Below are 50902 nucleotides of genomic sequence, written 5' to 3' on the forward strand. Positions count from 1 at the left end.
GATCGACACCTGCACGCGGACGGGGTCGCCGGACTGCACCCGCCGCTGGTCCACGGTGGTCCTCATCTCGAACTGCCCGACGGCCCCGGCGAACGACGGCGGCGCGCCGTCCGGCAGTGGCTCCACGTCGATCGTGACCGATGGCGCGGTCACTTCGCGATCCTCGAAGCGCTGCGCGAAGGGGGAGAAAAACGGCGCGAACGGGTCGTTGGAGAAACTCCGGTCTGTGCGGATCAGGTCGACGGTGAACTCCATCGGCGCCAGCTCCAGGGCACCGGAGCGGGTCGGGAAGAGGGCGATGCGGCGGATGGTGACGGCCTCGTAAGGCGTGCCGCCGAGCGTCGTCTGGCGGGGGTACGCCGAGGCGATCTCCATCTCCTCGCGCCACGCGCCCGCCGCGTCCCACGTGCCGATGGGCGCCGTCTGGCGCGGCTGGATCTGGGGCTCGAAGTAGAGCACGAAGTCGACCACGATCTGCTGCCCGACGACGGCCGTCCGGCGGCTCGGCTCGGCGCGGACGAACAGCTCGCGCCCGCCGCCCGACGGTGGGGCGCTCCCCCCCTGCGACGGGGCTGCGGTCGCGCCGCGCTGGATCGACACCGTGACGGCGTCCACCACGAGCGCCTGCCCGTTGATCTCGGTCCGGAACTGCCCGATGCGCCCGGTGCCGGGGCGGACGGCCTCATAGACCCACGCCACGCGCCGCTCGGTCCGCCCGTTGATCGTCGTCGTGGCGTCGAGCGACGGCATCTGGGAGACGAGTCGGAGGCCACCCGTCGCCAGCGGGGCACCGACGTTGCGGCCACGCCCGCCGTTCAGGGTGACGGTGTACACCACCGTGTCGCCCATGCGGACCTGCTGCGCCGAGACGGACGCAGAGACCGACTGGGCCGCAGCGCCGCCCGCAATGGCGAGCCCGACGATCAGCAGGGCGAGCAGGTGCCCGGCCGCCCACCCGGCCCACCTCGGGCCCGAGGCGGAGAGGGGGGGACTCTCAGAGCCCGGAACGTGAGGGGGGCGCATCACCAGTCCTTGTCGGAGCGACGGCGCTGGGTGGGCGCGCGGCGGATCTCGCGGAGGAGAAGCCGTTCTTCTCCGCCGACGGCGTCCAGGATGCGGTCCGCCTGGGCGGCCGTCATCTCGTCCGGCTCGCCCATCTGGGGCTGGGGCGGCGCCTCGCCCGAGGTGGGGTCGGTCGGCGGCTGGGTGCCCGTCTGGTCCGCCTCGGCCTCCGGGCCGTCCTGCTCGTCGGGCTGGTCCGGCGGCGGCTGGTCGCCATTCTCCCCCTGATCGCCCTCATCCCCCTGGTCAGCGGCGTCCGAGTTGTCCGCCTGCTGGTTCTGCTGGCCGCCGTCCTGGTTGTCCTGCTCGTCCTGCTGCTGCTGGATGAGGTCGCGAAGCGCCTGGAGGCGCGCGTCGTCCGGGGCCACGGCGAGCCCGGCGTTGACCGCAGACAGGGCGCGTGCGTTGTCGCCGTCGATGTAAGCCTGCGCGCCGGTGTGGTACTGCGCCGCGGGCGAGGCGCCCGGGCGGGGCGTCTGCGCCTGCGCGAGGAGCGCGACGGCGGCGAAGAGTAGAGCGATGCGGGTCATGGAGCGTTGTCGGGGACCGAGTCTTCGATCTGGACGACCCCACCCAGGCGCTGGGTGAAGTCGGCGTAGGCGGCGACGGAGGAATCTCGCGCCAGTCCATCCTCCATGACGTTCAGCGCCTCCCGGTATTGCCGCTGGGCGACGAGCGCGTCGGCGCGGGCCTTGACCTGTTCGGCGAAGTCGGACGGCTCGGGGGGCTCCGGCGGGTCCTGGAGGAGGCGCCGGGCGATCTCCTGGTTGCGGCGCGCGTCGGCTGAGGTCGGGTCGAGGAGAAGGGCGATGCGGAGGAGCGAGTCGGCGCGGGCGGGGTCGTCGGCGCGGAGGGCGGCGGTGCCGGCATCGTAGGCGTAGCGGGCGCGCTGCCGGGGATCGTCGGCGAAGGGGAGGGCCTCGGCGAAGGCACTGTCGGCCCCGGCGAACCGCTCCTGGGCGGCGCGCGCCACGCCGAGCCCGTGCCACAGGCGAGCGCGGATCGTGCGCGGCACCTCGGGCTGGGCGAGCCCGGCCATGAACTGCGCCTCGGCCCCGACGGCGTCGTCCGCCTCCAGCAGCGCGACGCCCGCGCGGCCCTGGCGGGCGCCGGGGTCGAGCGCGTCCAGCGGGTTGGAGCAGCCGCCGAGCAGGAGCAAGGCCATCACGGCGACCGGGACGGTCGACAGGGTCGGGGATCCCGCGTGTGGGGCGGCCTCGGCCGGGTCGCGGTCGGGCTCGTCCGAGGCCTCATCGGCGCGGCTCCGCTCCTCGCCGTGAGGAGGCGGGCGCGAGGCGAGGACGCGCTCCAGAACCAGCAGCAGCAGCGCCAGGGCGAGCGGCCACTGGAAGCGCTCGGCCGACGCCGCGAACTCGTCCTGGGCCACCACGGCGCGGTCCAGCCCGGCGAGCGCGTCGTTGACGGCCCCGGCCGCGGGCGTCCGCCCGACGCGGAACAGGCCGGACCGACCGGCGAGGTCGCGTAGCGCGCCCGGCTCGAACCGGGTCATCACCGACTGGCCCGTCTGGCGGTCCCGTCGCACGCCCACCACCTTGCCTCGGCGGACGTCCGGCACGGCGGCGCCCTCGTCCGTCCCGACGCCCAGCGCCAGGATCTCGACTCCGTCCTCACGGAGCGCGTCCGCGGCGTCGGCCAGCCCGCCCTCGTGGTCCTCGCCGTCCGACACGACGAGCAGCGCGCGGGGGCGGGTCTGGTCGTCGTCACCCGCCTTGAAGGCGGCGTCGGCGACGGCGAGGGCGCGGGCGAAGTCGGTGCCCTGCACCGAGATCTGCTCCGGGTCGGCGGCGTCGAGGAAGAGGCGCAGCGCGCCGCGGTCGGTGGTCAGTGGGCACTGGAGGAACGCGTCGCCCGCGAACACCACCAGCCCTACGCGGTCGCCCCGGCGGGCCTCGACGACCCGTTCGATCTCCAGCTTGGCCCGCTCCAGGCGGCTCGGCGCCACGTCCTCGGCCAGCATCGAGGCCGACACGTCGAGCGCGATGAGCAGGTCGAGGCTCTCCTGGCGGCTCTCCTGGAGCGCCGTCCCGATCCGCGGCCCGGCCAGGGCCACGGCCACCAGCGCGACGGCGCCGACGAGCAGCGCCGCGCGGATGCGGCGTCGCCGGACGAGCGGCCCGGTCGTCATCGTTCCGGCACGGGCGCCGAGGAAGAGCGTCAGTGCCTCGGTCCGCCGCCGCGCCGCGTACGCAAACGCCGCCCATGCCACCGGTACGAGCACGGCGGCGAGGAGGAGGACGAAGGGCGAGCGGAAGGACACGGAGGAGAGTTCGGGGGTCGGAGTTCGAGCGTCAGGGGGCTGGAATCGGAAACTCCGACCTCTGAGCTGCGAACTCGCTACGGCACCTGGCGGAGGCGGGTGGTGGAGAGGCCGACGGCGAGCAGGAGGCAGGCGAGCGCGGGCCAGAGGAAGAGCGGGTAGCGCTCCTCGACATCCAGCAGGACGGTCTCCTCGATCTCGGTCCGCTCCAACTCCGAGATCGAGTCGTAGATCTGACGGAGCGCCTGCGCGTCGGTGGCGCGGAAGTAGCGCCCGCCGGTCGTCTCGGCGACCTGCCGGAGCGCGCCCTCGTCCACCTCGGGCGCTGGTCCGAGGCCGCCGAAGGGGCCGTTCCGCGACGCGAGCCCGTCGCCCCCCACGCCGACCGCGTAGACCTTGACGCCGAGCGCCGCGGCGGCCTCGGCCGCCGTCTGGGGGTCCACCTGGCCGCGGTTGTTCTGGCCGTCGGTGAGCAGGATGACCACCTTGGAGGCGGCCTCGGAGTCGCGGAGCCGGGCCGTCGCCGTCGCGAGCGCGGTCCCGATGGCGGTCCCGTCCTCGATCAGCCCCATCCGTACCTCCTGGAGCATCGTCAGCAGGAACGGGTAGTCGAGCGTCAGCGGCGCCTGGGTGTAGGCCTGGGCGGCGAACACGACCAGCCCGATCCGGTCCGACTCGCGCCCGCGCACGAACTCGGCGGCGACGGCCTTGGCGGCCTCGAACCGGTTCGGCACGAAGTCCTCGGCGGTCATCGAGGTGGACACGTCGAGCGCGAGCACGATGTCGATGCCCTCGGTGGACCGCTCGATGGAGGCGTCGCGCTCCTGGGGCCGCGCCAGCCCGAGCAGCCCGAGCGCGAGGGCGGCCAGCAGGAGGCCGTCCGGGAGCTTGCGGAGCCGCGCCCAGCCGGTCGTCCCGAGCGCCGCCGCGTCGCCGCCGAGCGAGTACCGCACGCCCGGCGCCTCCCGCCGCGGACGCCACAGCGCCCACGCCAGCGCGGGCACGGCGAGCAGGCCGAGGAGCCAGAGGGGGGAGGCGAACTGCACGGTGTGCGAGGAGTCAGGAAAGAGGAGTCAGGAATCAGTGGGCCTGGAGCGACTTCATCAGGCCTGAGAGCATTTTGCTGATCTGAACGGTTGTGTCCAGGAGCGCTCGAACGGTCTCCGCATCGACATAGTCGCGTCGTTCCGCGATGCGAAGCTGGGTCTCGACCTCATAGAGCGAGCCGCGCGAGTAACGGAGGAGCTGGAGGTATTCGCCGCTGCGCCCTCGCCGATGTTGGAGGGAGTGGAGACCGAGGTACGCCGGATCTGGGAGGTCAGGCCGAACGCCTCGTGCTTGGGAAAGGTGTCGGATGCCGAGTAGATCGCATCGGTGGAGTCCATGGCAGCCTGCCAGACGGTGGGGTCCGTACAGCGCTTGACCGGCCGAGCGTGCTCGTTAGCCACGTTCGTCTTCCCTTGACTCCTGACTCCTGATTCCTGATTCCCCTCGAAGCGAAGCGACGAGGAGGGGCAGCACCTCCCCCGCCTTCCCCTGGACGACCTCGTTCAGAAGCGGTGCGATGTCGCTCGGGGTCGGGTTGATCTCGGCGACGTAGGCGCCCACCTGGCGCGCCAGTTGCGGCAGCCCGGCCGCCGGGTAGACGACCGCGCTCGTGCCGACCGACAGGTACACGTCGGCCATCGCCGCCGCCTGTTCGGCCTCGCCGAAGGCGTCCTCCGGGAGCATCTCGCCGAACCACACCACGTCGGGGCGGACGAGCCCGCCGCAGGCCTCGCACGTGAGTGGGCCGTGGCCATCGGCGGTGTCGCTCGCCTCGGTGCCGCAGTCGATGCAGTGGGAGCGGAGCAGCGAGCCATGCAGTTCGACGAGGTGCTCGCTGCCCGCGCGGGCGTGGAGGCCGTCCACGTTCTGCGTCGCCAGGAGGAAGTCGCCGCCGCGGGCCGTCACCCAGCGCTCCAGCGCGGCGAGGGCGCGGTGCCCGGCGTTGGGCTGCACTTCCTCCACGACGGCGCGGCGGTGCGCGTACCAGCCCTGCACCAGTTCGGGGTTGGCGAGGAACGCCTCCACGTTGGCCAGCTCCTGCGGGCTGAACCGCTGCCACAGACCCTCCGGGTCCCGGAACGTCGGGACGCCGCTCTCGGCCGAGATCCCGGCGCCCGTCAGTACCGCCACGCGCCGCGCGTCGCGGAGGCGGCGGACGAGCGTGTCGGAGAACGGGGGGCCGACGAGCTGATGCACCGGGGTTTAGGGCTGTGAGGGAGTGGAGGGCGTCGTCTCGGTGCCGGGCTGGGCGGCCTCGGTGTCTCGACGCCGGACGCCGGACTCCACCTGCTCCACGGCCTGTCGTGTCGCATCGCGGAGGCGGCCGACGGCGTCGGGCGCGGGGCGGACGCGCGCGAACGCGACCAGGTCGGTCGGCCGCAGCGCCTTGCGGACGGCCTCGACGGCGACGGCCGGCACGCGCGCGTCGTTCGCCAGGTGGCGGACGATCTCGGTGCTCGTGGCCTCCTGCGCGGGCACGCCGAGGCGGGCGGCGAGGTAGATGCGCAGCGCGTCGCGGACCGCGACGACGTGCGTCTCGATGGCTCCGGGCGTGGCGTCGGCGGAGGGCGCGTCGAGCGCGAGCGCGTCCAGGCGGGCCACCGCGGCGGCATACGGCGTGACGGTCTGCCCCGCCTCGGGCCGACGGCGGAGCGCGCGACCCACGCCCCAGACCGCGCCTCCCACGATGAGCAGCGCCAGCAGGCCCAGCCCGATCCACAGCGGGACGGCGCTGGGGAACGCTTCCGCCGGGCCGATGGGCGCGGGCTCGTAGGGCGCCGCCTCGCCCGTCAGCACCGAGCGGACCGGGACGAGGGCGCTTCCCGTGGCGACGGTGTCGCCGGGCGCGAGCAGCACCTCCGCCGGACCTACGCGCGCGGAGTCGGCCGTGAACACGACCACGCGGTACACGGCGCTGTCCACCCGGACGCGACCGCGGGCGGTGGGAGGGAGGCGACGCACCGACAGCGCCTCGGCGTCGCCCAGCGCCAGCACGCCCGCCTCGGGCGCCCCGGCGGGGACCGGCGGGAACGTGACCTGCCGACCGGGTCCGTGCGTGACGGCGACCGCCACCTCGAACGGCATTCCCGCCGAGACCGAGTCCGCCAGCACCGTCAGTCGCGCCGACTGGGCAACAGAAGCATGAGGCACGAGGAACGGGGCAAGGGCGAACACGAGGCGACAGACCCCGCGGGCTGCCCAGGCTCGGCGGTTCGACGCCGCACGCAGAGCCCCCGGTCTCCGCCGGAGCCGCGTCGCCAGTCCTCGTTCCCCGTTCCTCGTTCCCGTCACCGCTTCGACCGGTGGCGGAAGAAGGACGAGAGCGGCTCGACGTAGTCCTCGTCGGTCCGCAGCGTGACGTGGTCCACGCGGGCGCGCTTGAGGGTGTGCTCGGCGCGGGCGGCGCGGTGCGCGGCGCGGTCGGCGAAGGCCTCGCGGACCGCCGCGCTCGACGTGTCGACCAGCGCCTCCTGGCCCGTCTCGGCGTCCACGACGCGCAGCAGGCCGACGGACGGCAGCGTCTCCTCGCGCGGGTCCACCAGGCGAACGGCCACCAGATCGTGCTTGCGCGACACCACGCGGAGCGACTTCGCGAGTGCCTCGTGGCTGGCCGTCGGGACCAGGAAGTCGCTCACCAGAATCACGATCGCGCGGCGGCGCTGGACGCGCAGCACGTGGTCGAGCGCGACGCCGAGGTCGGTGCCGGTCGCGACAGGCTCGTGGGCGTAGAGGTCGCGCAGCATCCGCAGCACGTGCCGCTTGCCCTTCTTGGGCTTGACGAACCGCTCGACGCGGTCGGTGAACAGCACGAGGCCGACCTTGTCGCTGTTGCGCAGTGCCGAGAAGCCGAGCACGGCACACACCTCGGCGGCGAGGTCGCGCTTGGCGCGCGCGCTGCCGAAGTCCTCCGAGCCGGACACGTCCACCACCAGCAGCAGCGTCTGCTCGCGCTCCTCCTCGAACAGCTTGACGTAGGCCTCGCCCGTCCGCGCGGACACGTTCCAGTCGATCGTCCGCACGTCGTCGCCGATCTGGTACGGGCGGACCTCGGCGAACTCGATGCCGCGGCCCTTGAACGCCGAGTGGTACTCGCCGCCGAACACGTCGTCCACCAGCCCGCGCGTGCGGACCTCGACGTGGCGGATCTTGCGGAACAGCTCGCGGGGGATCACGACGGGTGAAGGGGGAGAAGTGAAGGGCGAAGGGACCTTCGGGGCCGCGCCGTCAACGGGACGGGACGCCGGTAGATTACCCCGGTGCGCGAAGAGGCGTGGGTGGAGACTGGCGCGAGACTTCCTGGATCCCCTACCCATCCCCCCCTTACTCCTCACTCATCACTCCAATGGCCCGCATCGCCGTCCTCGTTTTCCCCGGGTCCAACTGCGACCACGACGTGTACCACGCCACGAAGCACGTGCTCGGGCAGGACGCCCGGTTCGTGTGGCACAAGGAGGGCTCCGTCGGCGACGCCGACCTGGTCGTCGTGCCGGGCGGGTTCTCGTACGGCGACTACCTCCGGGCGGGCGCCATCGCGCGGTTCTCGCCCGTGATGAAGGACGTGGTGCGGTTCGCCGAAGGCGGCGGGCTGGTGCTGGGTGTCTGCAACGGCTTCCAGGTGCTCTGCGAGGCCGGGCTGCTGCCGGGCGCGCTGCTCCGCAACGCGAGCCTGCGGTTCGCCTGCCGCGACGCCCGCCTGCGGGTCGAGTCGACGGCGACGCCGTTCACCTCGGCGCTGGCGGAGGGCGAGGTGCTCACGGTCCCGGTGGCGCACGGCGAGGGCAACTACACGGCCTCCGAGGAGACGCTCGACATGCTGGAGGCCGAGGACCGGGTCGTGTTCCGCTACGTCGACGCGAGCGGCCAGCCGGGCGACAGCCCCAACGGCTCGGCGCGCGACATCGCGGGCATCCGCAACGCGGCGGGCAACGTGATGGGGATGATGCCGCATCCCGAGCGCTGCGTCGAGTCGGTGCTCGGCACCGCCGACGGCGCGCGGATCTTCCGCTCGGCGCTCGCCCACCTCGGCGCCGAGGTGGACGGGGTGGCCGCGTAGCCCTTCTTCCTTCCCGCCCGGCGTCGCCCGGCTCGCCCGACGCCGTCATGGTCGAATCCTCCACCCGCGTCGAGCGGACCCTCCGCCTGGACGCGCCGCTGGCTGAGGCCTGGGAGATGCTGCTCGACGTGCCCCGCTGGGGCATGCTCTTCCCGCACGTCGACACCATCGAGCCGATGGGGGAGGGGCAGTACCTCTGGCGGATGGAGCCGCTCGGCCCGCCCGGCCGCAAGGTCCGCGTGGTGTACGCCTGCCGGTACGATTCCGACGAGGCCACGCGGACGCTCACCTGGACGCCGGTAGAGGGTGTCGGCAATGCGGCGTTCGCGGGCGCCTGCGCCATCGAGCCCGACGGCGCCGCGGCGACGGTCGGACACCTGCAACTGGACGCGACGCTCCAGATCCCGGTGCCGGGGTTCCTGTCGGCCATCGTGCACCCGGCCGTCGACCTGGAGATGACGCGGCTGACGGCGATCTTCGCCGAGCGCCTGACGGACCTGATGGGCGCGTAGGAAAAACTCCTATCTCGGTGTCCGCCGGTCACGGTCGCGGGCGCCCAACGCGTTGCCGGGCAGAGAGATAAGCAAAATGGCAGGGGCGGTGAAGGCGGCAGGGAGCGAACGAAAGGAGGATCTGGAGGGTTAGGATTGGCCTCGCCAGCACTGGGCTGGCTTCGGATCCCACCACCTTCCGTTCCCCATGACACGCTTTCCCTCCTCCTTCGTGCGAGCGACGCTCGCCGCCGCCGTCCTCGTCGTCTCTGGTTGCGACGGGTCGGACTCGTCCGCCGACGCAGATGCCACCTACCAGGGCCGCGTGACCAACGACGCCGCCACCGCGCGCCTCGCCTCCGCCGACGTGGAGGGCGCGACCGTGACCGCCGCCTCGATCTCCGCCTCGGGCCAGTCGCGGATGCTGTCGGGCTCCGCCACGACCTCCGCCAGCGGTCAGTTCTCGCTCCAGTCCGAGGGCACCACCGAGGCTGCCGTCCTGATGGCCGAGGGCACGGGCGACTTCGCCTCGTCCGTGCTGGTCGAAGCCGGAGGCGCCGCCCGCGGCACCGTCCAGACGGCCCCGATGACGGCCGAGACCGACACCGAGGCCGACGTGTTCATCGCGGCACGCCAGCGTGGCAGCCGCGCCCGCGTCGCCGACGCGGTCCTGTTCGTGACCGCTGACGTGACCACCGACGTCCGCGCGGGCCAGACGACGACCGCCCAGGTCGCCGCAGCCCTCGACGCGGCCATCGCTGCCGAGCGCCGCGCCGCCCGCGACGAGGGCGCCTCCGACGACGAGGTCGAGGAGGCGGCCGACGAGCGCGACGACGCGCATGCCGCTTTCCGCACGTCCCTCTCGGCTTCCGTCTCGGCGGAGGTCGCCACGCAGACGTTCGAGGACGCCTATGTGAACGCGTACTCCCGCGCGGGGCTCACCGCCCGGACCTCGGCACGGGCGGCTCGCGCCCGCGTGCTCGCCTCCGAGCGGTTCGCCGGCTCCCTGTCCAACCGCGCCTCCGCGTCGATCCGCGCCCAGGCACGGCTGTTCGCTGCCGTCGCCACGGCGCTGGCGGTCGAGGCTGAGTTCGAAGCCCGCGGAGCCGCCTCGGCCCGTCTGGCGACGCTCCGCGCCGCCCGCACCACGCTGGTGGCGTCGCTCCGCGCGGCCACGACCAACGTGCAGCGGAACGCGGCCGAGGCTCAGTACGCGAGCACGGTCGAGGCCGAGCTGAGCGCCGAGTCGGGCGTCAGCATGGGCCAGCTGAACTCCGCGATGTCGGCCACGACGGCAGCCAGCGCGGCGCTCACGGCGTCCGTCAACACGGCCGCTTCGGGTGAGGCGGTGGCCACGGCCGTCGCGACCTACTACACGGCCGCCCGGTCGTCGGTCGCGGCTGTCGTCTCGGCCGACCTCGCCGTCGACGTGCTGGTGCTGCTGACCGCCTTCTAGGGACCCATGTGGCCGCATCGGCCACCGAGTTCGGGCGCCCGCCTTGCCAGGGAAGCGGTGCCCGACCCCGCCGCTCTGAGACTCGATCTCGGGGCGGCGGATTTTTTTGTGCCCGCCTTGGAGAGGGAGCGCGAGCTTTCCGTCTCCCCCCTTTCCCCTGTTCATGTCGCTCCGCATCGTCCAGTTTGGTCTCGGCCCCATCGGCCAGGCCAGCGCCCGTCTCGCCCTCGATCACGGCCACGTCCTCGTTGGCGCCCTCGACCTCGACCCCGAGCGCGTCGGGCGCGACCTCGGCGAGGTCCTGGGCCGAGACCCACTCGGCGTCCCCGTCTCCGATGACATGGCTGCCCTGGCCGACTGGGCGCCCGACGTGGTCCTCCACACGACGGCCTCGTTCCTCGACCGCATCGAGGGGCAGCTGATGGCCTGCATCGGTGTCGGCGCGCATGTGGTGTCGTCCTCGGAGGAGCTGTTCTGGCCGTTCGACCGCGACCCCGGCTTTTCGGATCGCATCGACGCTGCGGCCCGTGAGGCGGGCGTGGTGGTCGTGGGCACGGGCGTCAACCCGGGCTTCGTGATGGACCTGTTCCCGGTGGTGCTGGCGGGCGTCGTGGCGCGCGTGGATCGCGTGGACGTGTCGCGCTCCGTCGACGCCGGGCGGCGGCGCGGGCCGCTGCAGAAGAAGGTCGGCGCCGGGCTCACCGAGGCGGCCTTCCGCGAGCGCGAGGCCGCGGGCGGCTTCGGCCACATCGGCATGGTCGAGTCGGCGAAGGCGCTCGCCGTCGGCATGGGCTGGCATGATGCCGAGGTGACCGAGACGTTCGGCCCGCACCTCGCCACGGCCGACCACCAGACGCCCCACGCGACCGTCGCCGCGGGCGACGTGGCGGGCATCCACCAGACGGCCACGGTCGTGGTGGACGGCGAGACCCGGGCCACGCTCACCCTCACGATGGCCGTCGGTGCGCCCGACGAGGACCGCGTCGTGATCGCGGGCGACCCGCCGATGACGGTCGTGGTCGAGGGCGGCACGTTCGGCGACACCGCGACGGTCGCGGCGGTCGTCAACACGGCGCGGCGCGTCGGTGAGTCCCGGCCCGGCCTCCGCACCATGCTGGAGATTCCCGCTGCGGCCACCGGGCGTTAGAAACGGCCCTGTGGGCCGATATGGCAGGGCCGGAGCGGTCGTGTAGAGGTGCTTTGGGCGCCCCTGCACAGATTCTGGGAGCCGATGAGGGGCCGGGGCGGACTTCGCCGCCTCGGCTCACGGACCCTCTCCCTCCCTGCCATGCGCACCGCTCTCAAGTGGGCCGGCCTCGTGGTCGCCGCCCTCATCATCGTCGTCGTCGTCGCCGGATTCGTCGCCTCCCGGGTAGGGGCCGCCAACATCGCCGCGGCCCACGCCGTCGAGGTCGAGCCGGTGGACATCCCGACCGACTCGGCCTCGGTGGCGCGCGGGGCGCACCTGGCGGGCATCTACGGGTGCCAGGACTGCCACGGGGCGGATCTCTCCGGGCAGGTCATGAGCGAGGAGGGACCGTTCCGGCTCACCGCGCCCAACCTCACCCCGGCGGGCGTCGGCGGGCAGTACGACGCCGAGACGTGGGATCGCGCCATCCGCCACGGCGTCGGGGCCGACGGGACGGCGCTGTTCGTGATGCCGTCCGGCGCCTACCACGGCATGAGCGACGCCGAGGCGGCGGCCCTCATCGCATACCTGCAGACCGTCGACCCGGTCGCCAACGACCTGCCGCCGATGGAGTACCGCTTCATGGGGCGCGTACTGGCGGCAGGGCCCCTGGGCCTGGAGAAGGGGGTCCGCACCGAGCCGACCACGGCGTCCTCGCCCGAGCCGGGCGCGACGGTCGAGTACGGGGCGTACGTCGGCGAGATGATGTGCGCGTACTGCCACGGCGAGGGGCTCGTCGGCGCCGAGGCCGATCAGCCCGGCGCGCCCTACGTCCCCGACCTCGCGCCTGCGGGCCAGTGGACGCCCGAGCAGTTCCACACCGCGCTGACGACGGGCGTCACCCCACGGGGCCACGAGATGGACCCGCAGGTGATGCCGTGGACATCGACGGCGCGCATGACGTACGAGGAGCGAGAGGGCCTCCGCCTCTACCTCGCCACGTTGGCCGACATGCGGGCCGCTAGGAGCTGAAAAGGGAGGAGAGGAGAGGGGCGGAGGCCAGAGCCATCCCGGCGGCGAGCCCCCGTCCGGTCTTCATCGGGTCTCGGGAGCGCTTCCCGGGGAAGGGACGTAGACGCCGGACTATCTTCCCCGGACGGTCCCGCCGCCCCTCTTCTAGCCGCGCTCCCCGCGCTCCTTTCCATGGCCCGAGTCGATGTTGTGATGCCCAAGATGGGCGAGAGTGTGATGGAAGGAACGGTCCTCGAATGGAAGAAGGCCGTCGGCGACACCATCGAGCAGGACGAGACGCTGCTGGAGATCTCGACCGACAAGGTCGACTCCGAGGTGCCCAGCCCCGAGGCGGGGCGCATCGTCGAGATCCTCGTCGAGGAGAACGACACCGTCGACGTAGGCACGCCCATCGCGGTCATCGAGACCGACGTGACGGCCGAGACCGCCCCGACGCCCGCGACTGCACCGCCGGCCGCCGCCGCCGAGCCGGCCTCTGAACCCGTCGCCGAGGTGACGCCTGAGGCCGAGCCCGCGGCCAAGCCTGCCGCGCCGCCCATCGAGCCCGCACCGACCTCGCAGGCGGCCTCCCCGGCCTCGAGTGGCGCTCGCACCGAGGTGGTGATGCCCAAGATGGGCGAGAGCGTGATGGAAGGAACGGTCCTCGAATGGAAGAAGGCCGTCGGCGACACCATCGAGCAGGACGAGACGCTGCTGGAGATCTCGACCGACAAGGTCGACTCCGAGGTGCCCAGCCCCGAGGCGGGGACGCTGCTGGAGATCCTCGTCGAGGAGGGTGACACGGTGGACGTGGGCACGCCCATCGCCATCATCGGCGCCGCCGGTGCCGTCGCCGAGGCGCCCGCCTCCCCGAGTGGAGACGGTGCGTCGGCTCCCGAGCCGTACGAGAAGAGCTACTCGGCCGAAGTGGGCGACACGGCTGCCGCCGCGCCCGCCGTCCAGGAGGCGGCTGGTGCCGAAGCCGCTGCCGCCGTGGTCGCCAGCCAGGACGGGCCGTCCGGTCCGATTCCGAGCCGCGACGAGGCGGGCAACGTCTACTCGCCCCTGGTCCGCTCCATCGCCGACGCCGAGGGCGTGTCGCTCGCCGAGCTGCAGTCGATCTCCGGCTCCGGCGCGGGCGGACGTGTCAACAAGGACGACGTGATGGCCTACCTGGAGACCCGTGGCCGTGCGTCGGCTCCCGCCGCTTCGCCGACTCCGGCTCCTGCCGCTGCCCCGGCCACCCCGGCGCCTGCCGCCCCGGCTCCGGCCGCTCCCGTGGCCCGTCAGGCACCCGCCGCTCCCAAGCCTGCCCCGACGCCCGCGCCCGCCTCGTCCGACTCGGCCGGGGAGCGCGTCGAGGTGGTCGAGATGGATCGCATGCGCCAGCTCATCGCCGAGCACATGCGCCGGTCGAAGGACACGAGCGCCCACGTCACCAGCTTCGCCGAGGTAGACGTGTCGGGCCTGGTCCGCCACCGCGAGGCCCACAAGGCCGACTTCCAGAAGCGCGAGGGCGTCAAGCTGACCTACACGCCGTACTTCATCGAGGCGGCCATTGAGCCGCTCCGCGACCACCCGCTGCTGAACGCCTCCGTCGAGGGCAAGCGCGTGCTCCTGAAGAAGGACTACCACATCGGCATCGCCGTCGCGCTCGGCACGAAGGGCCTGCTGGTGCCGGTCGTCCGCAACGCGGGCCAGCAGAACCTGACCGGTCTCGCCCACACCGTCGCCGACCTCGCGGTGCGGACGCGGTCCAAGAAGCTCCAGCCGGACGAACTGCAGGGTGGCACGTTCACGATCACCAACGTGGGCAGCCTCGGCAGCCTCATGGGCACGCCCATCATCAACCAGCCGCAGACGGCGATCCTGTCGCCGGGTGCCATCGTGAAGCGGCCGGTCGTGGTGGAGACCGAGGCGGGCGACGTGATCGCGATCCGCCACATGATGTACGTCTCGCTGAGCTACGACCACCGCGTCATCGACGGCTCGATGGCGGCCAGCTTCCTCGCGGCCTACCGCGAGCAGTTGGAGGCCTACACCGTCGACACCCCCCTCGCGTAGGCACCTCGCGCACGGAGCGTAGCTTGGGGGGATCCCCGCGACCCATGTCTGCGCCCGACCCGCGCCCGTCCGAACCCGCCATCCAGACCGCCGCGCGCCTCCTCGCCGAGGGGCGCCCGGAGGAGGCGGCGGCACGCCTCGCTGCCCTCGTGGCCGAGGCGCCGACGTACGCGGCGGCCCACGTCCTCCGCGCGACCGCCCTGGAGGCGGCCGGCCACATCGACGACGCACTCGTGTCGTGGGGCCGTGCGGCGGCTCTCGTCCCGCGCAGCCCGCTCGTCCACCGCGAGCGCGAGCGTCTGCTGGCTACCCACGTCGCGGGCGAAGTACCCGTCGACCTCCCGCCGCCGGTCCCCGCCGAGCCTGCGGCCCCGGAGGCGGAAGGGCCGCAGGCGGCAGCCCTGGATCCCGTCGATCTGGAGCCCGACTTCGGCATGTTCGAGGAACGGGAGGCGCTGCCCGAGACGCCCCTCCTCGACGAGGACGAGGCGGACGACCTGCCGCTTCCTCAAGAGGCCGAGGACGAGGGGGACGACGGCCCGCTGCTCGACTTCGGCGCACCGCGTGCCTCTGCCGCTCACCCGCTGGTCGATGCCGAGGCGCCGCAGGCCCTCGACGCGTCCGACCTGCTGTTCGTCGATGGCCCCGTCGTGCCGCCTCCGGCCGAGGCGCAGCCGGACCCGGAGCCGCCTGCCTCGGCGCCCGACCCGTTCGAGGGAGCTGCGCTCCACGACGAAGACGAACCGGAGGCCGCCGAGCCCCCGCTCTCGCCGCTGAGCCCCATCGCGGCCGACTGGGGCGCCGACGAGACCGACCTGGCGCCGGTGGTTCCGCCGGAAGGGGACTTGGCCCCGCTGCCTCCGCGTGCCGAGGCGCCCCCAGGCCCGGTCGCCGGGTGGGACATCCTTTCCGAGGCGGACATCCCGACGCCGCCGCCGGACCCCTTCGCCGAGCCTGACATCATCGCGCCGGAGGAGCGTGAGGAACCGGCAGAGGTCTCGGACCCCTTCGGGGACATCGATGCCATCATCGACGAGTTCGGTGCGCCGCCGTCCGCCGAGGCCCCGGCCAGCGACCTCTCCGTGGCCGACGAACTGGACGCGCTGATCGCGCAGCTCGAAGTCGCACCCCGCATCCGCCCCGACCCCGAGTACCGCGGCCCCGAGGTGTCGCTCGACGCAGGCGACGTGGACGACATGGTCTCGGAGACGCTCGCCAAGATCTACGCCGCCCAGCACCAGTACGTCGAGGCGGCGCTCGTCTACGAGAAGCTGGCCGCTCGCCAGCCCGAGGACGCCGCTGCACTGCTCGAACGGGCGGCCGAGCTCCGCCAGCGCGGCGCATGAGCAGTCTGCTCGCGCGCCTGCTCCGCCCCGGCCCGCGCCTCGTCGCCGGCCTGATGAGTGGCACCTCGCTCGATGGCGTCGACGCGGCCATCGTGCGCCTCGACGGCACTGGCACCGGCGTCCGGATCGAGACGCTCGGCTTCGTCAGCCGAGCGTACGACGCCGAGCTTCGGGCCGCGCTGGCCGCCTGTGCGGAGGTCACGACTTCCAACGTGCGTCTCGTAAGCCAGCTCCACGCCCGCCTTGGGGACGTGTTCGCCGAGGTCGCGGAGGCGGCGCTCGCGGAGGCCGGGCTCACGGCCGATGCGCTCGACCTCGTCGGGAGCCACGGCCAGACGGTCCAGCACGTGCCCGAGGCCGAGGAGGTCGCGGGCGTGCCGGTCCGCTCGACCCTCCAGATCGGGTGCCCGGCCGTCCTCGCGACCCGCCTCGGCACGCCCGTCGTCGCAGACTTTCGGGCAGGCGACGTGGCGCTCGGCGGCCAGGGCGCACCGCTCGCGCCGACCCTCGACGGGGCGCTCTTCGCCCACCCGGACGAGGCGCGGGTCCTGCTCAACCTCGGCGGCATCGCCAACCTGACCGTCCTCCCGCCCGGCGGACCGCCGCGCGCGGCCTTCGACACGGGCCCGGCCAACATGGTCCTGGACGCCCTCGCGCTCCGCCTCACCGGCACGCCCTACGACGCCGACGGCGCGCTGGCAGCCCAGGGCACCCCCGACGACGCGCTGGTCGCGGACGTGCTCGCAGCCCCCTTCTTCGCCGCCGCGCCGCCCAAGTCCACCGGACGAGAGGATTTCGGGGCGCCCTTCGTGGACTGGCTCATCGGGCGCGGCCCGAGCGCCCCGGCCGACCTGATGGCGACGGCGACGGCCGTCACGGCGCGCTCGGTCGCCGAGGCGGTCCACCGGTTCGTGGACCCGTTGCCGACGCGCGTGATCGCCAGCGGCGGCGGCGTCCACAACCCGACCCTGATGCGGATGCTGGCCGACGCACTCGGCCCGATCCCTCTGGACACGACGGCGGCCTACGGCCTCGACCCCGACGCCAAGGAGGCCGTGCTGTTCGCGCTGCTGGCCCACGAATGGGCGAACGGCGTCCGCACCGGGCTGCCCGCCGTGACGGGCGCCTCCCGCCCTGCTTTCCAGGGCTCGCTGACGCTCCCGTAGGGTGGGGTCCGGACGTCTGAGGGTGTCGGTCGCCGTGTTCTATCATGGCGGGATACCGGTTCGCTTCCAGACCTCTCCGCTTTCCCCATGCCCATCGAGATCCCCAAGCGGTCGCGCGCCGACCTGATCGAGTCGATCCAGGACTACATCCACGAGCACCTCGACGTGGAACTGGGCGTGATCGCCGCCGAGGGGATCCTCGACTACGTGCTCGCGGAGATCGGCCCCGCCGCCTACAACAAAGGGGTCCGCGACGCGCAGAGCCGGATGAACACCATCGTGGGCGACCTGGACCTGGATCTGCGCGAGCAAGAGATGGGCTACTCGCTGCGGCGCCGGGCCGAGGGGCGGGCCTGAAGGACCGCCCGGGGTGGGCGCGTGTGACATGTCAGGGGGCGGCGGCGGCCTATCGGGCACACACGCGCCCGTTGCCATGATCGCTCGCTCCCCCTTCGTCCTGCTGGCCTGCCTCCTCGCCGGATGCGGCGGCGGCTACCAGACCACGCTGCTGCCCACCGCAGAGCCCAACGAACTCGCCTACCAGTACCGCGTCGAGATCCCCGACGGCTACGAGGTCCGGTCGGTCGACTACGACGCTGCGCTGGTGGGCCTCGCCTCCGGCGACTCATCGGGCACGTCCACCTCGGTTTCCGGCCGGAGCGTGCTGTCGGTCTACGCCGTCGAGCGAGAGACCGGGGACGAAGTCGTGTTCGTCTACGACGACATCCTGGCCCGCCGGACCCCGACCGCGCTCATCTTGCTCGAACGAGCTGCCCCGGAGGCGCGGGCGGAGAGGCGCTGAAGACGGCGCGGAGGCGGCACAGCAGGCCGACGGGTACGTTCAGAGACGCCCACGACCGACGCTCCGCATGTCCGACGCTCCCGATCTCTCGCCCGACGACGCCTCCGGCGCCGCCCCCTTCACGCCCGTCTCCGAGGTCGGCGAGTTCGGCCTGATCGACCGGATGCACGCCGTCCTCGGCGACGCCGCCAGCGCGCGCGACCTGATCGCGGGCATCGGCGACGACGCCGCCGTCTACCGCGTCGGTAGCGCCGGGTCCGAGGGCCCGCGCCGCGTCCACGTGGTGACCACCGACGCGATGGTCGAGGGCGTCCACTTCGACCGGACGTACGTGCCGCTCCGCGCGCTCGGGTGGAAGGCCATCGCGACCAACGTGAGCGACGTGGCGGCGATGAACGCGCGGCCCCGCTTCGCGACGGTCGCGCTCGGACTGCCCAACAACCTGTCCGTCGAGGGCGCCGAGGCGCTCTACACCGGCATCGGGCAGGCGTGCGAGCGCTATGGCCTCGCCATCGTCGGCGGCGACGTGACGGCGTCGGCCCGGCTGACCATCACGGTGACCGTCATCGGCGAGGCCGACGAGGAGGCCGTCGTGTACCGGCGCGGCGCGCAGCCCGGCGACCTGCTCTGCGTCACCGGCGACCTCGGCAGCGCCGCGGCCGGTCTTCAGGTCCTCCTCCAGGGCAAGGAAGCGATGAAGGAGAGCACCGAGGGCGACGGCGCGGCGGCGTCGCAGCCCGATCTCGTCGAGTTCGCCTACGTCGTCGAGCGCCAGCTGATGCCACAGGCCCGGATGGACCGCGTCGAGGCATGGGCCGAGGCGGGCGTCCGCCCCACGTCGCTGATCGACGTGTCGGACGGGCTGGCCTCCGAGGTCCACCACCTCAGTCAGGCCGGGACGGTGGGCGCGGTGATCGACGGCGGGCTGCTGCCGGTTCACGTCCAGACGGCGCTCACGGCGCAGCGCTACGACCAGCGCCCGGAGGCGTTCGTGCTCTACGGTGGCGAGGACTACGAGCTGCTGTTCACGATCCCCCAGGAGGAGGCCTCCAAACTGACGGCCGATACGTACGCGGTCGTCGGGCAGGTCGTGGAGCCGGACGAGGGCGTCGTACTGCGCCTGCCGGACGGCAACCGGGTGCCGCTGCGGGCGGGCGGCTACAAGCACTACTAGGAGGGGGACCGGGTCGGGCTCACGCCACCCGACGCACGCACCTGCTTTCCATGACCCTCGCCATCCTCGGCACCGGGAGCGTCGGCTCCGCGCTCGGCCCTCGGTTCGCCGCCGTCGGTCACACCGTCGTCTACGGGTCGCGACAGCCCGACCGTGACGACGTGCGCGCCCTCGTCGCTCGTACCGGCCCCGAGGCGTCGGCCGCTCTCCCTGCCGACGCGGTCGCCGAGGCGGACGTGGTCGTGCTGGCGACGCCGTGGGAGGCCACCGAGGCGCTGGTCCGCTCGCTCGACCTCGCGGGGAAGGTGGTCCTCGACACCACCAACCCGCTCTCGTTTCCCGACCTCGGGCTCCTCGTGGAGACCTCCGTCGGAGAACTGATCCAGTCCTGGGCGCCGGATGCGCGTGTGGTCAAGGCGTTCAGCAGCGTGGGCGCCAGCGTGATGGCAGATGCCTCCTTCCCGGTGGGCGTCCGCCCCGTGATGTTCGTCGCGGGCGACGAGGGCGAGGCCAGGGCGACGGCCATCGAACTGGCCGAGGCGCTCGGGTTCGAGGGCGTCGACGCGGGCGGGATCGTCCGCTCGCGGGCGCTGGAGCAACTGGCTGTGCTGTGGATCGCGCAGTCGGGGGTCGAGGGCTGCGAGCACGCGCTCGGGATGCTCCGGCGGTAGTTCGCAGGCGAAAAAGGAGGGAGCGCCTTTACCGAAGCTTCGCCCCACTGGCGCCCCTCGTTCACGGGTGCCGGTGGGGGCGGACGGTAGCTTTCCAGCACCCTCCCCCGATACGCACGCCTCCATGGAAACCGTCACGCCTGCCGGCACCACCGGCGCCGTCCTTCAGGTCATCGGCCCCGTCGTCGACTGCGAGTTCCCCGCCGACGCCGTCCCCGAGATCTACGACGCCCTCGAGATCGCTCGCGGCGACGAGCCCACGCTGATCCTCGAGGTGCAGCAGCACCTCGGCGAGAACCGCGTCCGGACCATCTCCATGGACTCCACGGACGGCCTGACGCGCGGCACGCCGGTCGTCGGCACCGGTCGTCCGATCGCGATGCCGGTCGGCGTCGAGGTGCGTGGGCGTCTGTTCAACGTCGTCGGCGAGGCCATCGACGGGCTCCCGAAGCCGCAGGTCAGCGAGTACCGGCCGATCCACGCCGAGCCGCCGTCGTTCGACCAACTCGCGACGAGCATCGAGGTCCTGGAGACCGGCATCAAGGTCATCGACCTGATCCAGCCCTATGCCCGAGGCGGCAAGATCGGCCTCTTCGGTGGCGCGGGCGTCGGCAAGACGGTCCTCATCCAGGAGCTGATCAACAACATCGCCAAGGGCCACGACGGCTTCTCGGTGTTCGCCGGCGTCGGCGAGCGCACGCGTGAGGGCAACGACCTCATGCGCGAGATGCTCGAGTCGGGCATCATGAAGTACGGCGACGCCTTCATGCACTCGATGGAGGAGGGCGGCTGGGACCTCTCGAAGGTCGACATGGAGCTCCTCAAGGAGAGCCAGGCGGCGTTCGTGTTCGGGCAGATGAACGAGCCCCCCGGCGCCCGCGCCCGCGTGGCGCTCTCCGGCCTGACGCTCGCCGAGTACTTCCGCGATCTCGGCGGCACGGACGTGCTCTTCTTCGTCGACAACATCTTCCGCTTCACGCAGGCGGGCTCGGAGGTCTCGGCGCTCCTCGGCCGCATGCCGTCGGCGGTGGGCTACCAGCCGACGCTGGCGACCGAGATGGGCACGATGCAGGAGCGCATCACGTCCACCAAGAAGGGCGCCATCACGTCTGTCCAGGCCGTCTACGTCCCGGCGGACGACCTCACGGACCCGGCCCCGGCCACGACGTTCGCCCACCTCGACGCCACGACGACGCTCTCGCGCGGCATCGCGTCGCTGGGCATCTACCCGGCCGTCGACCCGCTCGACTCCACCTCCCGCATCCTGACGGCCGAGGTCGTCGGCGACGAGCACTACAAGGTGGCGCAGGACACGAAGATGCTCCTCCAGCGCGACAAGGAGCTGCAGGACATCATCGCGATCCTCGGCCTCGACGAGCTGTCCGACGAGGACAAGCAGGTCGTCAACCGGGCACGTCGCGTGCAGCGCTTCATGTCGCAGCCGTTCTTCGTCGCCGAGCAGTTCACCGGCACGCCGGGCAAGTACGTCAAGGTCGAGGACACCGTCCGCGGCTTCAAGATGATCCTCGACGGCGAGCTCGACCACCTGCCCGAGGGCGCGTTCCTCTACAAGGGCGCCATCGAGGAGGTCATCGAGGCTGGCGAGAAGATGCTGGCCGAGGCGTAGAGGGATGAGAGGGGGGTGGGCCCCGGGGGGATTCGGTCCCTCTGCCCATCCCTCCGTCCCGCATCCCCCATCCCTCTCTCCCCATGGCTGACTCCCTGCTCGTCGAGATCGTCTCCCCGGACCGCGCGGCCTACCGCGGCGAGGCCCGTGCCTTCCGCGCCCCCGGCGTCGAGGGTTCCTTCGAGGTCCTCCGCGGCCACGCGCCGATGCTCGCTGCCACCCAGGTGGGCACGGTCACCGTGACCACCCTCGCGGGCGAGCGCGTCTCGTTCGCGACCTCTGGCGGATTCGTCGAGGTGCTCGACAACCACGTCATCATGCTCGCCGAGACGGCCGAGCCCGCGGGCGACATCGACATCGAGCGGGCGAAGGCCGCCGAGGAGCGGGCCGCCGAGCGTCTCGCCGCGGCGCAGACGCCCGAGGAGCGCGCCGCGATGGAAGCTGAGCGTGACCGCGCCCGCAACCGCCTGCGGACCGCGATGGGCCAGGTCTAACGGCCGCCTGGCATTCGCGCAACGTTCTTGACCGCCTCTGAGGCGGTGGGTACCTTGCGGACATCGGGTTGAGCACGCCCAGCCCCGCCCTCCAGGGCGAGCTCCCCGACCTGAGCGTCCGACGGTTTTCCGTCGGGCGCTCTCTTTTTGTGCTTCTGCCCTGGGGGTGCCCTGGTCCTACTTGGCGCCTCCGACACCCGACCGAGGTCGTGTCCCCCGCTCAGAGCGGGGGCGGGTCAGCGTTCGAAGGTCAGCCGCGTGCCAGGGGACAGCGTGGGAAAGCCGAGAGGCACCGAGCCGCCGCCGCTGAAGATGAGCTCGGCGTCGGGGCGGATCACGATGTACACCATCCGGTCTCCGTCAAGGCTCTCGACACGGCCCGCGAGGTCCATGTAGACCGTGCCCTGGGCGACCGACATCGACCAGAAGATCAGGTCGAAGCCCTGGGGGCGGTCCTCGTTGAGCGAGTAGTTGCTCTCGAACGGCCCTCGCATGCGGGGGAACTGCTCATTGCCCGTCGGCAGGTCACCGTAGCCGCTGCGGTCGACGAAGCCCTCGGCGATCTCCCATCGGCCGGTCGCCGTCGCGCCGTCGATGGAGACCAGCTGCCAGTCGCCCGGCAGGTCGCAGCCGACCTCGTCGTAGAGGCAGCCTTCGCCGAACAGGTCGCAGCTGCCCAGCAGGATGGCGAGCGCCAGAAGAAGGGAGGTGCGGATCATCGGGTCAGGGTCCAGAGGGTGCGGACGGCCTCGGCGCCGTCGAAGCGGTAGAAGGACCAGACCTGCCGCGAGGCGCTGTCCTCGACGATCGTCGCCACCACGTCGTCGATGATGTTGCCTCCCGCGCCGATGAAGATGAGGCGGCTGGCGGTGCCGTCGGACGTGATGACGGAGCAGTCGCGGAAGCCGCGCGGGGCGGCCGGGTCGTAGGAGACCGCGATGCGGTCGTCCTCGCCCGCGTTTTGGAGGGTGGTCCGGTTGCACTCGATCACGCGGCCCACCTCGAAGGCGTCGACCTCGGGCGTGCCCTCAGGCGTGACCGAGCCGTCCGAGCGGATCCGTTCCATCGTGATGGTGCGCGTCCAGGTGCCGTCGAGGCGCGACATCAGCTCGGCGCCGCCGGAGCCCGTCGTCGAGAGCGTGTCGCACCCGGCGAGGAGCAGCAGGGCGAGAGGGAGGAAGAGGCATCGCATGGGCATCAGAAAAGGCGGAGTTCGACGCCGACCTGCAGGCGCGGGCCGACGTAGTCGCGATCCGAGACGGCGGCCCCGTCGTCGACCCCGCTCGGGTCGGCGACCCAGCGGTCGAAGTCGCGGGGGAGGTAGTTCTTGCCGTTGCGGCTGGCGTCGTAGTCGGTGACCGGCAGCCGGGTGTCGGAGATCTCCAGCGGGAACAGCACCCGGACCGGGATGAACAGGCGGTCGCCGAGGGCGAGCCCGCCCAGCGCGCCGACCTCGAAGTAGGGCGACGAGGCGGTGTAGACGCCGTTGAAGGCGAACTCAGAACCGAGGCTCTCCGAGCCGTCCGGGTACGTCGTGGCGACCTCGACGCGCACGCCTCGGAACATGCCACCCGCCGACGCGCCCACGACGACGGGGCCGAACTGGCCCGTCAGGTCCATCGTCACGACGTGGTCCAGCGTCCGCGACTGGACGCGGTTGCCGCGACCGTTCTCGAACGTCGACGCGACATCCGAGGTGGCCCGGCCGAGCTGGTACGTGAGGCCGAACCCGATGGAGCCGGAGGAGAGACGGCCCGTCACGCCGAGGGCAGGCGTCATCTGCTCGCCGGGGAGGAAGTCTACCGGGGCGTCCAGCGACTCGGCGAAGTAGCTGCTGTACGTCGTGCCGAGCTGGCCGAGGCGGTCGGCGTCGTAGCGGGCCTGCGAGTACGCGCCGGTCACGTACACCCCCGACGGCTGGGCGCGGGCGCCCATCGCGACGAGGAGGCCTGCGGCGAGGAGGAGGGGGAGGCGCATGGAGGAAGAGGCAGGTCTCGGAAGGTCACGCGCCGATCCGCCCCGCGCGTCCCCTCTGCCGGGGAGGCCGCGGGGTGGGAGGGCGCCTCGAAGCGCGCTATGTTCTGGCGTCTCCCCCCGACACCGCCTGTGGCCCTCTCCTACTCCGTCCGCGAAGGGCTCGCCGGGTTCCGGCGGGCCAAGCTGGCCGCCGCGACGAGCGTCGTGGCACTTGCCATCGCCCTGGTGCTCATCGGCATCTTCGCCCTGCTCGGGTGGCAGGGCCAGAACGTGGCCGAGGTGCTCCGTCAGCGCGCCTCCGAGGTCGAGATCTTCCTCGACGACGGCGCCTCGCCCGAGGTCGCCGCGCGCGTGGGCGACCGCCTGCGGAGCGTCGCCGGGGTGGACTCGGTGCGCTACGTGTCCCACGAGGAGGCGGCCGAGATCTTCAGCGAGGCCTTCGGCGAGGAGGCGGATCTGTACGACGACGCCCAGTTCCTGCCCGCCAGCTACCGCGTCCGCCTCGGGGGCGCCGCGGCCAGCCCCGACTCGCTCGCCGCGTTCGCGGAGGTGGTGGACGGGTGGACGGCGGTGGAGGAGGTGGCCTACGACCGGGCCTCGGTGGAGGCCGTCGAGCGCAACCTGCGCGTGTTCTCGGGCGTCGGGCTGGCGGTCGCGTTGCTGGTGGTGGTGGCCGCGTTGCTGCTGGTCGGCAACACGGTGCGGCTGTCGATCTACGCGCGCCGCATGCTGATCCGGACGATGAAGCTGGTGGGTGCCACGAACGCGTTCATCCGGCGGCCCTTCCTGGTGGAGGGCGTGATGCAGGGGCTCGCCGCGGGGGTGGTCGCCGGGGTCGTGCTGTGGGGGCTGTATGGTCTCTTCCTCAGCTTCATCCGCTCCGCCGACGCGGGGGCGGACGCGGTCGGCTGGCCGGGCGGGACGCCGCTGCTGGCCATCGCGGTGCTGATCGGGCTGGGCCTGCTGCTGGGCTTCGTGGCGTCCAGCATCGCGGTGCGACGTTTCATCCGGCAGGTCAACCTGAGCTGAGCGCGGGGCGCTCCGGCGTGCCCGGTGTGACGCGGCGGGCGACGGGTGCGGCTATGGGGTGTCTCCGAGGGACCGGCACCGCGTGTGCACGGCATCGGCCCTGCCTTGCGGCAAGGTCCAGATTCCCCCGACGTTCCGTCTCGCTCGCCCCCAGGCCCATGCTGATCCGTCTCGCCGCGCTGGCGCTCCTCGCCGTCGCCCCCGCGCTCGCCGCCCCCGTTCCCGTCGCGCCCGGCACCGGCGGCCTCGCGGGCCTCGTCACCGACGCCGACACGGGCGATCCGCTCATCGGGGCCAACATCTACATCCCTGCGGAGCAGCGCGGCGCGGCGACAGACATCCACGGCCGGTACCTGATCCTCGGCCTTCCGGCGGGGCGCTACGAGGTGCAGGTCTCGTACACCGGCTACGCGTTCCAGACCTACACCGAGGTGGAGGTCGTCAGCGGGCAGCGCACGACGCTGGATGCCCAACTCAGCGGCGAGTCGTTGGGCGAGGTCGTCGTGGAGTACGAGCGGCCGATGATCCAGCGGGACGCCATCGGGGCGCCGCGCGTCATGTCGGGTGCCGAGATGCGGGGCCGCCGGACGCCGGGGATCGCCGCCCAGCGGTCCGCCGCGCCCATGTCCGCGCCCGCTGCCGTGGGCGGCGTGATGCGCCAGCAGACGACGCGCCCCGGCGGGCTCTATCCGCCGCCGACCGACCGGGAGGGCTACGCCACCATTGAGGAGGCGGGCTTCAAGCGCGTCACCGATTCGCCGCTGTCGACGTTCTCCATCGACGTGGACCGTGCCAGCTACTCCAACGTCCGCCGCTTCCTGACCGATGGGCGGCTGCCGGTAGTGGACGCTGTCCGCGTGGAGGAGATGGTGAACGCGTTCGACTACGGCCTGGAAGGGCCAGGGCGCCGCGACCAGCACCCGTTCGCGGTCTCGGCGGAGATCACCGACGCACCGTGGGCGCCGCAGCACCGGCTCGCGCGGATCAGCCTCCAGGGGCGCCGCATCGACACCGAGGACCTGCCGCCGGCCAACCTCGTCTTCCTGATCGACGTGTCGGGCTCGATGAGCGCGCCGGACAAGCTGCCGCTCTTGCAGCGCGCGTTCCGCCTGCTCGTCCGCGAGATGCGGCCGCAGGACCGGATGGCGCTCGTCGTCTACGCTGGGGCGTCCGGCCTCGTGCTGCCGCCGACCGACGGGACGGAGAAGGCGCGCATCCTGGAGGCCATCGACAACCTGCGCGCGGGCGGCTCGACGGCGGGCGCGGCCGGGCTCCGGCTGGCCTACCAGACGGCGCGCGAGCACTTCGACCCGCACGCCACCAACCGGGTCATCCTCGCCACCGACGGCGATTTCAACGTGGGCGTCTCGTCGGACGCCGAGATGCAGCGGCTGGTGGAGGAGGAGCGCGAGTCGGGCGTCTTCCTGAGCGTGCTCGGCTTCGGAACGGGCAACGTGCAGGACGCCAAGATGGAGACCCTCGCCGACCACGGCAACGGCAACTACGCCTACATCGACGGCATCCGGGAGGCCGAGCGCGTGTTCGTCCGCGAGTTCGGCGGGACGCTGTTCGCCATCGCCAAGGACGTCAAGATCCAGGTCGAGTTCAACCCGGCGCAGGTGGCGGGCTACCGGCTGATCGGCTACGAGAACCGCGCGCTCGCCAACGAGGACTTCGCCGACGACCAGAAGGACGCGGGTGAGTTGGGTGCGGGCCACACGGTCACGGCGCTCTACGAGATCGTGCCGCGCGGCGTCGAGGTCCCGACGGCGGGCGTCGACGGCCTGCGGTACCAGACGACGCCCGACCTCACCGAGGCGGCCGAGAGCGGTGAGTGGCTGGCCGTCCGCCTGCGCTACAAGCCCGCCACGGGGGCGGGCACGTTCGCCGACGAGTCGGTCCGCCTCGACGTGCCGGTGGCCGGGCGCGCGGTGCCGCTGGCGCGGGCCTCCGAGGCGACGCGCTGGGCCGTGGCGGTGACGGAGGCGTCGCTGCTGCTGCGCGAGAGCGAGTACGCGCCGGGCGCCACCTGGGACGACGCGCTCGCGCTCGCTCGCGGCGCCCGCGGCGCCGACGCCCACGGGGACCGCGCCGAGTTCGTGCGCCTGATCGAAACGGCGGCGGCGCTGGCGGCGACCGAGGCGGACCGCCGCGACCGCCCGGTGGCGCTGGGAGACTGAGGCCCGGAGGACGGGGTCTGAGAGGGGAGGAGAGCGCACACCTCTCCCTCTCGCCCCACCCTCGCACACACCGCTCCGTCGGAATGTCCGTGTGACGCCCGGGGTAGACTGATGTGTCGGTGGCACGGGTTTGGATCTGGTACGTTCATGCCGACGCCTCCTCGTCCCCCCGTTCCGCTGGACCTCCGCCCCACCATCGCCCGCCCGGCCCCCGAGCGCCGCTCGCCGCCCGTCGTGGCGCCGACGCGCAACCCGTTCAAGCGCTACTGGCGGGCCGTCAGCGACGCCGATGAGTCGTGGGGGCAGCGGATCTTCGTGGCCGTCGGCGTGCCGCTGGCACTCGGCCTCGGCGCCGCCGGGCTCGCGGTGGGGGCATTTCTGATCTACGCGTGGTCCCTTCTGCCCGAGACGCCGGACGCTTATGCGTTGGCCCGTGCCACGCGGTCGCAGCCGACCATCGTCTACGACGTGCGCGGTGAGCGGCTGACCCAGTTCGAGCCCGCCTTTCGCGAGTGGGTGCCGCTGGACTCGATCCCGGTCCATCTCGTCGACGCGCTCATCGCGACCGAGGACCGGGCGTTCTACGACCACAGCGGCGTGGACCTCCGGCGGACCGTCGGCGCCATCTGGAACACCGTCCGGGGGCGGCGCGAGGGCGGTTCGACCATCACGCAGCAACTCGCGCGCAACCTCTTTCCGGAGGAGATCGGCAACGCGGGCACCGTCGAGCGGAAGACGAAGGAGGCGATGGCCGCCCGGGCCATCGAGCGCGAGAACACGAAGCGCGAGATCCTGGAGGCCTACCTCAACACCGTCCCGTTCCTCTACAACGCGCACGGCGTCGAGATGGCCGCGCGAACGTACTTCGGCACCCACGCGCCCGACCTGACGGTGACGCAGTCGGCGATGCTGGTGGCGATGCTGAAGGGGCCGAACCTGTACAACCCGGTCCGCCACCCCGAGGCGGCGACAGCCCGCCGTGACCTCGTGCTCCGGCTGATGGCGGCTCAGGGCAAGATCGACCCGGTCGCTGCCGACTCGTTCCGCGCCGAGCCGCTGGGCGTCGACCTCCAGCCGCAGCCGTCGACGTACAGCGCCGCGCCGCACTTCACCGCCGCCGTCCGCCGCGAGTTGGACGAATGGGCGACGGCACGCGGCTACGACGTCGACCGCGACGGGCTGGTCGTCCGCACGACGCTCGACCTGACCATGCAGCGCGCCGCCGAGGCGGCCGTGGCCGAGCGCGCCACCCGCCTCCAGCGCACCGCCGACGCCCAGTGGGGCCGAGGCGTCCCGCGTCGGGCCCTCGACGCGGCCCTCCGCACGACCACCGCCTACGCCCGCGCCCGCGACGCCGGGGCGGACGCCGAGGCCGCCCTCGCCACCGTGCGCGACGACGCGGCGCTGGTGGACTCCACGATCGGGGTCGTCCGTCGGGTCGAGGCTGCGCTCGTGGCCATCCAGCCTGAAACCGGTGCCGTGCGTGCCTACGTCGGCTCGCGCGACTTCGGGGTCGACGAGTACGACCACGCGGGCGTGGCGCTGCGCCAGCCGGGCTCCACGTTCAAGGCGTTCGTCTACGCGGGCGCCCTCCAGCGTGGCTACGCGCCCGAGGACACGCTGGGCGGCGGCTCCGCCGAGGTGGAACTGGACGACGGCACCACGTGGCGTCCGGCCGGTGGCTCGACGCGCGGCACCCTCGCCGACGCCCTCGCCTTCTCCAAGAACGCCGCCACGGCCCGGCTGACGCAGGAGGTGGGCGCGCACCGCGTCGCCCTCGTGGCCCGGCGCATGGGCGTCACGAGCGACCTCGACGTGGTCCCCTCCATCGGCCTCGGCACGAGCCCGGTGACCCTGCTGGAGATGGTCTCGGCCTACGGCACCATCGCCAACGACGGGCTGCGCCGCGAGCCGCGCCTCATCACGCGCATCGAGACCGCCTCGGGGACCGTGCTGGACTCGTTCGGCGGGACCGGCAACCAGGCGCTCACCCGGCGCGACGCGCGCAACCTGCTCGACATGTTGCGCGGCGTCGTCGAGCGCGGCACCGGGCGCCCGCTCCGCGAGATGGGGGCCACCGGCGACCTCGCGGGCAAGACCGGCACCACCCAGGACTACGCCGACGGCTGGTTCATCGCCATGCGGCCCGGGCTGGCCGTCGGCGCGTGGGTCGGCTTCAACGACCAGCGCGTGACCTTCCGCTCGAAGCAGACCGGCGAGGGCTCGCGGACCGCGCTGCCGGTCGTGGGCGACTTCCTGCTCCGCGTCCAGGACCGCCTGCCGGATGTGTCCTTCCCGCCGCCGCCCGGCCGCTACCAGGCTCTCGACATCGACCCCGACGGCGACTCGCTCCTGGTCGACGAGCCCAGCGTCGCGGACGTGACGCCGGACGACTACGAGTGGGCCTTCGGCGAGGACCCCTCCGACCCGGCGCCCATCGACGCGCCCGAGGTCGTCCGCCCGGTCGAGGAGAAGCCGGACCTTCGCCAGCTGCCGCCGTCGAGCCGCCGCATCGGTTGGGGCGGCGACGGCCAGCGCGCCGACCCGCCGACGGAGGCTCCCGCACCGACGCGCAACCCGAACAACCGGGGCGGGATGACGGCTGAGGAGATGATCGAGCGGGCCAAGGAGGACGGCTAGACGGGCGGGACCTTTAGCGGCGCCTCTGAGCGCCGATACCCCACCCGTCTCACTCGCCCGGTGCCGTCGTGTCGCGCTCGATCCTCCTGCCGCTCCTCGCCCTCGGCGGCATCATCCTGTACGGGACCACGCGCGCGGCAGGGCCTGCGCCCGACTTCGGCCCCGCAGAGGAGCCCTCGGCCGTGGACGGACTCGTGGTCCTCGACGAGGACCCGCCGCTGACGCGCCTGGACCCGCACCGCGACTCTCGGCAGTCCACGGCGCCCCCTCCGGCACCGCGCCTCCGGTCGGACCTCGTCGCGGAGGAGGAAACGCCGGCGTCCGTCGACAGCGCTCAGGCCGAGGCGCCCGAGACCCTCGACGAGGACCGCGAGGCCGACACCCCCTGACTGGGTCGCGTCAGTCGCCGAACACGCCGATGCCGTAGGCGCAGGGCTCGACGGCGCATGCGGCCATCCGCACGCGGAGCGAGAACGTGCCCGACCAGCGCGGCGTCACGCGTACCACCGGGACCGCATCGGTGCCCGTGTCGGAGTCGATCAGGTTGTCGTTCTCGTCGTAGAGCCAGAAGTCCAGGTCGGCGCAGTCCGTGTCGCAGGCGCCGACGATGGCGTACGAGCGGGTGGCGGTGAGGCCCACCGAGACCGTGTCCTCTCCCTCCTCGCGGAGGCGGTCGAGCCGGTAGCTGTGGGAAGGACGGAGTCCCTGGTCTCGGAGTGCGTCCCTGGCGGTGTCGAGCTGGTTGCGGACCTGAGAGGCAGGCGCCTGCGCGGCGACGGGCGAGGCGAAGAACAGGAGAGCGACCGTCAGGAGGCCGGGCAGGCGCCGGGGCATGGCATGCAGAGGAGCATCGGCATGCAGGGTAGCGCGGCCGGTACGCCGGTCCTCTACCCGATCGGGGGGAGGCCGAGGTCTCGGGCGAGGGCGTCCGCCTCGGCGTGGAGGGCGGCCAGGTCCCCGGTGTTGTCCACCACGCGGTCGGCGCGGGCGCGGGCCACGGCGGGGTCGGCCTGGTGGCGGACGCGGGCCAGGATGGCTGCCTCTGGGACCCCGTCTCGCGCCGCCGCACGCGCCACGCGGACCTCGACGGGGGCGTCCACGACCACCACGAGGTCGACGACCGACTCGCCGCCGGTCTCGACCAGCAGGGCCGCCTCGTAGACCAGCACGCGGACGCCGTCGGCACGGGCCTGCTCGACGGCCTCGGTCAGTGCCTGCCGCACGGCCGGGTGGACGATGCCGTTGAGCGCGGCCAGCTCGTCGGCGTCGGCGAACACGCGGGCGCCCAGCCCGGCACGGTTCAGCGCCCCTTCGGCGTCGAACGTCTCCGGCCCGAACCGCTCCACGAGCCGCTGGCGGACGGCCTCGTCCTCGGCCATGAGTTGCTTCGCGAGGGCGTCGGCCAGGACCACACGCGTGCCCTCGTGCGCTCCCAGCCGCGCCACGAAGGCCGACTTCCCGCTCCCGATCCCCCCGGTGACGCCGACGGTGGTCATGGATTCGGGTTCCGCTCCACCGTCAAAACGGCGCGTCGTGCGTGACGGCGACCGCGATGCGCCAGTCGTCGTCAGACGGGACGAGGGTGTAGGTGGTCGCGTAGGTCCAGCGCATGCGGCTGCCGCGCCGGCCGAGCGCCCAGTCGACGCGGGCCAGCGTGTGGGTGGGGCCGTGCTGCAGGAGCGTGATCTCGGCCACGCGGACCTTCTGCACGTCCCACGCACGGTGGAGGGCCAGCAGCGCCTCGGCGCTCCCCGCGACGGTCTCCGGCGTCAGGGCGGCCTCGGTGACGCCCTCGCGCACGAACAGGCACGGCGTGACGAAGTGCCCGGCGATGGCGGGGGCGTCGAACGCCTCGAAGGCCTCCGCGTAGCGGGCGAAGAACGGCGCGAGCATCTCAGCCTCCGTGACCTGCGCCATCTACCCGACCTCGGCGATCACCTCGATCTCGACGAGCGCGCCGACCGGGAGCGCATCCACGGCGACCGTGGAGCGGGCCGGGCGGTGGTCCCCGAAGGCCTCCGCGTAGACGGCGTTCATGGCCTTGAAGTCGTCCATGGTGTCCAGGTAGACGGTCGTCTTGACGACGTCGCCGAGGCCGACGCCCGCCGTCGCGAGCACCGCGCGGATGTTGCGGAACACCTGCTCGGTCTGGGCGGCCACGTCGTCGCCGACGAGCACGCCCTCGGTGGGGGAGAGGGCCACCTGACCGGAGCAGAACAGCAGCCCGCCGACGCGGACGGCGTGGCTGTAGGGGCCGACGGCGGCGGGGGCGCCGGGAGCGGAGACGATGTCCATGCGAGTCGAGAGCGGAGGAAGCACAGGATACCGCCGCAGGGCAGCCGGACGGGCGCCTCATCCCCGAACGTCGCGAAGCCACCGGCGGAGGCCGGGCGTCCGCAGACCCAGCCGGAGCGCGCCGTCGCGGAGGCTCGCCCACGGCTCGGGCAGCGTCACCAGTCGACCGAGGCGGACCGCCTGCCGCACCGTCGCCTCGATGTGCGGGCGCCGGATGGCCTCGTAGGGGGTCAGCGTGTCGGTCTTCCCGTGGACGGCAGCGGTGAGGGCGGGAGCCAGCACCGACAAGTCGCGCAGTCCGGCGCCGAGTCCCTGGCCGAGGAACGGCGGCATCTGGTGGGCCGCGTCGCCGGCGAGCACGAGCCGCCCCCGACTCCACGGCCGGGCGACGAGGTCGTGGAAGGTGTAGACCGCCGCGCGCTCGACCGTCACCGCGTCGGGGTCCACGAACGGCGCCAGCCGAGCGCGCACCGCCTCCGGCCGACGGGCCGCCTCGGCGTCCTCGTCAGCTGCCAGCCTGAACTCCCATCGGCGGCGTGGGTCCGCGAAGGGGACGTAGGTCGCAGGCACGGCCGGGTCCGCGATCTGGCGGAGGCGGTCCGGCAGGTCCGCTCCAGCCCCGTCGTGGAGCTGCACATCCACCACGAGCCACGTCTGGTCGAAGCCGCGTCCCTCCAGCACCGCTCCCATCGCCTCGCGGACCGTGCTGCTCGCGCCGTCGCACCCGACCACCCACGCCGCGCGGGCCTCGAATCGCCCCTCCGTGCTCGTGCCCGTCAGGACCACGCCTCCGTCCGCCTCGGCGACCTCCTCGACCGTGTGCCCGAGGCGGACGGTGACGGTCGGCAACGTCGCCAACCGCGCCCGGAGGTCCCGCTCGATGGTCGGCTGGTGGATGAGCAGGCCCACGGGGAAGCCGTCCGGCGGCGCCTCGCGTGGGCGGCCCCGCAGCAGGAGACGCCCGGTGCGGTCGACGAGGTCGAAGCCGTCCAGCGGACGCCCGGTCGCGGGCGCCCCCGCCTCGGCGAGGACACGGAGGGCATGGCCGTCGAGGTGCGCCGCGCGGGGCAGCGAGTGGGGCGCCGTGTCGCGGTCGAGCGCGACCACCCGGAGGCCGCGTCTGCCGAGCAGCGCCGCCAGCGTGGCGCCGACCGGCCCGAGGCCGACCACGGCGACGTCGTACAGGGCGGGGGAGTCGGGCGGCATCTGGGGAGAACCCTGCCGGACGCGCCCGGATTCAACAGGTCCTTTCTCCCTGATCCCCCTTCCCATGGCCGACTCCTCCGAATCCACCGTCCTCATTTCCGGTGACGCCGTCGCCCTCCGCCGCTGGACCGAAGCGGCGGGCACGACCGGTGACCCTCACACACGCCCCTACGAGACGGTCGGCACGGTCCTCGACGGGCGCCTCGAAGTCCACCTCGGGGACGACGTGACGACGTGCGCCGCGGGCGACAGCTACCGCGTCCCGGCGGACGCCCAGCGGCACTACGTCGTCCTCGAAGACCTCGTCGCCATCGAGGCGACCGCGCCGCCTGCGTCGTAGCGCGAAGCCCGCTCCGTATGCACCGAGCCCCGCCCTCCGTCATGGAAGGTGGGGCTCGCTGTCGGATGACGGCCGGCTAGAAACCGAGGATCGGCAGGGTGGGGCGAACCGCGCGCTCGTTCTGGCGCCGGGCCGCGGGCACCGGCCGTGCCGCAGCGCTCGTGCCGGAGCGGAAGCGGTACGTCAGCAGGAAGTCGACGGCCGAGATCGAACCGGGCGTCGCGAACGCGGTGCTCTCGTAGAACGAGAGGCACTCGTCCGTGCACGACAGGTCTCCGATGTCGGTCGCCACCAACTCCAGTGTGTTGCCCTCCACGGTGGTGCGGAACGTGACGACCTCCGTCTGACCTCCCTGGGTGACCGTGACGCGCACGTCGCCGTCGACCAGTGCCCAGGTGCCCGTCACGTCCTGGTCGTCGTCCGGGGTGAACGCGGTGGCGCGGAAGGTGCCGTCCTCCTCGAACGTGAACCGCACCGTTCCGTCGAAGGGCTCCTCGAAGCGTTCGACCACGGCGGGCGTGCCGGGCGTGAGCGCGAGGTCGGGGTAGCGCAGCGTGCCCGAGGCGGTGGCCGTCGCGGTGCCGCTGCTCATGGTGATGGGCGCGACGGTGAACCGGCCGCCGCTCCGCGCGATCAGCGACCGGCGCGGGGTGAAGTAGGCGTTGTAGCTCAGCCCGGCGTCCGCGTCGATCAGGCTCGCCTGGGACTCCGTGGCGGTTTCGAGGAGCACGAGCTGGACGTAGCCCGTCGTCGACAGCGGACTGGTCGACTCGACGGCGAGGTTGACGGTGCCGTCGGCGTCTGCGAACAGGTTCACCACGGAGCCGAGGCTGGCGGTGGTCGCGCCCGTGATGGCGATGGTGCCGGTCGGCTCCACGGTCCGGTCGGGGATCGTCTGGGCCGTCGAGCTGGTGACCCGGGTGTCGATCTGGGCGGCGGTCAGCGTCCAGGTGCCGACGAGGGCATCCTCGGGGGAGGAGCTGTCGCACGCAGCGACGAGGAGGAGAGCGGGGAGAAGGAGGGCGAGGCGGCGCATCGGGGTGGGATGAAAAGCGGCCGATGGTACCCCATCACTAGGCCGCCGCCTAGTGCATTCGCGTCAGCCCATCCGATTTCGCTCGCTCCCCCCGCCCCAAGGCGGGCTCGATCGGGGCGGGGTCAGTCGAGCGTCGTCAGCGTCACGTCGCCGAACTCCGTCAGCTGCGCCTCCACCACGCTCCGGTCGCCGACGACCACGATGGCCGCGTCGTCACCGCGGAGCACCTCGGCCGTCGTCCGGCGGACGTCCTCCGGCGTGACCGCGTAGACGCGCGTCGTGTACTCCTCCAGGTAGTCTCGGCCGAGGCCGTGGAGGTCCATGAACGCCAGGATGGAGGCGATGCCGCCCGGCGACGAGTTCTGGAGGACGAACGTCCCGGCGAGGTAGTTCTGGATGCCGCGCAGCTCGTCGGCCGACGGCGGCGTGGTGGCGAGGCTGTCGATTTCGTACAGGATCTCGGCGATGGCCGGGCCCGTCGAGGGCGTCTGGATGGCCGCGCTCTCGGCCCAGTAGGCGTTCCGGAAGCGCGACGACACCGACGAGCCGGGGCTGTAGGTGTAGCCCTTGTCCTCACGGATGTTGCGCGTGATGCGGGACCCGAAGGAGCCGCCCAGCAGCGCGTTCGTCACCTGCAGCGTCACGTAGTCCGGCGACGACGGGTCGAGTGCCGGGAGGCCGACGATGACGTTGGACTGCGCCGCGCCGGGCTGGTCGACGAGGATCACGCGCCGCCCCTCGGTGGCGGTCGGCGGGGTCGGGTCGGCCGGGGCCGGGCCGCCGGTCCAGTCGCCGAAGGCGGTCCGAAGAGCGCCCTCGACGGCGGCCTCGTCGAACCGGCCGACCACGTAGAGGCGCGTCCGCTGCGGGCCGACCTGGGCGTCGTAGAAGGCGCGCACGTCGTCGGCCGTGGCCGCCTCGACGTCGGCGGCGTCGGGGAGGATGACGTTGGCGTAGGGGTGCTCCCCGTAGAGCGTCCGGTAGAAGGCCGCCTGCGCGAGCGTGCCGGGCTGGGAGCGCGCCACGGCGGCGCCGCGGAGGGCGTCGCGCTGGACCCGCTCGAAGGCGTCGGCGGGGAAGGCCGGGTTGCGGAGCACGTCGCCGATGAGGCCGACGAGGGCGGGCGTGAACTCGCTCAGCACGCGGCCCGAGACGAACATCTGGTCGAGCCCGGTGCCCGCCGAGACCGAGCCGCCCATCTCGGCCGCCTCACGCGCGATGTCCTCGGAGGAGCGCGTCGCGGTGCCTTCGGTGAGGAGCCCCGACATGAGGTCGGCCCAGCCGGTCTGGTCGGCGGCCTCGTCCACGTTGCCCACGCGCACGACCGCGTAGACGGTCGCCTTGGGCAGGTCGCCGTAGGGGACGAGCGTCACGTCGACGCCGTTGTCGAGCGAGAGCGTGCGGCCCTCTGGGATGTCGAAGGTGCGCGGCGCCGCGGGCGCGGGCGGCGTGGACGGGAAGTCTTGCGCCAGGACGGCGGGCGCGAGGGCCAGCAGGGCGAGGAGGGAGAGCGAGCGAATCATCGGGGCGAGCGCAGAAGAGAGTCGAGGAGGCCTCCCTCCGCGTGCGGAGGGGAACAGGGGGAGGGCGGCCCCCCTCGGTGGCCTCGTCGGGAGACGCACCGAGGGGGGCAGGGCGGGGTCAGGAGCCGCCGCCCGCCGCCTCCAGCGTGATCACGGTTCGGTTGTCAGGGCGGAGCCACTCCTGGGCCGTCCGCCGGATGAGGCCCGGTGTGACGCGCTCGAAGCGCTCCACGAGCGTGTTGATGCGGGCGGGGTCGTCGTCGAAGAGCGCGAACGACGCCAGCAGGTCGGCGCGGCCGAAGCCGAAGGTGCCCGCGAGGGTGTCGTAGAAGTCGCTCCGGAGCTTGACCTTGGCCCGCGCCAGCACGTCCGGCTCGACGCCGGTCTCGCGCAGGCTCTCCACCTCGCGGTCGATGATCGCCAGGATGGAGTCGGGCGCGGTCTCGTCGTCGTGGATGAGCCACGACGAGAAGAGCATCGGCCCGTTGTAGTTGTACATGTTGCCCAGCGGCCAGTTGATGCCGCCCGAGACGCCCGCCGTCACGCCGGCCTCGGAGACGAGCGCCTGGTGGAGGCGGCTGTCGTCGCCTTCGAGCAGGATCTGCTGGATGAGGCCCATCGCGAAGTAGGCGTCCGTGTTGCGCGGCGGCATGTGGTAGGCGAAGGCCAGGGCCGGGCGCGTGGCGAGCGAGTCCACCTTGGAGGTCCGCTTGGCCTCGGTCTGCGCGGGCTCGCGGAGGTCCGGGATCGGCGGCACGTCGGCGCGCTCGATACCGCCGAAGTACTCCTCCACCCAGCCCATCACCTCGTCCGCGTCCACGTCGCCGACGACCACCACGACGGCGTTGTTGGGCGCGTAGAAGGTGTCGAAGAAGTCCGCCACGTCCTCCAGGGTGGCGGCCTCCAGGTCGGACAGCTCGCCGTAGAAGTTGTGGGCGTTGTACCAGTTCTCGTTGGCCGCCTGCGGCAGGTCCAGCCAGGGGAAGCCGCCGTAGGGCTGGTTGATGACGTTGACGCGGACCTCGTTGGAGACCACGCCCTGCTGGTTGACCAGATTCTCCTCGGTGATGTCGAGGCCCCGCATCCGGTCGGCCTCGGCCCACAGCATCGTCTCGACGGTGTTGGCGGGGACCACCTCGAAGTAGTTGGTGAAGTCGAACCGCGTCGAGCCGTTCAGGATGCCGCCGTTGCGCTGGACGAGCCCGATGAACTCGTTCTTGCCGAGGTTCTCGGAGCCCTGAAACATCATGTGCTCGAAGAGGTGCGCGAAGCCCGTCCGGTCGCGCGGCTCGATCCGGAAGCCGACGTTGTAGTAGACCGCCACGACGGCGGTCGGCGCGGTGTGGTCCTCGCTCACGACCACCTTGAGGCCGTTCGCCAGCGTGTCGTAGACGACCGGCACGTCGAAGCCGACCGGCCCGGCACGGCGGGCCAACTCGTCGGGGGTGAGCGGGTCGAAGGCGGGCTCGGTGGAGGCGGGCGGCGCGGGGGCGTCGAGGCGGTCGACGGACGAGCAGCCGCCGACGAGCACGACGGCGGCGAGGAGTGCGAAAGAGCGCATGGGCGGGGAGACGGCGGAGAGCGAGGTCAACGCCGCTGTACGCCGCGTCCGCGCGCGGGGTCCGTCGGTGTGCCCTGTCAGCCCTCCCCGCCTCGGGCCCGAGGCGGGGCTACCGTCCGGTCGTCGGGACGAGGGCGCCGGAGACGAGCGGCGTCTGGATGCCAATGCCGGCGACCACCTGCCCGTTGCCGAAGCCCCGGATGTCATCGCCGAACCAGTACGTCGTGATCCCGGCTTTGACGCCGTTGATCTGGACGTGCAGTCCCGCCTCAGGGCCGATGAACACCGTGTCGGTGTCGCCGAGGAGGCTCTGGCGGAGCGGGTCGAAGTCGTCGCTGACGATGTCGCCGAAGAGGGTCCGCACGGCGACCCCGGCGTCGAGCGTGACGCCGACGGTCGTGCTGCCCGCGATGGTGCCCGAGAGGAGCGTCTCGCCCAGGAGGACGCCAGCGCCGAGCGAGCCTGCCGTGAAGGGCTGCGGTGGGCCCATCGGGTCGAACAGGCCGTCCGGGCCGACGGGCACCGACCACTCGGAGGTGGACGCGCTCCCGTACAGCCGCAGGTCCAGCCCGAAGAGCACGTCGTGGAAACGGGTGTCGATGAGCCCGGCGTTGAGCGTGGAGCCGGAGGCGGGCGCGATGAGCGTCCGTGCGTAGTCGGCCTGGACGCTGTCGGCAGCACCGACGATGCTGATGAGGACCGTCGCGTCGGTACGCAGGCCGAAGGCATCGAGGGCGAGCTGAACGCCCAGCGAGCCGGTCGCGGTGGCGGCGTCGCTGCCGCCCGAGACGCCGCTGCGGAGGGCGCCGTCGGCGTAGAGGCGGGCGAAGGCGCGTGGGCTCTCGGCCGAGTCTGCCGGGCTGAGTGCTGCCGTGTAGGCCGCTTCCTCGGAGGCGGCCGGGACGAGGAGCGAGGTCAGCGTCTGCGCCGCGCCGGCGGCGGGAAGGCAGAGGACGAAGGCGACGAGGCGGAGCAGCATCGGACGGGAGGAGGCGCCCGAGCACAGTAGCGCCTCCGATCGGATCCACGATCGGAGGCGCACGATTCCGTGTCATCCCACGAGACGGGCCGCCTCGGCACCGAGGCGGGCGGGCTCAGGCGTCCGGCGGCGGCGGCGGCGTCGCCCCGAAGACGCCCCGGAGGGCGTCCACCTCACCGGCGGCCTTCCACTCGCCGAGGCGCTCGCTCCAGACGAACGTCTCGCGCGTGAGGTCGCCCGAGGCCGCCTGCTGGCGGAGCGCGTCGAGGCCGAAGGGGCCGGTCGACTGGCCGCTCTTGGATACGTGGAAGCTCACCGCGTCCGGCGGCGGGGGAGGCGCCGACGGGGCCGGGGCGGCCTGCTGAGGGGCTGCACCGCCCATCATGGCGCCGCCCATCTGGTTGGCCATCGCCAGCCCTGCGCCCAGGCCGACGCCCGCGGCGGCGGCTCCGCCTCCGGGGTTCTCGGCCGCCTTCGAGATGGCCTGCGCGGTCTGGAACTGCGTGTAGGCACCGAGGTCGCCGATGACGCCCATGCCGGTCCGCTCGTCGAGGAGCTTCTCGACCGCGGGCGGCAACGACACGTTCTCGACGAGCAGGTTCACGACCTCGATGCCGTACTCGGCCATGTCGTCGGCCATCTTCTCGGCCACGAAGCCGCCCAGCTCGTCCACGTTGGCGGCGAGGTCGAGGGCGGCCAGCTTCGCCGAGCCGAGCACGTCGGTGAAGCGCGCCACGATCAGGTTGCGGATCTGGTCCGTGATCGCGCCCGTGTCCACGTCGCCGGAGGTGCCGACGAGCGTGTCGAGGAAGGTCGCCGGGTCGCTGACCTTGAAGCCGTACGTGCCGAAGGCCCGCAGCCGCGTCGGCCCGAACTCGGGGTCACGGAGCATGATGGGGTTCTTCGTCCCCCATTTCTGGTCCACGACGCGCGTCGTGCGAATGAAGTAGACCTCGGCCTTGAAGGGGCTCTCGAAGCCGTACTTCCAGCCCTCCAGCGTGGACAGGATGGGCAGGTTGGCGGTGTCGAGCGTGTACGTGCCCGGCTCGAACACGTCGGCCAAGCGGCCCTTGTCCACGAACACGGCGGCCTGCCCCTCGCGGACGATGAGCTTGGCGCCGGACTTGATCTCGTTCTGGTGCCGGGGGAACCGCCACGCGAGCGTGTCGCGCGAGTCGTCGGTCCACTCGATGATGTCGATGAGTTCGCCGCGGAGGCGGTCCATGAGGCCCATGTCAGTGTGGGGGAGTGCGAGGGGAAGGGTACGGCAGGCGGCCCGGACCTAGCGTCCGGGGAGGCCCGTCCCGACTGCGGGCCGGGCGGTGTCTGTTCGAGCGCGCGGGGCGCCGAGTTGCGCCACGTCGCCGCGGGCGACGGCCGTGACGCGCTCGCGGACGGGCGCCAGCCACCGCCGGACGGCGTCCACGATGGCGGCCGTGTCGAGGGCGCCGCAGGTGAACACGTCGAGCGTGACCAGCCCCGCCTCGGGCCACGTGTGGACGCTCGCGTGGCTCTCGGCGAGGAGCACGACCCCCGTCACGCCGTCGGGCTCGAACTGGTGGAAGCGAGCGCCGAGGACGGTGGCGCCGGCCGCGCGGCAGGCCTCCGGCAGGCGGCGCTCCCAGGTCGCGACGCGGCGCAGCGGCTCGGGGTCGGTCACCCAGAAGTCGGCCAGCAGGTGGTGCCCGCCCGCTGGCCGGGTCCGAGGTTCGGGGTACGGGGTGCGGTTCTCAGGGGCGGCCGTGCCGTGCCCCGTACCGTGTACCTCGTACCGATCGTCGTTCACTGCCATCGCGCCCACCCCTGCTGGTAGTACCGCAGCACGACCGGGTCGTCGAGCGTGCTGACCTCGGCCGCGACGCGGTCCACGTCGCCGTCGAAGGTGCGGGCGGCACGGAAGGCGTCCGGCGAGAGCACCCGCGGCGCCACCGGGGCCGGGTCGTAGCGCTCCGGGCGGACGGCGTGCGTCGAGCCGACGAAGAAGCCCCAGTCGCCGAAGCTGGGAACGTAGACGTGGTACGGCGTCGGGTGGAGCTCGGCGGCCTCGGCCGTGGCGACGATGCTCCAGAACGCCTCCCGTGCGAACGTCGGCGAGGTGGACTGGACGGCCACCATGCCGCCGACGCCGAGGCGCTGGCGCACCTGCGCGTAGAACGAGCGGCTGTAGAGCTTGGCGAGGCTCTCGTGGTTCGGATCCGGCAGGTCGATCAGGATCACATCGAACGCTGCCTCGGTGTCGGCGATGAAGGCGCCCGCGTCCTCGTTCAGGACGGTCACGCGCGGGTCGTCCAGCGCATCGCGGTTGGCGGCGCGGAGCGCGGCGTGCGTGCGCGCGAGCGCGGTCACGGCGGGGTCGAGGTCCACCAGCGTGACGGCCTCGACGCCCGGCCACCGCAGGACCTCGCGGACCGCCAGCCCGTCGCCGCCGCCCAGCACCAGCACGGCCGCGCGGCGCGGCGCCAGCGCCATCGCGGGGTGCACCAGCGCCTCGTGGTAGCGGTGCTCGTCGACGGTCGAGAACTGGAGGCCGCCGTCGAGGAACAGCCGCACGTCTCCGCCGCGCGCCGTCAGCACGATCCGCTGGTAGGTCGACTGCTCGGCATAGACGACGGGGTCGCGGTAGAGCTTCTCCTCGAACACGTCCGCCAGCCGGTCCGCCCCGACGGCGCCTGCCGCCAGCGGGATCGCCACGACGAGCGTCGCCAGCGCCAGCCCGGCCCGCGCCCGCCCCAGCCGACGCCGGAACGCCCACAGGCACAGCCCCACCACGCCCAGGTTGACGAAGCCCGTCACGAACGCCGTCCGCACGACGCCCAGCACGGGCAGCAGCACGAACGGGAACGCGAGCGAGGCCACCAGCGCGCCGAGGTAGTCCACCGCGAGCACGTTGGCGACGGTGTCCTTGAGGTCGGCGGCGGTCACGCGCCCGCCGCCGCCGAGCAGCCGCGTCACGAGCGGGATCTCCAACCCCACCAGCACGCCGATCACCAGCACCACTGCGCCCATCGCGACGTGGAACACGGGCGTGTACGTGAACGCCGCGTACAGCACCGCCGCCGACAGCCCGCCCACCGCGCCGACGGCCAGCTCGACACCCACGAACCACGCCAGCTCGTTGCTCCGGATGTGCTGCGACGCCCACGATCCGATCCCCATCGCCGTCATGAACCCGCCGATCGTCAGCGAGAAGTGGAGCGCCGAGTTGCCCAGCAGGTAGGAGGACAGCGTCCCAACGATCAGTTCGTAGAGGATGCCGCACGTCGCCACCACCAGCACGGCGGCCAGCAGCACGCGCGTCTGGCGCCGCGACAGCCCGCCCGCCTCGGGCCGCGGCCGGGCGTGCCCGTCGCCCCTCGCAGGGGAGGGCGCGAGGTCGGGAATGGTGAGCGTGGGGAGGGTCACGGGGTACCGGGTACGAGGCACAGGGTACCCTGCACCGGGGCGCAGCCCCTACGACAGCATCACCGAGGCGATCACGATGCCGATGCCGATGAACGCGCCTGCCAGCATCACGCCGACGGCCACGTTCTGATCCTCCACCAGTTCGTGCCGCAGGTTCAGCCCCGCCACCTTGTCGAACACGACGTAGCCGAGCACGCACATCAGGATGCCGACGCCGCCATAGAGCAGCGTCGACAGGACCACCGGCAGCGACAGGTCGCTCGGCTCGGAGACGAGGACCTCGGTCTGGGCGAGCGCCGGGGCGGCCATCAGCAGGGCGACAAGGAGCGGAGAGAGTCTGTGCATGGGAGGGCAGGTTAGCGGGGGCCGGAGCGACTGAACAGGAAGAGCACGGCGCCGAGGAGCAGCGCCACGGCGAGGGCGCCCCAGAAGGGGCCCGGCACCCAAACCTCGCGGAGCGTGACCGTGAAGGGGATGATTGCGGGCTCGCTCCAAGCTGTGACGCTGCCGGGGCCGCCGCGCCACTCGCGCTCGACGAGCAGCACCACGTCGAAGGCGTCGCCGCTGCGGAGACGCTGGGAGCCCGGCGCGCGCGGGTACAGCGACGTGGCCGTGGTGGGCGTGCCCGCCGGCCCTTCGAGGGTGGGCATCGGTGTGGTCAGGATGGGCTCGCCTCCGGTGCCGACGAACGCCACGTTGGTGAAGAGCGACAGCGGTGGACCGACGGGCAACGTCGCCCGCACCTCGGCCGTGAGCGCCTTGCCGGACAGGCGGATCGGGCCGAGGGCCAGGGTGTCGTACCGAACGACGGCCTTCTCGGTGAAGTCGCTCGGCAGCACGATCGCCTCCACGTCGCTCGTAGCGCTCTCCTCGAACACGACCTTCCCCTCCATCCCCGACACCAGCCAGCCGGCGACGCCGAACAGGATCGCGGCGAGGCCGCAGAGGCGCGCCAGCCGGGCCGCCGACTGCCGCCGGGCCTTCGCGCGCTCCTCCTTCGCCTTCAGCGCGGCGACCTTGTCGTCGCGGCCGAGGGCGCTCCACACCGCCAGTGGCGTCAGCTTCGAGCCGCCGACCACCTCGACCTCGCTGGCCGTCAGCTCGGCGCTGTAGTGGACGCCCTTTCGCTTGGCCTCGCCCACCTGGAGCGTCTCGTCCAGCCGGGGCCGCCACGTCAGCTCTCCGGCCATGCCGATGATGGATGACGGGCTGACCTCCGAGAACGGGACCCGCCCGTCGGGCAGTTCGATGCCCCGGCGGCTGACTTTGGGGGTAGGGCGGATCGGCGTCTGGAGCAGGAAGCCCTCCTCGCGCGAGTAGGACAGGTAGCGGACCGCTCCGGTGTCGCTCACCAGCTGCCACTCGTCCCACTGCCAGCTCGACTCGTCGTCCCAGCCCTTGTAGCGCAGCCAGCCGGTGACGAGGTGACGCTCGCCCTCGAAGGTGCCCTCAGCGCCGGGCAGGATGTCCTGGATGGGCTTGAACTGCTTCTTGAACCGCCCGATGATCTCGGCCTGCCCGCCGGTCAGGTCGAGCACGCTACCGCAGTGCGTGCACGCCGCCGCCTTGATGCCGCGGTCCGGGTGGAGGTCGATCTGGCCGCCGCAGTTGGGGCACTGGAGGTGGTGGAGCGTCTGGGTGCGTCGCCCGGCGTCCGCCAGCCCGGTCCGCCTCGGGGGCGCGGCGGGAGCGACGTCTCCGAGGCGGGCCAGTTCGTCGGCCGCCCACCGGTTGGCTGCATTAAGGCCGACGATCCGAGTCAGGAGTCCAGCTTTCTCGGCCGGGTCCTCGGTGACGCGCGCGCGCCAGGAGAGCGCCAGCTCGTCGTCCGGCGTGTCGGCGAGGACGGCGTCGAGGAGGCGCTGCGCGGCGACGGTGTGGCCGCGGCGGGCCGCCCGGATGGCGCGGTCGAGGGGGGAGAGGTCGGGCATCACTTTCCGGAGGAGGGGCCGCCGCCCGAGACCCGGGTGCCGCGGACGCTGCGGGCCGCCGCCGCCGCCGCTGCCGCCCGAGCCCGCTCGGCCTCCTGGCGGCGGCGCTCGGCTTCCTGCTCGGCCTCGTACTGAGCGCGCTCTGCGGCCGACATCTCGCCCGCCAGGTAGCGCCGCCGCCGCTCGGCCGCCTCGGCGGCGAGCCGGTCCCGTTCGAGCTTGGCGTCATAGTTGGCCAGCGCCCGCGCCGGGGTCTGAGAGGTCGTGATCGTGCGCGCGCCGGCCCCGCTGGACGACGCGCTGACCGCCCAGAAGCCGGTCAGCGCGAGTACGACGATGACGAAGAGACGGCCCATCAGGAGAGCGAAGAAGGATTCAGAGGGTGAGGACGGACCGTCCCCGCGTGCCTCCGCAGTCGGCGCGGGTCGCGGGTCACGCTAGCCATACACCTCGGGGTCGACGACGAGAGCCTCGCGCGGGATCGCACGGCCGATGAACACCTCGATGCCGCGCTCGCCGTACTCGATCGAGACCTCGGACTCGCCCGCGGAGCCGTCGACGTACCGGATCGTCTCGCCGGGCAGCAGGCCCGCGCCGAGCTGGCCCTCGCCGCCCACGATGGTCGCCTCGCCGACCTCGTCCACGTACACGTCGAGGTCGCCCGTGCGGATGGTGTCGCCGGGGCGGACCTCCTCGAATGCGGGCGCTTCGATGCCGTCGTGCTTCTGGAGGATCGAGAACGCGCCCTCGTCCTCGACGAGCCAGGCCCGCTCGGCGCCCTCGACCTCGACGAACCACTCGGTCCAGAGGCCGCCATCGTACTCGTAGAGGAGCCGCCCGAGGACGCGGAATGCCCGCCCGCCGAGCTGGCCGGTCGCGTCCAGGTAGAGCGGGCTGGGGATCTGGACGAGCCCGGCCGTGCGACCGGTGGGGTCCAGGTGGGCGCCGTCGTACAGCGAGACGCCGCCGCAGAACTCGCACGTCACCACGGTGACGAACCGATTCTGGATGCGGAGCGGGGCGCCGCAGGTGGGGCAGTGATGCGCGTCGGCCACGGGAGGGAGAGGAGACGGTCGCAGGATACCGGGCTCGCTCTCCCCGATCAACCCGGCCGCGGCTCCGGGGGCGTCTCACTCCGCATCGGACTCCGTGCCTGCCTCAATCAAGTGCCTGTTTTGTCACGATGTCGTGTCCTGGCGGGCACAATGGGGATTGGGTCATTCCCTGGCACACATCCGGCAGAGGAGCGGTCTCTCTCTCGTCGTGTCTCCCACGTGCCTGCCCCCTCTGCCTCGGACCGCATCCCCGCCTCCGCTCTGGGCCGCACCTCCGGCGACGGCGCCCTGCTGCCGGAGCCCTCGGGCGATGGCGCGCGCCTCCCGCTGCCGGTACCGGCTCCGCCCGCCAGGCCGCCCGCCTCGGCGACGCCGTCGAGCGCCCGGATCGCCAACCTCGACCTGCTCCGCGCCGCGGCCATCCTGCTGGTGCTCGCGGACAACGCGGTCGGCGGGGGCATGGTCGATGTGGGGGAGGCAGGCAACCGGATTCTGACGACCGGCTGGGTGGGCGTGGACCTGTTCTTCGTGCTCTCGGGCTGGCTCGTGGGCGGGCTGTACTGGCGCGAGCGGAAGGAGTACGGGTCGGTCCACCTCGGGCGGTTCTGGGCGCGGCGCTGGCTGAGGACCATCCCGCCGTACCTGGTGGCGTTCGCAGTGGTCACGGCGGGCCGGGCTTTGACCGGCAAGGGCCTCCAGCCGGAGGTGTGGGGGCACTACCTGACGTTCACCCAGAACTACCTCGTCCCGCCGCCCTACTGGGCCGTGAGTTGGTCGCTGGCCGTCGAAGAACACTTCTACCTGTTCCTGCCGCTCGTGCTCGGGCTGGCACTCCGGTTCCGCCGGGGCGTGCCGCTGGCGCTCGGCGGCCTCGCGCTGGCCTCCCTCGCCGCCCGCGTCCTGACGGTCCCCGACGGGGCCTGGGAGTGGGGGCTCCAGTACACCGCGACCCACATGCGGCTCGAAGGGCTCGTGCTCGGCGTGCTGGCCGCCTACGTGTACCACCGCCACGCGGCCCTCTGGCCGACGGTGCGCCGGGTGGCGGCATGGGCGCTCGTGCCCGGCCTCCTCTTCGTGGCGTCCGTCCCGTGGCTCCCGGCGGACGTGGTCAACCGGTTCGCCTATACCGGCGTCGATCTCGCCTTCCTCGCGCTGCTCGTGACCGTGGTGCACCGCAGGCCGCTGCCGTTCGCGTCGAGCCGCGTGGTGGGCTTCGTCGCGCTCACGTCGTACAGCGTGTACATGACGCACCTGACCGTGTTCGGGCTGGTGGAGCGCTCGCCCGCGGCGGCGCTCCCGGCCTCGCTGTACGCCGCGGTGGCGCTGGCCGCGGTCTTCGCCGGGGGCGCGGTGTTCTACGCCCTCGTCGAGAAGCCGTCGCTGTGGCTCCGCCGCCGCGTCGCGCCGCGGCGGAGCGGCGAGCGGTCGCCCGCTCTCCCTGGCTAGGCGGACGGGGGCATCTCCGCCCTGGTGGACTGCTTCGCGGCGAGGCTCTTCTCGACGAACGAGATCACCGAGCCCGCCACGTCCTTGCCGGTGGAGGTCTCGATGCCCTCCAACCCGGGCGAGGAGTTGACCTCCAGCACCAGCGGTCCGCGCTCGGACTGGAGCACGTCCACGCCGCCGACCTTCAGGCCGAGCGCCTTGCACGCGGCCACCGCCGTCTTGCGCTCGGCCGGACTGATCTTGATGGTGCTCGCGCTACCGCCGCGGTGCAGGTTGCTCCGGAACTCGCCCTCGGCGCCCTGGCGCTTCATGCCCGCCACCACGCGGTCGCCCACGACGAAGAGCCGCACGTCGGCGCCGCCGGCCTCCTTGATGAACTCCTGCACGAGCAGGTAGGCCTTCATCCCGCGGAACGCCTGGATGACGCTCTCGGCCGCCTTCTTGGTCTCGCAGAGGACCACCCCGACGCCCTGGGTGCCCTCCAGCAGCTTCACGATCACCGGCGGCCCGCCGACCGAGGTGATGAGGTCCGCCGCGTCGTCGGCCTGGTGGGCGAACGCGGTGCGGGGGAGCGCGATGCCCTTCTTGGCGAGGAACTGGTGGGCCCGCAGCTTGTCGCGCGAGCGCGTGATGCCGACGGCGCTGTTGAGCGTCCACACGCCCATCGCCTCGAACTGGCGCACGATGGAGAGCCCGTAGAACGTAATCGAGGAGCCGATGCGCGGGATGATGGCGTCCGGCGGGTCGAGCCGCTCGCCGTGGTAGTGGACCTCCGGGCCGTTCGCCGTCAGGTGGGCCGTGCAGCGGAGCGTGTCGAGGACCTGGACCTCGTGCCCGCGCGCCTCGGCCGCCTCGACGAGGCGGCGGGTCGAGTACAGATCGGGGGCGCGGGAGAGGATGGCGAGGCGCATGGGGAAGCAGAAAGAGGGGGAGTCAGGGTGAGGAACGGGCAGAGGGCGGCGGTGAGGGGGCACACCCCTCTCCCGGATCTCTCTCCGTCCCCCGGCTATTCGTAGAACGCGCCGGGGTGGTCGGGGCGGCCGAGCTTGAAGGACGCGCCGGAGTCCACGAGGACGCGGCCGGACATGGCCTCGCGGCCGAGCAGCATCGGGAAGCGCATGCCGCGGCGGTCGGTGAGCGTCAGCTCGACGGGCCACTCGGGGGCGTCCGTCGCGAGCCCGAGGCGGAGCATGGCTTCCACCACGATGCGGAGTTCGACGTGGCCGCTCGACGAGGTCACCTCGCGCTCGTCCACGACGGGGGCCTCGCACATCACCTTCAGCCGACGGCCGCGGAAGAGCGGGTTGACCTCGAAGCGGACCAGCGGCTCGCCGTCGCGTTCCAGGTGCTCGATGCGGCGGGCGTGCAGCGCGGACGTCCGCGCGCCGGTGTCGATCTTGGCGCGGACGGCGGGCAGGCCCATTCCGGGGAAGGCCAGCCACTCCTGCCAGCCGACGGTGATGAGGTCGCTCATGGGTCGGGGTACGCCACGTCCTCCACCCAGGGATCCACGAGCGGCTCCGATTCGAAGGGAACGCGTCGGGTGATGGCCCACCGCTGAAGCCACGACATCCCCGCGCGCCCGGCGTACGCGTCCTCGGACTGGTAGGCGGGGTCGTCGAGAGCCTCGTCGAGCGTGACGAACCGGTATCCGCGGCGCCGGAACACCGCGATCAGGTCACCGAGGTGAGCGGCGTTGAGCGCGTTGGCGTGGACGAGCAGCACGTGGGCCATCTCGCGCCCGAACAGGTCGCGGCCGAGCGCCTCGAAGTACGCGGCCGTCGTGTCCATGTAGGCGAGGTAGGCGTCCGCGATGCGAGCCTGGAGCGCTGCGTCGCCGCTCTGGGCGGCGTTGTCGTAGGCGAAGGCGTAGAGCCACTCGCTGTTGTCGTGCGTGACCGGGGCGACGGTGTAGCCCACCGTCGGGAGCCAGGCCTCGAAGGCGCGTTTGGTCTCCAGGTCGGGACCCGCGTTGAGGTAGGGGTGACGGAAGTAGCGCGCCGAGTCGCCGCGGGCGGCGAGCAGGCGGTTGGTCACCAGGTCGCCCTGGCGGACCTGCTCCTGGAACGCGGCCAGCGGCGTGTCGAACAGCGACGGGTGGTCTCGGGTGTGGTTGCCGAGGTCGTGGCCGGCGTCCACCCAGGCCTGCAGCAGCGCCTCGCGCTCGGCCCGCTCGCCCGGCACGTCCAGCTTGCCCTCGTTGACGAACCCGATGGCCGGGACGCCCGCCTCGGCGATCTGGCGGAGGAGGTCGCGCGTGACCCGCTGCTGGTGGGCCAGGTCGCCCTGCCGCCCCCCCAGCGGCAGGTCGTCGATGGTCAGCGCGATGGTGCGCTCGACGGTCGGCACGTCCGCTTCTGCCGACGCGGCGCCCGAGGTGGGCTGCGCGCACGCGGGGGCACCGAAGAGGACGGCCAGCAGGAGGGCCACCCGCCGCGCAGAGAGGGGCCGTCCTGTCATCCTGAGCGGAGGGCGAAGCCCGGAGTCGAAGGATCTCTGATGAGACGGCCTCTCGATGAGGAGAGGAGAGCGATGGAGGGAGATCGGATGCGCCACAGATCCTTCGACTCGCTTCGCTCGCTCAGGATGACAGGCCGGGGAGGATGAAGCCGTCACGAGCCCGCCTCGGCGTCGGTGAACGCGTCGGCGCCCGCCAGCAGATAGAGGACGGCCATCCGCACGGCGACGCCGTTCGTGACCTGGTCCAGGATCACCGACCGGTCCGAGTCGACGACCTCGCCGGACAGCTCGACGCCGCGGTTGACGGGGCCGGGGTGCATCACCCACAGGTCCGGGTTGGCCTCCAGGTGCTCGGGGCGGATGCCGTACATCGTGTGGTACTCGCGCAGGCTCGGCGTCAGGCCGATCTGGCCGGTCATGCGCTCCAACTGGATGCGGAGCGCCATCGCCACGTCGCAGCCCTCCAGGGCCTCGTCCAGTCGGTCGGTGACGCGGACGTCGCGACCGTCGAGCGCGGCCTCGACCTCGACCGGCATCATCGTGCGCGGGCCGCAGAGGGTAACGCGCGCGCCGAGGGCCGTCAGGCCGTAGACGTTGGACCGGGCGACGCGGCTGTGCGCGATGTCGCCCAGGATGGTCACGTTCAGGCCGCGGAAGTCGAAGCCCTTCAGCCCGTCCAGGCCGGGCACGGCCAAGTCCGACATGGTCAGGGCGTCCAGCAGCCCCTGCGTCGGGTGCTCGTGCTGCCCGTCGCCCGCGTTCACGACGATGCCGTCGATGCAGCGCGTCAGGAAGTGTGCCGCGCCCGCCGAGCGATGGCGGATGACGGCGAGGTCCACCTTCATCGCCTCGATGTTGCGGGCGGTGTCCTTCAGCGTCTCGCCCTTGGAGACGGAGGAGTTGGACGCCGAGAAGTTCATCACGTCCGCCGAGAGCCGCTTCTCGGCCAGCTCGAAGGAGAGCCGCGTCCGGGTCGAGTTCTCGAAGAACAGGTTGCAGCACGTCACGCCGCGCAACGACGGGACGCTCTTGATGGGCCGGTTCAGGACCTCGCGGAAGGCACGCGCGGTCTGGAGGAGGAGCCGGATCTCGTCCGCGTCGAAGTCCGCCAGGCCGAGGAGGTGGCGGTGGCGCAGCTTCGCGGCGGGTTGAAGGTGCGACGTGGAACGGTCTGCGTTGGGATCGGGCGCGGGACTCATGGGCATCACGTTCAACCTTCCACGTTCTCACGTTTCACCAACCACACGCCGTCCTCGCCGTCCTCCTCGTCCAGGCGCACGCGGACCAGCTCGCCCGGCGCGGTGGGCACGTTCAGGCCGACGTAGTCCGGGGCGACAGGCAACTCGCGCAGGCCGCGGTCCACGAACGCCAGCAGGCGGACGCTCGCGGGGCGGCCCATGTCGATGAGGGCGTCCAGCGCGGCGCGCGTGGTGCGGCCGGTGTACACGACGTCGTCCACGAGGACGACGCGGCGGCCGTCGAGCGAGAACGGGATGTCGGTCGGCTGGACGAGCGGCGTCGGGCGGCCCGTCCCAAGCCCGACGTCGTCGCGGTAGAACGTCGCGTCGAGCACGCCGAACGGCAGGCGGACGCCCTCGATGGTCTCGATCCGGTCGCGCAGGCGGCGCGCGATGTGCACCCCGCGCGTCTGCATGCCGACGAGCGCGAGGCGATCGGCCGGGGCGGCCTCGTCGTCCAGTTCCTCGACGATCTGGCGGGCCAGACGGTCGAGGGTCCGCGCCATGTCGGCGGCGTCGAGCAGGTGGGCCTTGACGGGGTCCTGAGGCGGCATGCCCGAAGCTACCGCCGGTCTCGGGGCCAGGGGCGGGTGGCGACCGCCTCCGCCTCGGCGCCGAGGCGGGGCCAGCCACGCTCCCGGCCCCTCGCGGAGGCTCCCCACTCCCTCGACAGGGCTCCCCACTCCCTCGACAGGGCTCCCCATCGCTTCGGCGAGGCTCCCCATCGCTTCG

General features: G+C 72.6%; 50 protein-coding genes and 2 pseudogenes (1 of these 52 only partly in view). 20 read left to right on the forward strand and 32 right to left on the reverse strand.

Features of this window, described 5'->3' with window-relative positions; translation table 11 throughout:
* From B1759_RS13005 to B1759_RS13040, 8 genes and pseudogenes are all read right to left on the reverse strand, one after another.
* On the reverse strand, positions 1 to 1023 hold the 5' portion of the coding sequence (locus B1759_RS13005; RefSeq protein ID WP_095515498.1) for a BatD family protein. Its footprint begins 837 nt before the window's first position; the window shows 1023 of its 1860 coding nt (coding positions 1-1023); it begins with the start codon at positions 1021 to 1023; the stop codon falls past the left edge of the window.
* Positions 1023 to 1592: a hypothetical protein gene (locus B1759_RS13010; RefSeq protein ID WP_095515499.1), complete on the reverse strand. Its 570-nt coding sequence runs from the start codon at positions 1590 to 1592 to the stop codon at positions 1023 to 1025. Before B1759_RS13010 ends, B1759_RS13005 begins: the two co-directional genes overlap by 1 nt.
* The gene (locus B1759_RS20475; protein WP_095515500.1) at positions 1589 to 3340 is read right to left on the reverse strand and encodes a VWA domain-containing protein; all 1752 of its coding nucleotides are present in this window, start codon (positions 3338 to 3340) and stop codon (positions 1589 to 1591) included. Before B1759_RS20475 ends, B1759_RS13010 begins: the two co-directional genes overlap by 4 nt.
* A 77-nt stretch (positions 3341 to 3417) precedes the next feature.
* Entirely contained in the window at positions 3418 to 4386 is a 969-nt protein-coding gene (locus B1759_RS13020) for a VWA domain-containing protein (protein WP_095515501.1), read from the reverse strand.
* Positions 4387 to 4420: 34 nt separating this feature from the next.
* A pseudogene (locus B1759_RS20540) lies at positions 4421 to 4788 on the reverse strand (four helix bundle protein).
* A complete protein-coding gene (locus B1759_RS13030; RefSeq protein WP_095515503.1) occupies positions 4781 to 5584 on the reverse strand; it encodes an NAD-dependent deacylase in 804 nt (267 codons plus the stop codon). Before B1759_RS13030 ends, B1759_RS20540 begins: the two are co-directional and overlap by 8 nt.
* A gap of 6 nt (positions 5585 to 5590) precedes the next feature.
* Positions 5591 to 6538 carry a hypothetical protein gene (locus B1759_RS13035; RefSeq protein WP_143537382.1) on the reverse strand — a complete coding sequence of 316 codons (948 nt, stop codon included), beginning with the start codon at positions 6536 to 6538 and terminating at the stop codon, positions 5591 to 5593.
* 137 nt (positions 6539 to 6675) lie between these two features.
* Positions 6676 to 7560, reverse strand: coding sequence for a DUF58 domain-containing protein (locus B1759_RS13040; RefSeq protein ID WP_095515505.1), 885 nt, complete (start codon positions 7558 to 7560; stop codon positions 6676 to 6678).
* A gap of 170 nt (positions 7561 to 7730) precedes the next feature.
* Between B1759_RS13040 and purQ the strand changes: the two genes are divergently transcribed.
* From purQ to atpC, 14 genes and pseudogenes are all read left to right on the forward strand, one after another.
* A complete protein-coding gene (gene purQ / locus B1759_RS13045; RefSeq protein ID WP_095515506.1) occupies positions 7731 to 8441 on the forward strand; it encodes a phosphoribosylformylglycinamidine synthase subunit PurQ in 711 nt (236 codons plus the stop codon).
* Positions 8442 to 8488: 47 nt separating this feature from the next.
* The gene (locus B1759_RS13050; RefSeq protein WP_095515507.1) at positions 8489 to 8953 is read left to right on the forward strand and encodes an SRPBCC family protein; all 465 of its coding nucleotides are present in this window, start codon (positions 8489 to 8491) and stop codon (positions 8951 to 8953) included.
* Positions 8954 to 9140: 187 nt separating this feature from the next.
* Complete coding sequence (locus tag B1759_RS13055; protein ID WP_095515508.1) at positions 9141 to 10388, forward strand: hypothetical protein; 1248 nt, start codon at positions 9141 to 9143, stop codon at positions 10386 to 10388.
* A gap of 163 nt (positions 10389 to 10551) precedes the next feature.
* Complete coding sequence (locus tag B1759_RS19750) at positions 10552 to 11535, forward strand: dihydrodipicolinate reductase (RefSeq protein WP_158225249.1); 984 nt, start codon at positions 10552 to 10554, stop codon at positions 11533 to 11535.
* 141 nt (positions 11536 to 11676) lie between these two features.
* The gene (locus B1759_RS13070) at positions 11677 to 12549 is read left to right on the forward strand and encodes a cytochrome c (RefSeq protein WP_158225250.1); all 873 of its coding nucleotides are present in this window, start codon (positions 11677 to 11679) and stop codon (positions 12547 to 12549) included.
* 171 nt (positions 12550 to 12720) lie between these two features.
* Positions 12721 to 14592, forward strand: coding sequence for a 2-oxoglutarate dehydrogenase, E2 component, dihydrolipoamide succinyltransferase (gene sucB, locus B1759_RS13075; RefSeq protein ID WP_095515511.1), 1872 nt, complete (start codon positions 12721 to 12723; stop codon positions 14590 to 14592).
* Between the two features lie 44 nt (positions 14593 to 14636).
* Positions 14637 to 15938, forward strand: a complete 1302-nt coding sequence (locus B1759_RS13080; protein ID WP_095515512.1) for a tetratricopeptide repeat protein — start codon at positions 14637 to 14639, stop codon at positions 15936 to 15938.
* Complete coding sequence (locus B1759_RS13085; protein WP_095515513.1) at positions 15935 to 17104, forward strand: anhydro-N-acetylmuramic acid kinase; 1170 nt, start codon at positions 15935 to 15937, stop codon at positions 17102 to 17104. Before B1759_RS13080 ends, B1759_RS13085 begins: the two co-directional genes overlap by 4 nt.
* Before the next feature lie 87 nt (positions 17105 to 17191).
* Positions 17192 to 17461, forward strand: a complete 270-nt coding sequence (locus B1759_RS13090; protein ID WP_095515514.1) for a DUF2164 domain-containing protein — start codon at positions 17192 to 17194, stop codon at positions 17459 to 17461.
* A gap of 76 nt (positions 17462 to 17537) precedes the next feature.
* Complete coding sequence (locus B1759_RS13095) at positions 17538 to 17906, forward strand: hypothetical protein (protein WP_095515515.1); 369 nt, start codon at positions 17538 to 17540, stop codon at positions 17904 to 17906.
* Positions 17907 to 17973: 67 nt separating this feature from the next.
* Entirely contained in the window at positions 17974 to 19080 is a 1107-nt protein-coding gene (gene thiL, locus B1759_RS13100; RefSeq protein ID WP_095515516.1) for a thiamine-phosphate kinase, read from the forward strand.
* A 38-nt stretch (positions 19081 to 19118) separates the two neighbouring features.
* Positions 19119 to 19751, forward strand: a pseudogene (locus B1759_RS13105) (NADPH-dependent F420 reductase); the annotation flags it as partial.
* 124 nt (positions 19752 to 19875) lie between these two features.
* On the forward strand, positions 19876 to 21378 hold the full coding sequence (gene atpD, locus B1759_RS13110) for a F0F1 ATP synthase subunit beta (protein ID WP_095515518.1): 1503 nt from the start codon (positions 19876 to 19878) through the stop codon (positions 21376 to 21378).
* Between the two features lie 83 nt (positions 21379 to 21461).
* Complete coding sequence (gene atpC, locus B1759_RS13115; RefSeq protein WP_095515519.1) at positions 21462 to 21872, forward strand: ATP synthase F1 subunit epsilon; 411 nt, start codon at positions 21462 to 21464, stop codon at positions 21870 to 21872.
* A 236-nt stretch (positions 21873 to 22108) separates the two neighbouring features.
* Here the strand turns inward: atpC and B1759_RS13120 are convergent, their stop codons facing one another.
* From B1759_RS13120 to B1759_RS13130, 3 genes are read right to left on the reverse strand one after another with little or no spacing between them, the layout of a single operon-like run.
* Positions 22109 to 22591 carry a hypothetical protein gene (locus B1759_RS13120; protein WP_095515520.1) on the reverse strand — a complete coding sequence of 161 codons (483 nt, stop codon included), beginning with the start codon at positions 22589 to 22591 and terminating at the stop codon, positions 22109 to 22111.
* Entirely contained in the window at positions 22588 to 23064 is a 477-nt protein-coding gene (locus B1759_RS13125; protein ID WP_143537384.1) for a hypothetical protein, read from the reverse strand. Before B1759_RS13125 ends, B1759_RS13120 begins: the two co-directional genes overlap by 4 nt.
* A gap of 5 nt (positions 23065 to 23069) precedes the next feature.
* Positions 23070 to 23849, reverse strand: a complete 780-nt coding sequence (locus tag B1759_RS13130) for a hypothetical protein (protein ID WP_095515522.1) — start codon at positions 23847 to 23849, stop codon at positions 23070 to 23072.
* A gap of 129 nt (positions 23850 to 23978) precedes the next feature.
* On the opposite strand from B1759_RS13130, the gene B1759_RS13135 reads away from it, so the two are divergent.
* The 4 genes from B1759_RS13135 to B1759_RS13150 all read left to right on the forward strand — a co-directional run bounded on the left by B1759_RS13135 (position 23979) and on the right by B1759_RS13150 (position 30087).
* Positions 23979 to 24878, forward strand: coding sequence for an ABC transporter permease (locus B1759_RS13135; RefSeq protein ID WP_095515523.1), 900 nt, complete (start codon positions 23979 to 23981; stop codon positions 24876 to 24878).
* A 158-nt stretch (positions 24879 to 25036) separates the two neighbouring features.
* Complete coding sequence (locus tag B1759_RS13140; protein WP_095515524.1) at positions 25037 to 27058, forward strand: von Willebrand factor type A domain-containing protein; 2022 nt, start codon at positions 25037 to 25039, stop codon at positions 27056 to 27058.
* 147 nt (positions 27059 to 27205) lie between these two features.
* On the forward strand, positions 27206 to 29698 hold the full coding sequence (locus B1759_RS13145) for a transglycosylase domain-containing protein (protein WP_158225251.1): 2493 nt from the start codon (positions 27206 to 27208) through the stop codon (positions 29696 to 29698).
* 68 nt (positions 29699 to 29766) lie between these two features.
* Positions 29767 to 30087, forward strand: a complete 321-nt coding sequence (locus B1759_RS13150; protein WP_095515526.1) for a hypothetical protein — start codon at positions 29767 to 29769, stop codon at positions 30085 to 30087.
* 10 nt (positions 30088 to 30097) lie between these two features.
* Here the strand turns inward: B1759_RS13150 and B1759_RS13155 are convergent, their stop codons facing one another.
* From B1759_RS13155 to B1759_RS13175, 5 genes are read right to left on the reverse strand one after another with little or no spacing between them, the layout of a single operon-like run.
* Positions 30098 to 30532 carry a hypothetical protein gene (locus B1759_RS13155; RefSeq protein ID WP_095515527.1) on the reverse strand — a complete coding sequence of 145 codons (435 nt, stop codon included), beginning with the start codon at positions 30530 to 30532 and terminating at the stop codon, positions 30098 to 30100.
* Positions 30533 to 30585: 53 nt separating this feature from the next.
* Positions 30586 to 31194 carry a dephospho-CoA kinase gene (gene coaE, locus B1759_RS13160; RefSeq protein ID WP_095515528.1) on the reverse strand — a complete coding sequence of 203 codons (609 nt, stop codon included), beginning with the start codon at positions 31192 to 31194 and terminating at the stop codon, positions 30586 to 30588.
* A gap of 22 nt (positions 31195 to 31216) precedes the next feature.
* On the reverse strand, positions 31217 to 31615 hold the full coding sequence (locus B1759_RS13165; protein ID WP_095515529.1) for a hypothetical protein: 399 nt from the start codon (positions 31613 to 31615) through the stop codon (positions 31217 to 31219).
* Positions 31616 to 31993, reverse strand: a complete 378-nt coding sequence (locus B1759_RS13170; RefSeq protein ID WP_095515530.1) for a Rid family detoxifying hydrolase — start codon at positions 31991 to 31993, stop codon at positions 31616 to 31618. It abuts the gene before it with no gap.
* Positions 31994 to 32050: 57 nt separating this feature from the next.
* A complete protein-coding gene (locus B1759_RS13175) occupies positions 32051 to 33199 on the reverse strand; it encodes an FAD-dependent monooxygenase (RefSeq protein WP_158225252.1) in 1149 nt (382 codons plus the stop codon).
* A gap of 64 nt (positions 33200 to 33263) precedes the next feature.
* Here B1759_RS13175 and B1759_RS13180 point away from each other — a divergent pair, with 64 nt between their 5' ends.
* Positions 33264 to 33539, forward strand: coding sequence for a cupin domain-containing protein (locus B1759_RS13180; RefSeq protein ID WP_095515988.1), 276 nt, complete (start codon positions 33264 to 33266; stop codon positions 33537 to 33539).
* Between the two features lie 76 nt (positions 33540 to 33615).
* Here B1759_RS13180 and B1759_RS13185 read toward each other — a convergent pair whose 3' ends face one another.
* The 11 genes from B1759_RS13185 to B1759_RS13235 all read right to left on the reverse strand — a co-directional run bounded on the left by B1759_RS13185 (position 33616) and on the right by B1759_RS13235 (position 45026).
* On the reverse strand, positions 33616 to 34575 hold the full coding sequence (locus tag B1759_RS13185; RefSeq protein ID WP_095515532.1) for a hypothetical protein: 960 nt from the start codon (positions 34573 to 34575) through the stop codon (positions 33616 to 33618).
* A gap of 122 nt (positions 34576 to 34697) precedes the next feature.
* Positions 34698 to 36098, reverse strand: a complete 1401-nt coding sequence (locus B1759_RS13190; RefSeq protein WP_095515533.1) for a pitrilysin family protein — start codon at positions 36096 to 36098, stop codon at positions 34698 to 34700.
* Positions 36099 to 36216: 118 nt separating this feature from the next.
* On the reverse strand, positions 36217 to 37659 hold the full coding sequence (locus B1759_RS13195) for a pitrilysin family protein (RefSeq protein ID WP_095515534.1): 1443 nt from the start codon (positions 37657 to 37659) through the stop codon (positions 36217 to 36219).
* A 109-nt stretch (positions 37660 to 37768) separates the two neighbouring features.
* Positions 37769 to 38638 carry a hypothetical protein gene (locus B1759_RS13200; protein WP_095515535.1) on the reverse strand — a complete coding sequence of 290 codons (870 nt, stop codon included), beginning with the start codon at positions 38636 to 38638 and terminating at the stop codon, positions 37769 to 37771.
* A 115-nt stretch (positions 38639 to 38753) separates the two neighbouring features.
* The gene (locus tag B1759_RS13205) at positions 38754 to 39863 is read right to left on the reverse strand and encodes an SPFH domain-containing protein (protein WP_198948869.1); all 1110 of its coding nucleotides are present in this window, start codon (positions 39861 to 39863) and stop codon (positions 38754 to 38756) included.
* A gap of 57 nt (positions 39864 to 39920) precedes the next feature.
* Positions 39921 to 40430, reverse strand: a complete 510-nt coding sequence (speD, locus tag B1759_RS13210; protein ID WP_095515989.1) for an adenosylmethionine decarboxylase — start codon at positions 40428 to 40430, stop codon at positions 39921 to 39923.
* Positions 40421 to 42040: a polyamine aminopropyltransferase gene (locus B1759_RS13215; RefSeq protein WP_198948871.1), complete on the reverse strand. Its 1620-nt coding sequence runs from the start codon at positions 42038 to 42040 to the stop codon at positions 40421 to 40423. Before B1759_RS13215 ends, speD begins: the two co-directional genes overlap by 10 nt.
* Positions 42041 to 42088: 48 nt before the next feature.
* Positions 42089 to 42385, reverse strand: a complete 297-nt coding sequence (locus tag B1759_RS13220; RefSeq protein ID WP_198948873.1) for a DUF350 domain-containing protein — start codon at positions 42383 to 42385, stop codon at positions 42089 to 42091.
* 11 nt (positions 42386 to 42396) lie between these two features.
* A complete protein-coding gene (locus B1759_RS13225; RefSeq protein WP_095515538.1) occupies positions 42397 to 43971 on the reverse strand; it encodes a DUF4178 domain-containing protein in 1575 nt (524 codons plus the stop codon).
* A complete protein-coding gene (locus B1759_RS13230) occupies positions 43971 to 44327 on the reverse strand; it encodes a hypothetical protein (RefSeq protein ID WP_095515539.1) in 357 nt (118 codons plus the stop codon). The genes B1759_RS13225 and B1759_RS13230 overlap by 1 nt, the downstream gene beginning before the upstream one ends.
* An 81-nt stretch (positions 44328 to 44408) precedes the next feature.
* Complete coding sequence (locus B1759_RS13235; RefSeq protein ID WP_158225253.1) at positions 44409 to 45026, reverse strand: DUF4178 domain-containing protein; 618 nt, start codon at positions 45024 to 45026, stop codon at positions 44409 to 44411.
* 219 nt (positions 45027 to 45245) lie between these two features.
* Between B1759_RS13235 and B1759_RS13240 the strand changes: the two genes are divergently transcribed.
* Positions 45246 to 46472, forward strand: coding sequence for an acyltransferase (locus B1759_RS13240; protein WP_158225254.1), 1227 nt, complete (start codon positions 45246 to 45248; stop codon positions 46470 to 46472).
* Here B1759_RS13240 and rimK read toward each other — a convergent pair.
* The 5 genes from rimK to pyrR all read right to left on the reverse strand — a co-directional run bounded on the left by rimK (position 46469) and on the right by pyrR (position 50724).
* Positions 46469 to 47383, reverse strand: a complete 915-nt coding sequence (rimK, locus tag B1759_RS13245) for a 30S ribosomal protein S6--L-glutamate ligase (protein ID WP_095515542.1) — start codon at positions 47381 to 47383, stop codon at positions 46469 to 46471. The two genes, B1759_RS13240 and rimK, sit on opposite strands and share 4 nt — an antisense overlap.
* Before the next feature lie 95 nt (positions 47384 to 47478).
* Complete coding sequence (locus tag B1759_RS13250; protein WP_095515543.1) at positions 47479 to 47946, reverse strand: RimK/LysX family protein; 468 nt, start codon at positions 47944 to 47946, stop codon at positions 47479 to 47481.
* Complete coding sequence (locus tag B1759_RS13255) at positions 47943 to 48932, reverse strand: polysaccharide deacetylase family protein (protein ID WP_095515544.1); 990 nt, start codon at positions 48930 to 48932, stop codon at positions 47943 to 47945. Before B1759_RS13255 ends, B1759_RS13250 begins: the two co-directional genes overlap by 4 nt.
* A 152-nt stretch (positions 48933 to 49084) precedes the next feature.
* Positions 49085 to 50131, reverse strand: coding sequence for an aspartate carbamoyltransferase catalytic subunit (locus B1759_RS13260; RefSeq protein ID WP_095515991.1), 1047 nt, complete (start codon positions 50129 to 50131; stop codon positions 49085 to 49087).
* Between the two features lie 11 nt (positions 50132 to 50142).
* On the reverse strand, positions 50143 to 50724 hold the full coding sequence (pyrR, locus tag B1759_RS13265) for a bifunctional pyr operon transcriptional regulator/uracil phosphoribosyltransferase PyrR (protein WP_095515545.1): 582 nt from the start codon (positions 50722 to 50724) through the stop codon (positions 50143 to 50145).
* Positions 50725 to 50902 lie beyond the last annotated feature (178 nt).

This window comes from Rubrivirga sp. SAORIC476, assembly GCF_002283555.1.
Taxonomy (GTDB): domain Bacteria; phylum Bacteroidota; class Rhodothermia; order Rhodothermales; family Rubricoccaceae; genus Rubrivirga.

Excerpts from the sequence above, each read along its gene's own strand:
- B1759_RS13010 (WP_095515499.1), bottom strand. The coding sequence starts at position 1,592 with ATGACCCGCATCGCTCTACTCTTCGCCGCCGTCGCGCTCCTCGCGCAG.
- purQ (WP_095515506.1), top strand. The coding sequence starts at position 7,731 with ATGGCCCGCATCGCCGTCCTCGTTTTCCCCGGGTCCAACTGCGACCAC.
- B1759_RS13050 (WP_095515507.1), top strand. The coding sequence starts at position 8,489 with ATGGTCGAATCCTCCACCCGCGTCGAGCGGACCCTCCGCCTGGACGCG.
- B1759_RS13055 (WP_095515508.1), top strand. The coding sequence starts at position 9,141 with ATGACACGCTTTCCCTCCTCCTTCGTGCGAGCGACGCTCGCCGCCGCC.
- B1759_RS19750 (WP_158225249.1), top strand. The coding sequence starts at position 10,552 with ATGTCGCTCCGCATCGTCCAGTTTGGTCTCGGCCCCATCGGCCAGGCC.
- B1759_RS13070 (WP_158225250.1), top strand. The coding sequence starts at position 11,677 with ATGCGCACCGCTCTCAAGTGGGCCGGCCTCGTGGTCGCCGCCCTCATC.
- sucB (WP_095515511.1), top strand. The coding sequence starts at position 12,721 with ATGGCCCGAGTCGATGTTGTGATGCCCAAGATGGGCGAGAGTGTGATG.
- B1759_RS13080 (WP_095515512.1), top strand. The coding sequence starts at position 14,637 with ATGTCTGCGCCCGACCCGCGCCCGTCCGAACCCGCCATCCAGACCGCC.
- B1759_RS13085 (WP_095515513.1), top strand. The coding sequence starts at position 15,935 with ATGAGCAGTCTGCTCGCGCGCCTGCTCCGCCCCGGCCCGCGCCTCGTC.
- B1759_RS13090 (WP_095515514.1), top strand. The coding sequence starts at position 17,192 with ATGCCCATCGAGATCCCCAAGCGGTCGCGCGCCGACCTGATCGAGTCG.
- B1759_RS13095 (WP_095515515.1), top strand. The coding sequence starts at position 17,538 with ATGATCGCTCGCTCCCCCTTCGTCCTGCTGGCCTGCCTCCTCGCCGGA.
- thiL (WP_095515516.1), top strand. The coding sequence starts at position 17,974 with ATGTCCGACGCTCCCGATCTCTCGCCCGACGACGCCTCCGGCGCCGCC.
- atpD (WP_095515518.1), top strand. The coding sequence starts at position 19,876 with ATGGAAACCGTCACGCCTGCCGGCACCACCGGCGCCGTCCTTCAGGTC.
- atpC (WP_095515519.1), top strand. The coding sequence starts at position 21,462 with ATGGCTGACTCCCTGCTCGTCGAGATCGTCTCCCCGGACCGCGCGGCC.
- B1759_RS13120 (WP_095515520.1), bottom strand. The coding sequence starts at position 22,591 with ATGATCCGCACCTCCCTTCTTCTGGCGCTCGCCATCCTGCTGGGCAGC.
- B1759_RS13125 (WP_143537384.1), bottom strand. The coding sequence starts at position 23,064 with ATGCGATGCCTCTTCCTCCCTCTCGCCCTGCTGCTCCTCGCCGGGTGC.
- B1759_RS13130 (WP_095515522.1), bottom strand. The coding sequence starts at position 23,849 with ATGCGCCTCCCCCTCCTCCTCGCCGCAGGCCTCCTCGTCGCGATGGGC.
- B1759_RS13140 (WP_095515524.1), top strand. The coding sequence starts at position 25,037 with ATGCTGATCCGTCTCGCCGCGCTGGCGCTCCTCGCCGTCGCCCCCGCG.
- B1759_RS13145 (WP_158225251.1), top strand. The coding sequence starts at position 27,206 with ATGCCGACGCCTCCTCGTCCCCCCGTTCCGCTGGACCTCCGCCCCACC.
- B1759_RS13155 (WP_095515527.1), bottom strand. The coding sequence starts at position 30,532 with ATGCCCCGGCGCCTGCCCGGCCTCCTGACGGTCGCTCTCCTGTTCTTC.
- coaE (WP_095515528.1), bottom strand. The coding sequence starts at position 31,194 with ATGACCACCGTCGGCGTCACCGGGGGGATCGGGAGCGGGAAGTCGGCC.
- B1759_RS13165 (WP_095515529.1), bottom strand. The coding sequence starts at position 31,615 with ATGGCGCAGGTCACGGAGGCTGAGATGCTCGCGCCGTTCTTCGCCCGC.
- B1759_RS13170 (WP_095515530.1), bottom strand. The coding sequence starts at position 31,993 with ATGGACATCGTCTCCGCTCCCGGCGCCCCCGCCGCCGTCGGCCCCTAC.
- B1759_RS13175 (WP_158225252.1), bottom strand. The coding sequence starts at position 33,199 with ATGCCGCCCGACTCCCCCGCCCTGTACGACGTCGCCGTGGTCGGCCTC.
- B1759_RS13180 (WP_095515988.1), top strand. The coding sequence starts at position 33,264 with ATGGCCGACTCCTCCGAATCCACCGTCCTCATTTCCGGTGACGCCGTC.
- B1759_RS13185 (WP_095515532.1), bottom strand. The coding sequence starts at position 34,575 with ATGCGCCGCCTCGCCCTCCTTCTCCCCGCTCTCCTCCTCGTCGCTGCG.
- B1759_RS13190 (WP_095515533.1), bottom strand. The coding sequence starts at position 36,098 with ATGATTCGCTCGCTCTCCCTCCTCGCCCTGCTGGCCCTCGCGCCCGCC.
- B1759_RS13195 (WP_095515534.1), bottom strand. The coding sequence starts at position 37,659 with ATGCGCTCTTTCGCACTCCTCGCCGCCGTCGTGCTCGTCGGCGGCTGC.
- B1759_RS13200 (WP_095515535.1), bottom strand. The coding sequence starts at position 38,638 with ATGCTGCTCCGCCTCGTCGCCTTCGTCCTCTGCCTTCCCGCCGCCGGC.
- B1759_RS13205 (WP_198948869.1), bottom strand. The coding sequence starts at position 39,863 with ATGGACCGCCTCCGCGGCGAACTCATCGACATCATCGAGTGGACCGAC.
- speD (WP_095515989.1), bottom strand. The coding sequence starts at position 40,430 with ATGGCAGTGAACGACGATCGGTACGAGGTACACGGTACGGGGCACGGC.
- B1759_RS13220 (WP_198948873.1), bottom strand. The coding sequence starts at position 42,385 with ATGCACAGACTCTCTCCGCTCCTTGTCGCCCTGCTGATGGCCGCCCCG.
- B1759_RS13225 (WP_095515538.1), bottom strand. The coding sequence starts at position 43,971 with ATGCCCGACCTCTCCCCCCTCGACCGCGCCATCCGGGCGGCCCGCCGC.
- B1759_RS13230 (WP_095515539.1), bottom strand. The coding sequence starts at position 44,327 with ATGGGCCGTCTCTTCGTCATCGTCGTACTCGCGCTGACCGGCTTCTGG.
- rimK (WP_095515542.1), bottom strand. The coding sequence starts at position 47,383 with ATGCGCCTCGCCATCCTCTCCCGCGCCCCCGATCTGTACTCGACCCGC.
- B1759_RS13250 (WP_095515543.1), bottom strand. The coding sequence starts at position 47,946 with ATGAGCGACCTCATCACCGTCGGCTGGCAGGAGTGGCTGGCCTTCCCC.
- B1759_RS13255 (WP_095515544.1), bottom strand. The coding sequence starts at position 48,932 with ATGACAGGACGGCCCCTCTCTGCGCGGCGGGTGGCCCTCCTGCTGGCC.
- B1759_RS13260 (WP_095515991.1), bottom strand. The coding sequence starts at position 50,131 with ATGAGTCCCGCGCCCGATCCCAACGCAGACCGTTCCACGTCGCACCTT.
- pyrR (WP_095515545.1), bottom strand. The coding sequence starts at position 50,724 with ATGCCGCCTCAGGACCCCGTCAAGGCCCACCTGCTCGACGCCGCCGAC.